53 protein-coding genes and 1 tRNA gene (2 of these 54 running past the window's edge) are annotated in these 57,671 nt (G+C 64.2%); 31 read left to right on the forward strand and 23 right to left on the reverse strand.

What is annotated here, in order from left to right; translation table 11 throughout:
- The 3 genes in view from O4220_RS06440 to O4220_RS06450 are tightly spaced (at most 8 nt apart) and all read right to left on the reverse strand, a layout consistent with a single transcriptional unit that may run on beyond the window.
- Positions 1-172: the beginning of a sugar kinase gene (locus O4220_RS06440; protein WP_269602852.1), read on the reverse strand. It extends 779 nt beyond the left edge of the window; only the first 172 of its 951 coding nucleotides appear in the window; its start codon is at positions 170-172; its stop codon lies off the left edge, out of view.
- A gap of 8 nt (positions 173-180) precedes the next feature.
- Positions 181-1,386 (reverse strand): D-mannonate dehydratase ManD, encoded by a 1,206-nt coding sequence (gene manD / locus O4220_RS06445; protein WP_269602853.1) that lies wholly within the window; start codon positions 1,384-1,386, stop codon positions 181-183.
- Positions 1,383-2,429 carry an alcohol dehydrogenase catalytic domain-containing protein gene (locus O4220_RS06450; protein ID WP_269602860.1) on the reverse strand — a complete coding sequence of 349 codons (1,047 nt, stop codon included), beginning with the start codon at positions 2,427-2,429 and terminating at the stop codon, positions 1,383-1,385. The genes manD and O4220_RS06450 overlap by 4 nt, the downstream gene beginning before the upstream one ends.
- Positions 2,430-2,548: 119 nt before the next feature.
- Here O4220_RS06450 and O4220_RS06455 point away from each other — a divergent pair, with 119 nt between their 5' ends.
- Entirely contained in the window at positions 2,549-3,262 is a 714-nt protein-coding gene (locus tag O4220_RS06455) for a GntR family transcriptional regulator (protein ID WP_269602861.1), read from the forward strand.
- Positions 3,263-3,331: 69 nt separating this feature from the next.
- Here the strand turns inward: O4220_RS06455 and O4220_RS06460 are convergent, their stop codons facing one another.
- Positions 3,332-4,501, reverse strand: a complete 1,170-nt coding sequence (locus O4220_RS06460) for a thiolase family protein (protein WP_269602862.1) — start codon at positions 4,499-4,501, stop codon at positions 3,332-3,334.
- A 93-nt stretch (positions 4,502-4,594) separates the two neighbouring features.
- Between O4220_RS06460 and O4220_RS06465 the strand changes: the two genes are divergently transcribed.
- Positions 4,595-5,062: a winged helix-turn-helix transcriptional regulator gene (locus O4220_RS06465; RefSeq protein WP_269602863.1), complete on the forward strand. Its 468-nt coding sequence runs from the start codon at positions 4,595-4,597 to the stop codon at positions 5,060-5,062.
- A 10-nt stretch (positions 5,063-5,072) separates the two neighbouring features.
- Here the strand turns inward: O4220_RS06465 and O4220_RS06470 are convergent, their stop codons facing one another.
- Positions 5,073-5,663 (reverse strand): LysE family translocator, encoded by a 591-nt coding sequence (locus O4220_RS06470; protein WP_269602864.1) that lies wholly within the window; start codon positions 5,661-5,663, stop codon positions 5,073-5,075.
- A gap of 52 nt (positions 5,664-5,715) precedes the next feature.
- On the opposite strand from O4220_RS06470, the gene O4220_RS06475 reads away from it, so the two are divergent.
- Complete coding sequence (locus O4220_RS06475) at positions 5,716-6,270, forward strand: CGNR zinc finger domain-containing protein (RefSeq protein ID WP_269602865.1); 555 nt, start codon at positions 5,716-5,718, stop codon at positions 6,268-6,270.
- On the forward strand, positions 6,267-6,506 hold the full coding sequence (locus O4220_RS06480; protein WP_269602866.1) for a VOC family protein: 240 nt from the start codon (positions 6,267-6,269) through the stop codon (positions 6,504-6,506). The genes O4220_RS06475 and O4220_RS06480 overlap by 4 nt, the downstream gene beginning before the upstream one ends.
- A gap of 113 nt (positions 6,507-6,619) precedes the next feature.
- On the opposite strand, the gene O4220_RS06485 is transcribed toward O4220_RS06480, so the two are convergent.
- From O4220_RS06485 to dcd, 7 genes are all read right to left on the reverse strand, one after another.
- Entirely contained in the window at positions 6,620-7,735 is a 1,116-nt protein-coding gene (locus O4220_RS06485) for a fused (3R)-hydroxyacyl-ACP dehydratase subunits HadA/HadB (protein ID WP_269602867.1), read from the reverse strand.
- Between the two features lie 49 nt (positions 7,736-7,784).
- Positions 7,785-8,753 carry an Hsp70 family protein gene (locus O4220_RS06490; RefSeq protein ID WP_269602868.1) on the reverse strand — a complete coding sequence of 323 codons (969 nt, stop codon included), beginning with the start codon at positions 8,751-8,753 and terminating at the stop codon, positions 7,785-7,787.
- A 140-nt stretch (positions 8,754-8,893) separates the two neighbouring features.
- Entirely contained in the window at positions 8,894-9,181 is a 288-nt protein-coding gene (locus O4220_RS06495) for an ANTAR domain-containing protein (RefSeq protein WP_269602869.1), read from the reverse strand.
- Between the two features lie 125 nt (positions 9,182-9,306).
- Positions 9,307-10,362 (reverse strand): hypothetical protein, encoded by a 1,056-nt coding sequence (locus O4220_RS06500; protein ID WP_269602870.1) that lies wholly within the window; start codon positions 10,360-10,362, stop codon positions 9,307-9,309.
- An 84-nt stretch (positions 10,363-10,446) separates the two neighbouring features.
- Positions 10,447-11,889, reverse strand: a complete 1,443-nt coding sequence (locus tag O4220_RS06505) for a CYTH and CHAD domain-containing protein (RefSeq protein ID WP_269602871.1) — start codon at positions 11,887-11,889, stop codon at positions 10,447-10,449.
- A 54-nt stretch (positions 11,890-11,943) separates the two neighbouring features.
- Positions 11,944-13,545 carry an Hsp70 family protein gene (locus tag O4220_RS06510; RefSeq protein ID WP_269602872.1) on the reverse strand — a complete coding sequence of 534 codons (1,602 nt, stop codon included), beginning with the start codon at positions 13,543-13,545 and terminating at the stop codon, positions 11,944-11,946.
- 165 nt (positions 13,546-13,710) lie between these two features.
- Positions 13,711-14,289: a dCTP deaminase gene (gene dcd / locus O4220_RS06515; RefSeq protein WP_032377592.1), complete on the reverse strand. Its 579-nt coding sequence runs from the start codon at positions 14,287-14,289 to the stop codon at positions 13,711-13,713.
- Positions 14,290-14,429: 140 nt separating this feature from the next.
- Here dcd and O4220_RS06520 point away from each other — a divergent pair, with 140 nt between their 5' ends.
- The 5 genes from O4220_RS06520 to O4220_RS06540 all read left to right on the forward strand — a co-directional run bounded on the left by O4220_RS06520 (position 14,430) and on the right by O4220_RS06540 (position 20,485).
- A complete protein-coding gene (locus O4220_RS06520; protein ID WP_269602873.1) occupies positions 14,430-15,143 on the forward strand; it encodes a hypothetical protein in 714 nt (237 codons plus the stop codon).
- Positions 15,140-17,257, forward strand: a complete 2,118-nt coding sequence (locus tag O4220_RS06525; RefSeq protein WP_269602874.1) for an Rv1355c family protein — start codon at positions 15,140-15,142, stop codon at positions 17,255-17,257. The genes O4220_RS06520 and O4220_RS06525 overlap by 4 nt, the downstream gene beginning before the upstream one ends.
- 117 nt (positions 17,258-17,374) lie before the next feature.
- Positions 17,375-19,156 carry a bifunctional diguanylate cyclase/phosphodiesterase gene (locus tag O4220_RS06530; RefSeq protein WP_332112800.1) on the forward strand — a complete coding sequence of 594 codons (1,782 nt, stop codon included), beginning with the start codon at positions 17,375-17,377 and terminating at the stop codon, positions 19,154-19,156.
- Positions 19,157-19,188: 32 nt separating this feature from the next.
- Positions 19,189-19,262: transfer RNA gene (locus O4220_RS06535), tRNA-Gly, on the forward strand.
- A 266-nt stretch (positions 19,263-19,528) separates the two neighbouring features.
- On the forward strand, positions 19,529-20,485 hold the full coding sequence (locus O4220_RS06540) for an esterase/lipase family protein (protein WP_269602875.1): 957 nt from the start codon (positions 19,529-19,531) through the stop codon (positions 20,483-20,485).
- A gap of 4 nt (positions 20,486-20,489) precedes the next feature.
- Here the strand turns inward: O4220_RS06540 and O4220_RS06545 are convergent, their stop codons facing one another.
- On the reverse strand, positions 20,490-21,668 hold the full coding sequence (locus O4220_RS06545) for a PucR family transcriptional regulator (protein WP_269602876.1): 1,179 nt from the start codon (positions 21,666-21,668) through the stop codon (positions 20,490-20,492).
- Positions 21,669-21,858: 190 nt separating this feature from the next.
- Between O4220_RS06545 and O4220_RS06550 the strand changes: the two genes are divergently transcribed.
- The 5 genes from O4220_RS06550 (at position 21,859) to O4220_RS06570 (ending at position 27,289) form a co-directional block, all read left to right on the forward strand.
- Positions 21,859-23,583 (forward strand): aldehyde dehydrogenase family protein, encoded by a 1,725-nt coding sequence (locus tag O4220_RS06550; RefSeq protein WP_269602979.1) that lies wholly within the window; start codon positions 21,859-21,861, stop codon positions 23,581-23,583.
- 34 nt (positions 23,584-23,617) lie between these two features.
- Positions 23,618-25,204 (forward strand): GMC family oxidoreductase, encoded by a 1,587-nt coding sequence (locus tag O4220_RS06555; RefSeq protein WP_269602877.1) that lies wholly within the window; start codon positions 23,618-23,620, stop codon positions 25,202-25,204.
- A gap of 162 nt (positions 25,205-25,366) precedes the next feature.
- Positions 25,367-26,065, forward strand: coding sequence for a hypothetical protein (locus O4220_RS06560; RefSeq protein ID WP_269602878.1), 699 nt, complete (start codon positions 25,367-25,369; stop codon positions 26,063-26,065).
- A 91-nt stretch (positions 26,066-26,156) separates the two neighbouring features.
- Positions 26,157-26,627, forward strand: a complete 471-nt coding sequence (locus tag O4220_RS06565; protein WP_269602879.1) for a hypothetical protein — start codon at positions 26,157-26,159, stop codon at positions 26,625-26,627.
- A complete protein-coding gene (locus O4220_RS06570) occupies positions 26,624-27,289 on the forward strand; it encodes a methyltransferase domain-containing protein (protein WP_269602880.1) in 666 nt (221 codons plus the stop codon). Before O4220_RS06565 ends, O4220_RS06570 begins: the two co-directional genes overlap by 4 nt.
- Here the strand turns inward: O4220_RS06570 and O4220_RS06575 are convergent.
- Positions 27,276-28,625, reverse strand: a complete 1,350-nt coding sequence (locus tag O4220_RS06575) for a hypothetical protein (protein WP_420030319.1) — start codon at positions 28,623-28,625, stop codon at positions 27,276-27,278. The genes O4220_RS06570 and O4220_RS06575 overlap by 14 nt on opposite strands.
- A gap of 45 nt (positions 28,626-28,670) precedes the next feature.
- Here O4220_RS06575 and O4220_RS06580 point away from each other — a divergent pair, with 45 nt between their 5' ends.
- The 5 genes from O4220_RS06580 to O4220_RS06600 all read left to right on the forward strand — a co-directional run bounded on the left by O4220_RS06580 (position 28,671) and on the right by O4220_RS06600 (position 32,173).
- Complete coding sequence (locus O4220_RS06580) at positions 28,671-29,468, forward strand: S-methyl-5'-thioadenosine phosphorylase (RefSeq protein WP_269602881.1); 798 nt, start codon at positions 28,671-28,673, stop codon at positions 29,466-29,468.
- On the forward strand, positions 29,465-30,523 hold the full coding sequence (locus O4220_RS06585) for an NAD-dependent epimerase/dehydratase family protein (protein WP_269602882.1): 1,059 nt from the start codon (positions 29,465-29,467) through the stop codon (positions 30,521-30,523). Before O4220_RS06580 ends, O4220_RS06585 begins: the two co-directional genes overlap by 4 nt.
- The gene (locus O4220_RS06590) at positions 30,516-31,169 is read left to right on the forward strand and encodes a glycosyltransferase family 2 protein (protein ID WP_269602883.1); all 654 of its coding nucleotides are present in this window, start codon (positions 30,516-30,518) and stop codon (positions 31,167-31,169) included. The genes O4220_RS06585 and O4220_RS06590 overlap by 8 nt, the downstream gene beginning before the upstream one ends.
- Positions 31,166-31,840: a TIGR04282 family arsenosugar biosynthesis glycosyltransferase gene (locus O4220_RS06595; RefSeq protein ID WP_269602884.1), complete on the forward strand. Its 675-nt coding sequence runs from the start codon at positions 31,166-31,168 to the stop codon at positions 31,838-31,840. Before O4220_RS06590 ends, O4220_RS06595 begins: the two co-directional genes overlap by 4 nt.
- A 171-nt stretch (positions 31,841-32,011) precedes the next feature.
- Positions 32,012-32,173: a hypothetical protein gene (locus O4220_RS06600; protein ID WP_269602885.1), complete on the forward strand. Its 162-nt coding sequence runs from the start codon at positions 32,012-32,014 to the stop codon at positions 32,171-32,173.
- A gap of 6 nt (positions 32,174-32,179) precedes the next feature.
- Here O4220_RS06600 and O4220_RS06605 read toward each other — a convergent pair whose 3' ends face one another.
- Positions 32,180-32,614, reverse strand: coding sequence for a MarR family winged helix-turn-helix transcriptional regulator (locus O4220_RS06605; protein WP_269602886.1), 435 nt, complete (start codon positions 32,612-32,614; stop codon positions 32,180-32,182).
- Positions 32,615-32,834: 220 nt separating this feature from the next.
- On the opposite strand from O4220_RS06605, the gene O4220_RS06610 reads away from it, so the two are divergent.
- A complete protein-coding gene (locus O4220_RS06610; RefSeq protein ID WP_269602887.1) occupies positions 32,835-33,458 on the forward strand; it encodes a class I SAM-dependent methyltransferase in 624 nt (207 codons plus the stop codon).
- A 79-nt stretch (positions 33,459-33,537) separates the two neighbouring features.
- Complete coding sequence (locus O4220_RS06615; RefSeq protein ID WP_269602888.1) at positions 33,538-35,373, forward strand: acyl-CoA dehydrogenase; 1,836 nt, start codon at positions 33,538-33,540, stop codon at positions 35,371-35,373.
- 133 nt (positions 35,374-35,506) lie between these two features.
- Here the strand turns inward: O4220_RS06615 and O4220_RS06620 are convergent, their stop codons facing one another.
- From O4220_RS06620 to O4220_RS06635, 4 genes are all read right to left on the reverse strand, one after another.
- Positions 35,507-36,493 (reverse strand): hypothetical protein, encoded by a 987-nt coding sequence (locus O4220_RS06620; RefSeq protein ID WP_269602889.1) that lies wholly within the window; start codon positions 36,491-36,493, stop codon positions 35,507-35,509.
- Between the two features lie 245 nt (positions 36,494-36,738).
- Positions 36,739-37,230 (reverse strand): flavin reductase family protein, encoded by a 492-nt coding sequence (locus O4220_RS06625; protein WP_269602890.1) that lies wholly within the window; start codon positions 37,228-37,230, stop codon positions 36,739-36,741.
- 170 nt (positions 37,231-37,400) lie between these two features.
- Positions 37,401-39,626: a VanW family protein gene (locus tag O4220_RS06630; protein ID WP_269602891.1), complete on the reverse strand. Its 2,226-nt coding sequence runs from the start codon at positions 39,624-39,626 to the stop codon at positions 37,401-37,403.
- Between the two features lie 230 nt (positions 39,627-39,856).
- On the reverse strand, positions 39,857-41,161 hold the full coding sequence (locus O4220_RS06635) for a PucR family transcriptional regulator (RefSeq protein ID WP_269602892.1): 1,305 nt from the start codon (positions 41,159-41,161) through the stop codon (positions 39,857-39,859).
- 148 nt (positions 41,162-41,309) lie between these two features.
- On the opposite strand from O4220_RS06635, the gene O4220_RS06640 reads away from it, so the two are divergent.
- The 5 genes from O4220_RS06640 to O4220_RS06660 are packed head-to-tail and all read left to right on the forward strand — an operon-like array spanning position 41,310 to position 46,109.
- Complete coding sequence (locus O4220_RS06640; RefSeq protein WP_269602893.1) at positions 41,310-42,131, forward strand: ABC transporter ATP-binding protein; 822 nt, start codon at positions 41,310-41,312, stop codon at positions 42,129-42,131.
- Entirely contained in the window at positions 42,121-42,843 is a 723-nt protein-coding gene (locus tag O4220_RS06645; protein ID WP_269602894.1) for an ABC transporter ATP-binding protein, read from the forward strand. The genes O4220_RS06640 and O4220_RS06645 overlap by 11 nt, the downstream gene beginning before the upstream one ends.
- Before the next feature lie 26 nt (positions 42,844-42,869).
- The gene (locus tag O4220_RS06650; RefSeq protein WP_032405283.1) at positions 42,870-43,748 is read left to right on the forward strand and encodes a branched-chain amino acid ABC transporter permease; all 879 of its coding nucleotides are present in this window, start codon (positions 42,870-42,872) and stop codon (positions 43,746-43,748) included.
- Between the two features lies 1 nt (position 43,749).
- A complete protein-coding gene (locus O4220_RS06655) occupies positions 43,750-44,793 on the forward strand; it encodes a branched-chain amino acid ABC transporter permease (protein WP_269602895.1) in 1,044 nt (347 codons plus the stop codon).
- Positions 44,790-46,109 (forward strand): ABC transporter substrate-binding protein, encoded by a 1,320-nt coding sequence (locus O4220_RS06660; protein WP_269602896.1) that lies wholly within the window; start codon positions 44,790-44,792, stop codon positions 46,107-46,109. Before O4220_RS06655 ends, O4220_RS06660 begins: the two co-directional genes overlap by 4 nt.
- A 134-nt stretch (positions 46,110-46,243) precedes the next feature.
- On the opposite strand, the gene O4220_RS06665 is transcribed toward O4220_RS06660, so the two are convergent.
- Positions 46,244-47,542 (reverse strand): acetyl-CoA C-acetyltransferase, encoded by a 1,299-nt coding sequence (locus tag O4220_RS06665; RefSeq protein WP_269602897.1) that lies wholly within the window; start codon positions 47,540-47,542, stop codon positions 46,244-46,246.
- A 139-nt stretch (positions 47,543-47,681) separates the two neighbouring features.
- Between O4220_RS06665 and O4220_RS06670 the strand changes: the two genes are divergently transcribed.
- Both O4220_RS06670 and O4220_RS06675 read left to right on the forward strand, forming a co-directional pair.
- Positions 47,682-49,028 carry a 3-oxoacyl-ACP reductase gene (locus tag O4220_RS06670; protein ID WP_032378373.1) on the forward strand — a complete coding sequence of 449 codons (1,347 nt, stop codon included), beginning with the start codon at positions 47,682-47,684 and terminating at the stop codon, positions 49,026-49,028.
- Positions 49,025-49,882: a MaoC/PaaZ C-terminal domain-containing protein gene (locus O4220_RS06675; RefSeq protein WP_032405280.1), complete on the forward strand. Its 858-nt coding sequence runs from the start codon at positions 49,025-49,027 to the stop codon at positions 49,880-49,882. Before O4220_RS06670 ends, O4220_RS06675 begins: the two co-directional genes overlap by 4 nt.
- A gap of 73 nt (positions 49,883-49,955) precedes the next feature.
- Here O4220_RS06675 and O4220_RS06680 read toward each other — a convergent pair whose 3' ends face one another.
- Together O4220_RS06680 and O4220_RS06685 are read right to left on the reverse strand one after the other, a co-directional pair.
- The gene (locus tag O4220_RS06680) at positions 49,956-50,558 is read right to left on the reverse strand and encodes a TetR/AcrR family transcriptional regulator (protein ID WP_032377568.1); all 603 of its coding nucleotides are present in this window, start codon (positions 50,556-50,558) and stop codon (positions 49,956-49,958) included.
- Positions 50,559-50,620: 62 nt separating this feature from the next.
- Entirely contained in the window at positions 50,621-51,796 is a 1,176-nt protein-coding gene (locus O4220_RS06685) for a glycoside hydrolase family 3 N-terminal domain-containing protein (protein WP_269602898.1), read from the reverse strand.
- A gap of 153 nt (positions 51,797-51,949) precedes the next feature.
- Here O4220_RS06685 and O4220_RS06690 point away from each other — a divergent pair, with 153 nt between their 5' ends.
- From O4220_RS06690 to O4220_RS06700, 3 genes are all read left to right on the forward strand, one after another.
- Positions 51,950-52,417, forward strand: a complete 468-nt coding sequence (locus O4220_RS06690) for a universal stress protein (RefSeq protein WP_032377566.1) — start codon at positions 51,950-51,952, stop codon at positions 52,415-52,417.
- A gap of 102 nt (positions 52,418-52,519) precedes the next feature.
- A complete protein-coding gene (locus O4220_RS06695; protein ID WP_080730504.1) occupies positions 52,520-52,690 on the forward strand; it encodes a DUF2613 domain-containing protein in 171 nt (56 codons plus the stop codon).
- A gap of 22 nt (positions 52,691-52,712) precedes the next feature.
- Entirely contained in the window at positions 52,713-56,960 is a 4,248-nt protein-coding gene (locus O4220_RS06700) for an alpha-(1->3)-arabinofuranosyltransferase domain-containing protein (RefSeq protein WP_269602899.1), read from the forward strand.
- Here the strand turns inward: O4220_RS06700 and O4220_RS06705 are convergent.
- Positions 56,938-57,671, reverse strand: the 3' portion of a protein-coding gene (locus O4220_RS06705; protein ID WP_269602900.1) for an acyltransferase family protein. 415 nt of this gene lie beyond the right edge of the window; 734 of the gene's 1,149 nt are visible here — the last part of the coding sequence; its start codon lies beyond the right edge, outside the window; its stop codon occupies positions 56,938-56,940. The two genes, O4220_RS06700 and O4220_RS06705, sit on opposite strands and share 23 nt — an antisense overlap.

Genomic DNA, 57,671 nt, shown 5'->3' on the forward strand with positions numbered 1-57,671 from the left:
CCCGCGCGACGAGGGCTACCGAAGCACCCGCAGCAGCAGCCGCGGCACCTGCGTTGACGACATCTCCCGATACTCCGAGGACACCGTCTGCTCCGTGCCGAAAGGCCTCGGTGGTCGAGACCTCGACGAGCGGCTCGCCGAGCAGGACTACATCGAACTGCGTTGTGGTCATGTGGCGCTTCACCAATCGTGCATACTGCCGTCGAGACGGCGATTGACGGGCAGGTACTTGGGGTTGTACGGGTACTTCGCGGCAGCCTCTTCGTTCACCTCGACGCCGATGCCCGGCTGATTTCCCGGATGCATGAAGCCGTCGGTGAAGGTGTAGCTCGTCTGGAACACGTCGCCCGTCGGGTCGACGTGCCCCATGTACTCCTGCACGCCGAAGTTGGGAATCGACAGATCCACGTGCAACGCGGCAGCAAGCGATACGGGCGAAAGATCGCCCGCACCATGAGATCCCGATCGAACGCCGTACAGATCGGCCAGCGAGAAGATTCTGCGCAGATGGGTGATACCGCCGGCGTGCGAGACCGACGCGCGGATGTAGTCGATCCACCGGTTGGTGATCAGATCCTGGCAGTCCCAGATCGAGTTGAAGATCTCTCCGACGGCAATCGGGGTGGTGGTGTGCTGACGAATGACGGCGAAGGCGCTCTGATCCTCCGCGGGCGTCGGATCTTCGATCCAGAACATTCGCATCTCTTCGAGGTCTCGCCCGAGTCGTCCCGCTTCGATCGGACTCAGGCGATGATGCACGTCGTGCAGGAGATGGAAGTCGAACCCGTGACGTTCTCGGACGGCACCGAGCATCTGGGGTGCGAACCGCATGTACGGGGCGGTGTCCCACGAATCCTCCTGCGGCGCAGAGCCGGATGCTGGTTCGTAGAAGCCGTCGACCGGAATTCCGTATGTCTTCTTCAGACCGGGAATGGCCGACTGGGCACGAATTGCTTTGTAACCCTTGTCGAGATGAGCTTGGACGTCGTCGAGCATCTCTTCGATGCTGCCGCCGCTGGCGTGACCGTAGACCATGATTCCGTCTCGTGCAGCACCCCCGAGGAGCTGGTAGACCGGCATATCTGCAGCCTTGCCCTTGATGTCCCACAGTGCGACGTCGACCGCGGCGATGGCCGTCATCGTCACCGGACCACGCCGCCAGTACGCACCCTTGTACAGGTACTGCCAGATGTCTTCGATCCGATGGGGATCGCGTCCGATCAGGAGCGGCGCAATGTGATCTTTCAGGTACGACTCGACTGCGAGTTCGCGTCCGTTCAGCGTCGCATCACCCCACCCGACGATGCCCTCGTCGGTGGTGATCTTGAGGGTGACGTAATTGCGTCCCGGAGCCGTCACGATGACAGTGGCGTCGATGATTTTCATTGCGGTCCTTGCAAAGTGGTGTCGATGACGATCTTGAGCTGCGTGGGGTCGGTGAGGGCCGCTTCGAGAGCTGCGGCAGACTCGGCCAACGGGTACGTCGATGTGACGAGTGCGGCGAGGTTCACTCGCGCCGATCCGGCGAGAGCGATTGCCTCGGCGAATGCCGAAGGGCCGTAACGGAAGCACCCGCGGATGTCGAGCTCCCAACGTTGCACTGCTCCGATCGGGAATTCGGCGACTGCGCGGCCCGGCACGCCGACGAGCGCCAGGATGCCTGCCGGGCCGAGGGAGCGTGCCGCATCGGCAATGGCCCCGGGATGGCCCGAGCAGTCGAAAGCAATGTCGAAGGCGCCCTCGGGCAGTGCATCTTCGCCCGAGCGCAACGTCGTGGTGGCACCCAGCGCTGCTGCAATCTCGAGCCGCGCGGGTGCGACGTCGGTGATGGTCGTCTCCGATGCGCCCAGGGCGATGACCGTCTGCAGAACCAGCAGTCCGATGGGCCCGGCGCCGGTGATCGCGATGCGCTTGCCCAACACCGACCCGACCCTGGCTGCGGCCCACACTGCGACGGCCAAGGGCTCGATCAGCGCAGCGACGCCATCGTCGATCGAATCCGGGAGTGGGTGCGCGAATTCGGCTGCGAGGACAACAGACTGCCGCAGCAGTCCGTGGTTCGGTGGGGATCCGAAGCAGACGACGCTGGGGCAGACGTTGTAGTGACCGCTCAGGGTCAGCGGTGAAGTGCCGTTCGGAACCGCGGGCTCGATTGCCACTCGCTGGCCGATCCGGTGCTGGGACACGCCCGCTCCGACCTCGGTGATGACCCCGAATCCCTCGTGCCCCAATACGGTGGGCTGGGTCAGCGAGTTGGAGCCGTTACGGCCGTCGGCGTAGTAGTGCAGGTCCGAGCCACACAGGCTCACACCGTGTACCTCCACCCTGACCTGGCCGTCTCCGACCTGCATACGGTCGATCTTCTCGATCCTGAGGTCACGTGGACCGTGCAGAACGGCCGCCTCGTCGTTGCCGCTGATCACTGCCATCGCTGTAGAGCCTCCGCCGTAGTGCCTTGAATATCAGTACTACCATACTAGTGACGAAGAGCACTTCGTCAAGGGTTCGGCGCTGCGGGCCGCGCGGCGCCCCGCGTTAGTCTTGACCGGTGAGCACACAGAGCAGCAGGAAAGTCACGGCGCGAGAGCGGGCGTACCGAGAGTTACGCCTACGCATCGTGTCCTTGACGCTCCCCCCGGGTAGCCCGCTGTCGGAGAACGACCTTGCCGAGCAGATGTCCGTGAGCCGGACACCCGTCCGCGAAAGCTTGATCCTGCTGGCCGAAGAGGGCCTGGTTCAGGTCTTTCCGCAACTCGGCACCTTCGTCTCGCGCGTCGACACCGAACGGGTTGCCGATGCCCAATTCGTCCGGGAGGCAATAGAAACCGCGTCTTTGAAAGATGCAGTCACGTCTCGCTCGGACCAGGACCTCGCTGCGTTGCGCGCCAATCTGGCAGCGCAGGCCCAGCCTGGAATCGACATGGATCAATTCTTCGAGCTGGACGAGCAATTCCATCAGCTTCTCCTCGCAGCCGGCGGACACTCTGCCGCATGGCGGTCCGTCGAATCCGCGAAGGCTCACCTGGACCGAGCACGACGACTGGGGCTGCGTGACACTCGGCCCATTCGCGACCTGATCGAACAACACACCGCAATAGTCGACGGCCTCGAAGCACGAGACTTCGAGGCCGCCGCCCAGTCGATGCGTGAGCATCTGCGCGCCGTGTTCGCCGATGTCGAACACATCAAGAGCAAGAGCCCACACCTGTTCTCCAACAGCAACGAGCGCCCGACGCGCAAGGTCGTCTCCAGCTGGGAGTGAGTGCGGCTCCACCGCAGTGGTGCGGTTACGTGCCCTCCAGGGGACTCAACCGCACCACTGCCGTAGGCACTACAGGCGCTCGACGATGGTGGCGTTCGAGAGACCACCCGCCTCGCACATCACCTGCAATCCGAAGCGCTGCTCGCGCTCGACGAGTGCGTGGACCATGGTTGTCATGATTCGGGCACCGCTGCCGCCGAGGGGATGACCGATGGCGATGGCTCCGCCGTTGACGTTGACCTTGTTCATATCTGCGCCGGTTTCCTTCGCCCAGGCGAGCACAACCGACGCAAAGGCCTCGTTCACCTCGAACAGGTCGATGTCATCCATCGTCAGGCCGGCCTTCGCAAGTACCTTCCTGGTGGCCGGGATGACGGCGGTGAGCATCATCAACGGATCGTCGCCGGCCACCGCGAAGCTGTGCAGCCTCGCCATCGGAGTCAGTCCGAGTTCCTTCGCCTTCTCACTGGTGGTGATCATGACGGCCGCACTACCGTCGTTGACCTGACTTGCGTTACCCGCGGTGATGTTCCAACCGATTTCCGGGAACCGCTGCGCCATGGCGTCGCTGTAGTATGCCGGTCGCAGTCCCGCCAGCGCATCGAGTGTGGATCCGGTGCGGATTCCCTCGTCGCGGTCGAGCCCGCGGATTGCGGTGATCTCCCGCTTGAAACGCCCCTCTTCGGTGGCTGCGGCAGACTTCGCATGACTCGACAGAGCGAACTCGTCCATCTCGGTACGGCTGATACCCCATCTCGCCGCGATCAATTCGGCACTGATGCCCTGCGGTACCAACCCTTCCGGATACCTCTCGGTGAAACCGACACCTGCCGGATCCTCGGTTCCCACCAGGTTCGACCCCATCGGAATGCGGCTCATCGACTCCGAACCGGTAGCCACGGCCAGATCGTAAGCACCGGAGATCACGCCCTGCGCAGCGAAATGTATTGCCTGCTGGCTACTTCCACATTGCCGATCGACGGTGGTTGCGGGTACCGATTCCGGATAGCCCGCCGCCAGCGCCGCACGCCGAGTCATGTTCGACGCCTGATCCCCTACCGCGGTGACAACTCCGCCGATGACGTCGTCGATCTGGGTCGGGTCTATCCCACTGCGCTGCACTACTTCCCGCAGACTGTGGGCCATCAGGTCGACTGGATGCGCGGGATGCAACGTGCCGTTCGCTTTGCCCCGTCCGACCGGGGTTCTGACTGCCTCGACGATGACTGCGTCTCTCATGACGGCTCCTTGTCCGATCGATCCGTTCCTATCGGATCGCTGACACCACGGTACGAGCTGGCTATAGTTTTGTAAAGCCAGTAGGATCATGGCATGCCCCTCCACATGGACGGCCCACTGTCCGATCTCGGCAGCTGGACAGCAGGCGACCGTTGCTCCATCGCACGCGCGCTGTCGGTGGTCGGCACCCGATCGACGATGCTGATCCTGCGCGAAGCCTTCTACGGAACCACCCGCTTCGACGACTTCAGCCGACGCGTCGGCATCACCGACGCCAGCAGTGCGGCCCGACTCAAAGAACTGGTCGACGTCGGAGTCTTCGTCAAGAAGCCCTACCGCCCCGACAAGGGCAGAACGCGCTACGAATACGTTCTGACGAGAATGGGCGAGGATCTGCTGCCCGTCGTACTCGGCTTGATGCAGTGGGGCGACCAGTACCTGCAAGAAGACGACGGACCGCTCGACGTCGTCGATTCACGAGGCGAGCCCGTGCGCGTACGCGTCACCGACGACAGTGGTTCCGAAGTGCCGATGAACGAGCTGCGTGTGCGCATTTCCTGATCGCCCCGGATCACACCGCCTCGACAGCGAGTGCGACTCCGATACCGATGAACAACACCCCGGCCACTCGGTTCCAGGATGGCGAGTTCGACGAACCGCCGGCCAGTCGGCCCACCGCGACGGTAACGACCGCCCAGACTGCCAATCCAATTGCCACATCGACGATTCCGAGTAGACCGATCTGCAAGGGAAGCGCTCCGTCGGCATCGACGAACTGAGGCAGGAGCGCGACGAAGAACAGAACGGCTTTGGGATTGAGCAAGTTCGTCGCCAGACCCATGCGGAACCAACGCACATCGGACGTCGCACTCCCCTCGGACGACGACTGCCGCAGCGCCGAGATACCCAGCCACACCAGGTACAGGCCCCCGAGAATCTGAATGACGCTCAGCGCAGTCGGCGATCTCGAGATGAGCAGCGACAGCCCCACCACCGCGGCGACCATGTGCACGCACAGTCCGGTCTGCGCGCCGAGGCCCGCTCGCCACCCCGCGGCGCGGCTGCTCGCCGCCGCTCGGGCCACCACAGCGAAGTCAGGACCGGGTATCGCGTAAGCCAGGAGCACGACACCGAGGAACGGTAACCATTGGATGTCCGTCATTGCCTCGACGGTATCTGATGCTTTTCAATACGTAAACCGTTAGAGTTGCCGTATGGATTGGAACTGGCTCGGCGACCACTTCGCACTCGACGTGGTCAACACCGTGCAGTTGCAGCGCGGCGCCTACGCCGATTTGATCGACTCGCCTGCCGACCTCCAGGACTGGGCCGAACTGCAGGGCGCGCGAGTGCCCGAGGTCATCTCCGCCGATGCAGACATGGACGCGTTCAAGGTGACGCGCGATCACATGCTGTCGCTATTGCGGGCGGTGGCGTCGAACATGGATGTTCCGCGAGAAAGCGTCGAACACATCGACAGCATCGCCCGACGCCATCCGGTGACCCGACGGCTCGATCTCGGAGACGGCGGTGGCGTCGGAGATGTTGTGGGAACGGAAGATCCGATCGAATCACTGTGCGCGCGGGCGGCGTCCGCCGTCATCGACCTACTCAACGGGCCGGATCGAGCCCGCTTGGCCTTGTGCGACGCTCCGCGATGCGGTCAACTGTTTCTGCAGGATCGGCCCAATCAGCAATGGTGTTGCAGCGCATGCGGGAATCGAGCGCGCGCGGCACGACACCACGCGAAGGAGAAGCGCGGATCATGAACATCTCGGTACGCCAGGTGGTACTCGACTGCACGGACGCCCGCCTACTCGCCGAGTTCTATCGGCATCTCCTGGGATTCGAATACGTTCCTGGCGACGCCGAACCGATCGACCCGGACTGGCTCGCCATCAACGCACCCGACGGCTCGTGGCGCATCGCGTTCCAGCAGATCGACGCTCTTCCCGAAGCAACGTGGCCGGACGGCGAACACCCACAGATGGCGCACCTAGCCTGAAACCGACGCACACATCCACGCCCCTCGTGGGAATTCACACCCCCCGAACGGGGCGTGGATTCCTAACTGGGGCGTCGATCCCGACACACCAATACATCGGCGAGGGCGTGAACTCAGCCCAATTGCACTGTTGCCGTAGCGCGGTGACCGAAAATTCGCTTGCCCTCGAATGTCGCACCGATGGAGACCACAGCGGTGCGAGTCGCCTCGTCCTTCGACTTGATCTTGCCACTGAAGACGATGTCGGCGGGCTTGTGCGTGTCCACCGGGATCGGGGTGGTGAAGCGAACGGTGTAATCCTTGACGGCACCCGGATCGCCGAGCCACTCGCTGATGAATCCGCCGCCGACACCCATCGTGAGCATGCCGTGGGCCAACACGTTCTCGAGGTCGATCATCTTGGCGAACTTCTCGTCCCAGTGAATCGGATTCGCATCACCCGCGACGCCTGCGTAGTTGACGAGATCTCCCCGAGTCAATCGCACCGTGCGCGTGGGCAATTCGTCTCCGACACTCACCTCGTCGAACTTCTGTGTCGGCTGTCCCCGGTACTCCTCGACGATCAGCGGCTCGTGCTCCTGCGGGGTGGACAGGGTGTCGTGCTCGCTCGCGTTGGCGACTGCTGCATCCATCGACGCGCCGAACATCACCAGGTTGCGGGCGGCATCGGCGATGGCCGGATCGATTTCACCGGACCGTCCGACGAGCAGCGTGGTGTACGTGGTCTGCACCAGTTCGTTCTTCTGGTTGGACACGACGTTCTTGGTGACCATCATGTCTCTACCCATGACCGTCTTGAACGAGTCGAGCGAGACGTCGCACGTCAGCTGATCGCCGGCCAGGATGGGCTTCTGGAACACCAGCACCTGGTCGGTCTGCAGAATTTGGCTCAGGTCGTAGCCCTCGGCGATGGACTCGAGGAGCTTCTTCTGTGCGAGCGTGCCGACCAAGGACATGAATGTCAGAGGTGCAACCAGAGCGCTATGACCCAGCGCGGCCGCGGCATCGCCGTCCCAGTGCGCGGGGTGGAAGTCCTGGACCGCGCGAGCGTACTCACGAATCTTCTCGCGACCGACCTCGTAGTAGTCCTCGGTGCGGTAGTGATAACCGACCATGCTCCGCGCGTGCTCCGCCGGGTCGAATGCCTGTTCGTCGGTTGCTACCGCACCGGACTCCGCTACCTGCTCTGCCACTGTTGACCCACCGTCTCGTCCCCTGCTGTTCGTCATTACCCGAGAAACCTACCCAACGACGACGCTGGTTGGCCAGGACGGTCCGTCAAGCAGATCGGTGTCGCGCGGCGTCGTTGTAACCCACGACGCCCACCATCGAGTCCTGTGCCGAAAGCCCACCGGCCCGGCTCATCGCCCCACGCGGGTGGTGCTGGCGCGATGCAACAGCATCGACGGCCATCAGCGCGGCACCGTGAGCCGTGAGCGACTCAGGATTCGCAGGCACGATGACAGGCAACATCAGATCTCGGCGAAACATCCGGCGAAGGGACGGAAGGTTGGCGCAGCCGCCGACCATGACCAACGCGTTCACTGCACAGGGAGCATCTACGATGACGCTGGCAACCCAATCCTCGAGCGAGCCGATACTACGCTCGAGCACATCGTCGAAGGTGTTGCGCCACAAACGAACCGGGCCACCGACGAACGGTCCGGCGACCTCGGCCACCCGCAACCTGGACAGTTGTTCCCGAGCCGTGCGTACTGCGACCATCAGGTCCGCTCGTGCGCGATCGGACGCCAACTCGTCAGCTCCGAACGTCGAGAGCATGTACCGCGAAATCTGCTCGTCGCAGCCGATGCCGCCGAACAGCGTGGTGCGCACCGAACTGAACACCCTTCCGGTGGCCGGGTCTGCGATGGACATCGTGGTACCGGACGCTCCGATGTCGCAGATCGCGACGGTACGTGCGCCCTCGAGCTGGCCCGTGCCTCGCAGGTACCGCAGCTGAGCACCGAGTTCCGACGCGACCAGCAGACGATCTGCCTCGTACGTGGAGTACGCCGACGTCCGGCCTCGGGCACCGGGATCGTCGGGGACAGCCAAGACGATGTCTGCTCGCTCGACCATCTGATCTCGGGACATCGAGTCGAGCAGATCGAGGGCGACCTGGAGATGGTCGCCAGGGTCGAACGAGTGCACGATGTGGGCCGACCGCACCGATTCGTCGATTGCATCGACGGCGACCCCTCGGGCAGTGGCAGAACCCACCGAGACACCAAGGACTGTTCTCATGTTCCCTCGACTCGAATAGCTACTCCGACCAGCCGATAGTAGCCCCCTAACCGCCCCCTGGACAGCAAAAGAAGGAATTACCTGAACTCGGAGTTTGTTTCGACCGATTCGTCACACCTTCGGCCCGCATTCGATGCGCATCACGCGACGTGATCGAAGGGATCACGGCGGTCGGACAACAACGGTCCCCAGTCTTCCTGCGCCGACGTCATGGCCGCGCCGCCGACACCGTTGGCCGAGTCCATACCGCGGGCGGTGGCAACTATGGAACGAGCCGACTGCACCAGAGACACATCGAACCGGAAGCTGTGTGCCGCCAACTCCGCGAACGCGTCATCGGGACTACAGCCACGCAGGGCGATGAGAACCCCCACTGCCCTGTCGATCGTCGTGCGGGTCACCACGTCTGCTGCGGAACTGTCGGTCATCGGATACTCACCGTCTACTGGTCGATCACCCGATGGTAGCGAGGCTCGAGCAGAAGTTCAGCTGTCGCAGTGGAATTCACACACCCGTCATAAGACGGACTTGTCCGAGTATCAAACCCGCTCGCTCACAATGGAACAACAACTTCGGATCGGTCCACCGTCGGTTCCGCGGCAGGCTCCTCCGGGGTGGACGTGGGCTCGGTTGTCACCGGAACCTCCACGGTGGTCGTGGGCGGATCCGTGTCGGGAATCTCGGGCTCGGGTTCCGGCTCGGGCTCCGGCTGCGGCTTCGGATCCTTTGTCGGAGTTCGCCCACCGCCCGCCTCGTCACCGACGGGCGAGCTGTCGCCGCCACCGACGATCACTCGGTCGGGTTTTCCGCCGCCGCCGTACCCACCGGTGTTCGACGCGGCTTCGGCTACCGGAGTCGGAACAATGCCCGCCGATGGTGGTTCGCTCCACGCGCCGACAGGGACCGGCCCGAACGTGGGTGCCTCGAGGGCCGGCGTATCTGCGGAAGGAACACTCGCCGAACCGAAAGGTACACCCGTGTCATCAGCCACCGCTGTGGGCGACGACGACGTCTCGGCGACGACGATGGCGTCCGACGTACCGACCTCGCGGCTCTGCTCGGGGCCTGTTGCCGCCAGTGCCCAGACCGTGGCACCGCTGAGCGCGGCCAGAATTGCGACACCCAAACCGATCATCGTCAGTCGCGCACTGCGCGGAGTGCCCATCCGATCACCGTGGGAAGGACTCCCGACATCCTCACCCGCTTCGGGTCCGTCAGCCGACAGCTCGCCCCGCCACGCGACAGGGCCGGTCGCGGTACCGAACAGTGCGGCCGCGACTGCGAACGGAACCTCGGCGTTCAACCGCGGATCTCCGGCGTCCACCACCCCGACGTCACGAACATCGTGGGCAGCCAAGGCGGCGCGAACGATCGCGCAGAGCGCAATGCTGTCGCAGACCACCGCTGAGCCGACGATATGCAGATCGTTCTGGGCCGCCTGCACCCTCATGATTCCGAGCATTGTCGTGACGGCGTCACCGACACCGCCGGGAGCCGCTGCAACAGAAACAGTGCGGGTGGAAATTGGCCCGAGTTCGGGCAGATCGGCCTCGACCAGGACAGCCGACACCTCTTCGACACCGACGTGTACGCCGAGCGCTATGGACATGATCGTCGACTCCCCCGAATCCAATTCCGACTCAGAGTACCCTTCGGGGCGTCGAACAGGGAACTAAATTGTTTTATGTGGAGATCAGAACTCCAGCTTGCTCGCTTCGTCTCGGGCCGACTCTGCCGCGCGGCGCTCGCGCTCGAAGAGCAGACCGAACGTGAAACCATTCTCTCCTGCCGTCGTCCCCGCTCGCGCACCCAGCGTCCGCAGAATGCCCGCCGCGATCACCGCATCCTGATGCTCGCCGAGCACTTCCTGAATCATTTTGAAACGCTTGACGTTTGCCTTCGAGATCTTCTTGTCCACCAACGGGGCGACCAGCTCGGCCGCATACCGAGCTCGCTTCGAGGCCTTGCGAGCGCGGTGCAACGCCTCGTCGTCGGTACCCAGCACCGCACTCTTCGTACGATCGATCGCCTTCTTCCCGGCCTTGTGCGCAAGTTTGACCAGGAGGCGGTCGTTGACCTCTCCGTCGATCGGCAGTCCACGCGACCATGCCGACAACTGCGTCAGCAGCTCGCGATAGCGGTCGCCGTCGAGTTCGGCCATCGCCGTTTCCCGATGCCGAATCTGCTCTGCCAGCAGATCGTTCTCGATACGCGAGGCCACCGGCCCCAGCACCCATTCGGATGGCAGTTCACGCAGAGCAGCCGCGAACCGCGCGCGCTGCACCTGGCGGTCTCGCACCTCACCGAGAAGACTTGCGTACCAGGATAGTTCGGCCTCCAGATGAGCTGCCGGCTCGTCCTCGAACACACTCCCGAACACCCTAAGAGTGCTGCGATACCGCCTGATCGCCACCCGGGTGGAATGAATCGGATCCAACCCTCGACGCAGATACACGTCCCCCGCGACGATTGCCTGCACCTGCTCGTCGAGGTAGTCCGTCAGCAGCTGAAGTCCGGTGTCGGCCTGCGCCTCGCGCACAACCGACAGCGCTCGATCCAACTTCGACGGATGCGCCGACAGGCGAGCACCGGCTCCGCGCAGCAGCTTTCCGGCTTTCTTCAGAAACGACTCGGAGCCGGCAGGGCCGAGCTCGACCTCTACCTCCCGCCACCGCGGGCCCGTCGCACCACCGATCAAGACCACCGACACCTCGTCGTCGGCGATCTCCGCAATCACCGCCCCGTCGGCGTCGGACACCGAATGCACAGTCCGGCGCGTCGTCAATGTCGCCACCGCGGACAACTGCCCACCCATCACGGCACCGCGGAGAACGTCGGCCAGCTCGTCCGGCACGACGTCGTCGGCACCGCTACCGAGAGGAAGTCGAATCTCCGTCCGCGCCTTCTCGGCCGGAACCTTCGCATGCCAGCCGTTGTCGGAATCACCGGTGCGCCGCCGCAGCGTGATTCCCCGCCGCAACAGATCGTGCCCGACGGTATCGAAGTACTCGCTGATCAGATCGGTCTCACTCGATTCCAGTGCCCCGTCGGTGGGCACCAGCGAAGCGAGAGTGGGCAACTCGAAATGTGCGTCGACGTCGAACTTGTCTTCGCGCTCGGTCTGAATCGACTCCATACGACCATCCTGCCTCGAGTACCGGTGCCGACGGCGGCGGAAGCCGCAGACCCGTCAGCCTCGCGGCATGTCCAGCTTCGGGAGCGGGAGATCGAACGTCCGAGTCGATCGTGTGGGGGTGGCCGGAGCCCGTGTCGTGGTGGTGGCCGGAGCCCGTGTCGTGGTGGTGGCCGGAGCCCGTGTTGTAGTGGTGGCCGGAGCCCGTGTCGTGGTGGGCGGTGCCACCGTCGTTGCCGGTGCCACCGTGGTCTGCTCCGAAGTGGGCCTGACGGGAGCCGTCGACTCGCCGTTGTCGGAAGTCGAACTGCCGGGGGGCGTCGTTCGCCGGGGCGCGGTGGCCCGTGCCCCATCGGAGGTGGTCGGTGCGTCCGACGAAGATGTGGTGGGCGTGGAGGTAGTGGGCGTGAACGCCGGGGCGGAGGTGTCGCCGGACGGGGATGTCGACTCCGTCGTGGTCGGAAGCGGTGCCGACGGCCCTTCCGGATCTGCAGGGGAACCGGCCGATGCAGGCGCGACGGACCGGGAGCGGACGGTCTGCGACGAATCCTGCGAGCTGCCCACCGATGGCGCCGGATCGTCGGTACTGGTCCGTGCCGCTGCGGCGACGACGGTCCCGGCCGCGCAGACGGCAACCAGTGCGGCGACTGCACGTCCGAGATGCCGGGACTTGTTGACTCTGGTCATTCGCTTGGAGGAGGTGTCGCTGTGGCGCGGGCGTTTGGAGACCACCGAACCCACCGGGACAACTGCGGCCACCTCGCGATCGGCGGAATCGCTACCGACGGCCGCGAATTGCTCGGTGATCGCGTCGTGTGTCGCCGGCGCAGGCCGAACGCCGACCGTCCGAGCAATTCCTGCCGCACCGCGCGCCGCCAACAGTTCCGGTTGTTCGGGTACGAACACCGGTATCGAGACTGCGTCGAACAAGAACTGCCGAACGATCTGCATGTTGGCACCACCACCGACCGCGACGACGGCGTCGACGCGGATGCCCTGCGCGCGAACGGTATCGAGCACATCGACTGCCGCCGAAACGGCTCGCTGCACCGAATCGGCGATGAGCTCGTCGACGGTGCCACGCCACAGTGTCGCGCGACCGCCGACGAAGGGTCCGGGAACCGAGACGCTGCGAAGTCGCGACAGTTCGTGTTTGCCGACTCGAACGTCGTGGACGAGCCGTCGACGAGCCTCGACCGTCAGTGCCTCTGCTGCCCCGAACATGGCGATGAGGTGATCACACAGGACGCGATCGCAGGCATCACCGCCCAATTCGTCGGTGCGAGACGCGGCGAGTACCCGGCCGCTGTGGACATCGACCACGGACACCGACGTGCCGGACGCACCGACGTCGAACAGCGCGACGCAGCCTTCCCCGACCAGCACACCCGTTTCTCGGAGCGCACCCAACTGGGCACCGAGCTCCGAGACGAGCACGACGCCGTCGGAGAAATCCTGATCGAAGGCCGTTGTGGGGTCACTCTCGCGAAGCGCGAGCACCGGGTAGAAGTCTGCGGACGCATGCTCGGTGGCCAGATTGTGCACCGAGGTGACCACGGCGTCCCACGGATCGGGAGCAAGACCGTTGGGTGCGGGCCCTGACGCCACTGGCTCGTGTACTTCCAGGACGGAACCGGGGCGAGCGTTGTTACTGATCACACTGCGAACACCGCTCGATCCCAGTGACGCACCGAGTACAGACGCACCGACAACCGGGGACACAAGAAACCTCGTTCTGGTAGGCCCCAACCCACGTTCGCTCACCAGAGTACTGCTACAACCATCCGTTCGTCATGTTTTACCCGCCGAAAACAATCTCGGAGGTCAGTCCACGCTCGACTGATTGAAGTTCAGGTACGCCTTGGACGGGGTGGGGCCGCGCTGACCCTGATACTTCGACCCGACGGCGGCGCTGCCGTAGGGGTTCTCGGCAGGCGACGACAGCCGGAAGAGGCACAGCTGCCCGATCTTCATTCCCGGCCACAGCGTGATCGGAAGGTTGGCGACGTTGGACAACTCCAACGTGATGTGGCCACTGAAGCCCGGATCGATGAACCCTGCCGTCGAATGGGTGAGCAGACCGAGCCGACCGAGTGAGCTCTTTCCTTCCAGGCGACCGGCCAGATAGTCCGGCAGCGTCGTCAGTTCCAGAGTGGAGCCGAGCACGAATTCACCCGGGTGCAGAACGAAGGGTTCGCCGGCCTCGGGCTCGACCAGCGTCGTCAACTCGTCCTGCTGCAACGCCGGATCGATGTGCGTGTAGCGAGTGTTGTTGAACACACGAAACAGCTTGTCGAGCCGTACATCGACACTCGACGGCTGAACCATCGACGGGTCGAACGGTTCGATCGCCAGGTTGCCCAGGGTCACCTCGGCGCGGATGTCACGGTCGGAGAGCAGCACCTCTGCAGGTTACTGGTCCATCACGGCCTCTCGCGACACACCCGAGTCCCGGTCAGGGTGAGTAGCCCGGCAAAAGAAAATCCGGACAATCGAGCGGCACCACCTTTCACACTCGGGCAACTCCTATCAGGAAGAGTGAAATGAGAATTCCATCCGGCGTTCCGTCGTACCAGGACGATCGATCTCGATGCCGCATTGTGGCCGCAACGCCCAAAAACAATCCGGCATTGTGGGATCGATTCCTCGACGGCGCAGAGGAAAGTTATACGAGACACGGTGTTGCTTCGGCGCTGGAAATGTCGACCATTCGAGACGGCAACACCACCACCCTGTTCTTCGCAGCACTCGATCACGCCGAGGTGATGGTCGGCGGGGTGCGCGTGCAAGGCCCGTATTCCTCGGTGGATCAATCACACGCACTCGTCGAATTCGCCGGGTATCCGAACGGCCGCCGCCACGTTCACGCGATGCTCGACGAGCGCATCGCGCACGGGGTGGTCGAACTCAAGTCGGCATGGGTCGCGCGAGACGCACACCGCGGCCGCGCCGTCACGGCAATGATCGCGGAGTCGCCCGCGTACAGCACCGCCCTGCTCGGCGCGCGGTACGCACTTGCCACCGCGGCCTCTCATGTCCGTAGCTCATGGCTCGCCACCGGCGCGGTCATCGCCACCCAGATCGAACCGATTCCCTATCCCGACAACCGCTACCGAACCGAGGTGTTCTGGTGGGACAGAAAAACTCTCGCGTTCGACGCCGAACTCGCCACCTGGCGACGGATGCGTCGCAACACAGCCACTTTGCTCGCACACCGTCGACCGTCCATCGAACTCCCGGAAGCAGTGGCGTCATGAGCGACGCATGGCAGCCTGTGATATTCGACAAGACGGACGCCGCGCAGTGCGCCGCACTGAAAGAACTCGAACAAGATACGAGCCTGACATTTCTGGACGAGCGCGAGACCCAGAGGAATGGCTTGCGCACCCTCCTCCCCAGTCCTGAGCAGAGCCTCCTCGACGAGAACGACCGGTGGGTGTACTTCCCATGGCGAAAAACGGTTGTCGCAGTTCTCGGACCCATGTCTTTTCGACACCTGAGGCTCGACAGAAACAGGAACAAGATAACCCGTTCCGAGCAGAATTCATTGGGAGATCTCACGATCGGAATTATCGGCCTCAGCGTCGGACACGCCATTGCCCACACGTTGGCACTCGAAGGGATCTGCGGAACGCTGCGCCTGGCAGATTTCGACGAGATCGAACTGTCCAATCTCAACAGAATTCCGGCATCCATCCTCGATCTCGGTATCAACAAAGCGGTCGTCGCAGCGAGACGCATTGCGGAGATAGATCCGTATCTGCGTATAGAAATAGTCCAGGACGGAATCACGGAGGACACCATCGACGGGTTCTTCGACGGACTGGACCTGCTCGTGGAGGAATGCGACTCGTTGGACGTCAAGGTCCTCGCCCGCGAAGCAGCCAGGTCGCGCCGCATCCCGGTGTTGATGGAGACATCCGACCGCGGGTTGCTCGACGTCGAACGCTTCGACCTCGAACCCGAGCGCCCGGTGTTCCACGGCATACTCGGAGACATCGCCTCGACGAGCCTGCGCGGCCTGGGCACCCGCGACAAGATTCCGATAGTGCTCGACCAGCTGGACGCTGCACTGCTCTCGGCGCGCATGGCCGCCTCGATGGTGGAGGTGAGCGAGACGATCGAGACGTGGCCACAGCTGGGCGGCGACGTACAGCTCGGTGGTGCCACCGTCGCGGCCGCTGTTCGACGCTTCGGCACCGGAGCCCACCTGCCGTCGGGACGAATTCGCATCGACCTCGACACCCACCTCGATGAGCTCGCGTCTCCTCGTTCGGCTCCGACCAGGACGGATGAACTGACCCCGGCCGAAGATGCCGACGGTTCGCCGCCGAGCTCCGTCGATCCCGACGCGGCCGTTCTCGACGCTGCTCGACGCGCACCGTCCGGTGGCAACAGTCAGCCGTGGACGATGTCGACCGACGGACGCACAGTGACGATAGGCGTCGACCGATCCCGCACCTCAACCCTCGACATCGCTTTTCGTGGCAGCTACGTGGCAGTGGGAGCCGCAGCCTTCAATGCTCGCGTGGCCGCCGCCGCGCAGGGCAGATTCGTCGGTGAGCGCATCACCGACCACGGAGTCGAGATCGCCTTGCGTGAGTGCGGCCCCGGACCGATCACCGACCGGCGGCTACTCGACGGCGTTATCGGACGCTGCACCAATCGGGGGTTGGGCACTGCCGAGCCTCTCGACGCGAGGGTCGCAGCAGACGTCGTCGCTGCGGCCGCCGCGGAAGGTGGGCGAGCCGTGCTACTGACTGCACGCGAATCCATTTCTGCGGCTGCGGACGTCCTCGGCGACGCCGACCGTATTCGGTATCTCACACCGCATCTGCATCGAGAGATGTTCTCGGAGTTGAGATGGCCAGGAGATCCCGATCCGAATCGAGGCATCGAGGTATCGAGCCTGGGGATCGACGATGCGGATCTGTCCAAGCTCGAGATCGTCAAGCGGCCGGACGTCATGGCCCTCGTCGATGCCTGGGACGCCGGCGCGGCACTGGGGTCCGACATGCGCGATCGGGTGCTGTCCAGCTCAGCGCTCGTGGTGATCGTCGTACCAGGATCGACCGCAGGCCATTACATCCGAGGAGGATATGCAACGGAGAACGTTTGGGTAACTGCACATTTGCACGGACTCGCCGTCCAGCCGGTTTCTCCCGCGTTCCTGTATGCGCGCACTCCGAAGGAACATCAGCAGCTGTCGATGCACCGCGGAGAAGCGTTGCAGCAGTTGAACTCGAGGTTCCGCATGCTCCTCGACATCACCGACCTCGAATCGGTAGCGCTGGTGTTGCGGCTCAGTTGCGCCCCGAAAATCGGGATTTACAGTCGCAGACTGCCTGTTTCGGGGCCCGGATCGGGGTAGAGTCCGGCCGAGACCAGGGGGAACAGTCCTGCACTGCGTCTGCGAAGAGGCGGGAGCGGGGCACTGGAGCACACACGAACGCTCGAGGTTCTCGTCACCCGCGTCGCAACCGAGCTCATGGGAGTCGATGCGGCGACGGTGCACGAGGCCTACGAATCCGTTCTGAGACAACTCGTGGACCACCTCGGCATCGACTTCGGTTTCCTCCGGCACAACGATTTCGAGGCCAGAGCCACCGTGCTCAGTGCCGAATGGCCCCCGCGACTGAGCAGACCCGATCCGGATCCGCTGGCCGTCGTGAAGTTCGACGACGCCGACTCGGTGTTCCGACTGGCCGAAACACTGACCGAACCGGCAGTGTTTCGGCCGGGCCAGCAACAGGAAGGCTATCGCCGACGCGTCGAACAGGGATCGGGATTCTCGGCGACATCGATGGCCGTGGTGCCGCTGCTGCACACGGGAAGAACCATCGGCATCCTCGGCCTGATCAAAGTCGGCGACCGCTCCTGGTCCGAGATAGAACTCAACGCGCTCAAAGCAATTGCGGCTCTTCTCTCCCAACTACAGGCACGGGTGATCGCTGAGGAACAACTGCGATTCGCGGCCTTGCACGACCACCTGACCTCACTGCCGAACCGCACCGCCCTCGCACAGCACCTGCGCGACCGACTCGACCCGACGATGCCCGGCCCCGTCGCAGTGATGCACATCGACCTCGATCGGCTCAAAGCACTGAACGACTTTCTCGGGCATCTCGCCGGAGACCACTTCCTCGAGACCATCGCGAATCGACTGCAGAGCTTCGTCGGCGATTCGGCCGGCATCGTCGCGCGTCTTGGCGGCGACGAATTCGTCGTCGTACTCGCCGGACCGTGCTCGGTCCGCGTCGCGAGACACCACGCCGAAGCCATCGCCGACGCCATCAACGCACCCGTCACCCTCGGTGTCGAACGGATAAGCCGCAGCGCGAGCATCGGCATCGCCTTCGGCCACCCCGGCCGACACACCGCGGAATCGCTACTGCGACAGGCAGATCGAGCAGCATTGGTGGCCAAACGTGCAGGCGGTCATGATATCGCTCTGTTCACCGACGAAATGCATGCCGATTCCGAACTACGCAACGACGTCGAGATCCACCTGCGTGAGGCCATCGCAGGCAACTCCCTGATTCTGCATTTTCAGCCCGAGGTGGACCTCGTCTCGGGGCGGATCACCGCAGTCGAAGCACTGGTTCGATGGCAGCACCCCACCCGCGGACTGCTACCCCCGTCCGCGTTCATCCCGGTCGCCGAGGAGACGAACCTCGCGGGCGAACTCGGTCGCTGGGTTCTCGAACATGCCTGCCGCACGCTGGCCGACTGGCACCGGGACATCCCCGAACTCGACATCTCGATGCGCGTCAACATATCGCCCGTCCAACTCGTCACCAACGGCTTCGTCGGTGCTGTTGCCAGAGCGCTGGAAGAGTTCTCGATAGCCGGTCCCAACCTCTGCCTGGAAATAACCGAAGTAGCAGTGGTGCAGGATCTTTCACGTACTCGCGTGACGCTTCGCGAACTGCGCGAGCTCGGCGTGCAGGTAGCCATAGACGATTTCGGCACCGGATACAGTTCACTGTCGCACCTGAAGGAACTGCCCGTCGACGCCCTCAAGATCGATCGCGCCTTCGTCACGGAGCTCGGCAACGGAACCACCGGCGACCTCGCCATCGTCCAGTCCATCATCGGTCTCGCCGATGCGTTCGGGCTCAGCATCATCGCCGAAGGCGTCGAAACGCAGAGCGCGAGAAACACCCTCGTACAACTGGGCTGCACTCGCGCGCAGGGATATCTGTTCTCCAAGCCGGTTGCCGCCGAGGACGCCCTGATCCTGCTGCACGGTGTGCGAATCGACGTCTGAGCGCCCTGCTAACCTGAACGGTGCAACACCATGCCGGTGTAGTTCATTGGTAGAATGCGACCTTCCCAAGGTTGAGAGGCGGGTTCGATTCCCGTCACCGGCTCCACGGATCGCCCGCGGGTGCACGTCGTTCAACATGCAACGAGGGCAGACTCCGGCGTAGACGCCGACCCACAGACCATGAATGTCGATCGGGTCCGCGTCAGCACCATCCGACCTCTTTTCACATACGAGAGGCCCGGCCATGACGGCCGGGCCTCTTCTATGTGCGCTGTCGACACAATTCGGAGGAAAGAAAAAGGTATATGACTTTTATGAATAGAAGGCCACTTTCATAGGGACATTTCACAACAACAGGAATATCGTCGGTGCATGCGCGGACCACGTCGGAGTTTGATCACCCTCGCCATCACCGCTGCCGCAGCACTACTCGCGCCTACCGCACATGCGACACCTCTGATGCCCATTGCCGCAGCGCCCGAACAACCCGATCACGCCGACGCGATCCGCTACGCGGCAACCAACCGCGACGCCGCCCCACCCGGGTCCAACGACATGAGCTGCACCCCCACCGCAGAACACCCCGACCCCGTCGTCCTGGTGCACGGCACAGACTCCACTGCGTACTCCGATTGGGCCGGTTTCTCCCCCATACTCCGGGCAGCCGGATTCTGCGTGTTCGCCATCAACTACGGCACATCCCCCGACGGCACGAGCAACGGCTACGGTGCCATCGAAGACAGTGCGGCACAACTGAAATCGATGACCCAGTCCATCCTGGACACGACCGGGGCCGCGGCGGTCGATGTGGTCGGCTACTCGCAGGGTGCTGCGGTCGCACGATACTTCGTCAACAGACTCGGCGGTGACGCCATGGTCCGTCGCTGGGTGGGAATAGCATCGCCGACCTACGGCGGCACCATGTACGGAGCGACGCCCGTCGTACAAGCTGTGCCCGGTGCGACCAATCTGGTGGCGGGCGAATTCGGGCCCGGGCTGACGCAACTGATGGCCGGATCCGACTTTCTCGATCGCCTCAATTCCGGCGGCGACACCGTGCCCGGCGTCGAGTACACGTCCATCGCCACCAGAGTCGACGAAGTGATTCAGCCGTATACCAATGCGCTACTTCGGGATCCCGGAGCCCACAACATCGTGGTGCAGGACGTGTGCCCCGACACCGAGGTAGCGCACTTCACGTTCACCTACGATCCCACTGCACTTCGCTTGGCGCTCAACGCCCTGGATCCGGCGAACGCACGCCCCCCGACGTGCGTCCCGGTATCGCTGGGATCCGGAATCCTCGACGTGGTGCTTGCCAGCAATTGATGTGTCAGGTGAGCAGTTGATGCGCTCTGAGCCCGACGTACAGTTCTGCGGCCTGAACCGGATCACGAAAATCTCGACCGGTCAGCTCGGCAATGCGGCGTAACCGATACAGCACCGTGTTGCGGTGATAGTGCAGCGATTCGGCAGCAGCCTTGGTGGATCCACCGCACGAGAACCACGCGTCGAGTGTGGCCAGCAGGCTCTGCCGTTCGGCCCGTGGCAACGCCAGTAGATTGCCGAGGATCTGACGCGAGGCGATGCGACCCGACTTCGGATCGCGGACCAACAACAGCGGCACCGGTACCGAGTCGTATCGCACCGGCGTCGACTCGGCAGGGCTACAGGATCTCGCCAACCGCGCCTGACCGACGGCGTCACCGATACCCGACGGGGACCGAAACACCGAACTGACCCCGACCCGCCCCGCACCCAGTTCGCTCAACGTCACCAGTGCGGAATCGATCTCCGATTCGGTTGCGGCGCACATCAACCCGACGCTGCCATCGACCTCCGCATCCCACACGGACTCGGTGCCTGCCGCGCGAAGCCGCGCGATCAACCCGTCCACTCCCACGGCCGTGGTCAGCGGCTCCTGCGAGACCACCACGAAGTACCCGTGGTCGGGAATGCGAAATGCTCGTAGCGCATCAGCAGCCGCAGACGGGTTGGCCGTGTGATCGGCGAACAGCACCCGAATGAGTCGGCCGCGGGCCTCGGCACTCTCGCGGGCACGCATGTCTGCACTCTGCCGATAGGCCTCAGCGGCCTCGTCGGAATACACGTCGACCAGAGCCCACACCTGTGCGGCCATGTCGAGCAGTGCGTGACTCGCCCGGCCGTCCGATCGCTGCATCAACTCGTCCCAGACCAACCTGCCGCCGAGCCGGAACGCATGCAGCAATGCCGCCAGCGGTACCCCCTGCTCTGCCTTGAGTCGGCCTGCGGCCTGTGCCGACTGGAGCTGCATGGGCGCGCGACCGGACAGCTTGCCCAGCATCGACGCCAAATTGCTCCGCGCCGCCTCGTGCAGTTGCTCGGGGGTGAGCAGCGTCGATTCGAGGTATGCATGCTCGGCCCCCAGGATCCGACGCACCAGTTCGCTCGCCAGATCGTCGACGCCGTCGAGCATCGTCGCGGCCAGATCGGTCGGTGACGGATGCAGATCCAGTTCGGTCGCGGTCATGACAGAACTCTAACCGCACCCGTGTAAGCCACGCCACACCTGAACTGTGCCACGGCACAAACGGTGGGACTCGATTGAGAGCGGTGGCCCATAGCGTCCGCGCCACGAATGCGACGACAATCACACTCGAAGCCGTGTATCCGAACAACGATCTGGAGCCGAGAAGTTGACCAGCGAAGCCACCCCGCACCTGCATCCCGTCCCGACCACCGGCTCCGACTCCCAGCCGGCCGTCGATGCCGCTCTCACCGATTTGTCTCAGGGCGAGAAGAACTGGGGACAGCTCACCCTCGCCGATCGGCGGGCACTGCTCGAACGCATGCACGCGCTGACCTCCACTCACGCCCAGGAATGGGTGACAGCGGCCTCGTCGATCAAGGGTCTCGACAGCTCGTCCAGCCTCGTCGGCGAGGAATGGCTGTCCGGCCCGTACTCCTTCCTCGGTGCGCTCGGCGCGCTCACCCACACGCTCACGGCTCTGGAAGCGGGAACCAGTCCGTTGGCCGATGTGAAGTTCGGGACGGCACCCGGCGGGCGGACGACGGTGTCGGTGCTCCCGCTCAACATCTTCGAGCGCCTGCTGCTCAACGGGTTCACCGGCGAGGTATGGCTGAAGCCCGGAATCGATCGTGCGACCGCACAGCGCACAGCGGGGCTCGCCCAACTCGATCCCGCCCACACCGCGGGCATCGGAGTGGTACTCGGCGCAGGCAACATCACCTCGATCGCCCCGCTCGATGCCCTGTACGAGTTGCTCGCGTTCAATCGGGTGGTCGCACTCAAGCTGAACCCCATCATGGATCCACTACTACCGGTGTTCGAGAAGGTGCTCGCACCCCTCGTCGACATCGGCGCACTGCGTCTGCTCACCGGTGGAGCCGATGTGGGCACCTATCTGGTTCGGCACGATCGCGTCGACCACGTGCACATGACCGGAAGTTCCCTCACACACGACGCGATCGTGTTCGGTACGGGCGACGACGGAGCCGCCCGCAAGGCCGCGAAGGACCCGATTCTCACCAAGGACATCTCCAGTGAACTCGGCGGCGTCTCGCCCACCATCGTGCTACCGGGTGAGTGGAGCCGCGCCGACATCTTGTTCCAAGCCGAACACGTTGCCACCCAACGCCTGCACAACAGTGGGTACAACTGTGTCGCGTCACAGGTCGTCGTGCTGTCCTCCGAATGGAAGCAGCGCGACGAATTCGTCGCCGCTCTGCGCGCGGCACTCGACCGCGCACCGGCACGTGCCCCCTACTACCCCGGCAGCGACAGGAGAGTGTCCGACGCCACCGCCACCTACCCGGCCGCGGAACGACTGGGCGACGGTGGTGGCCGCGTGCTCATCACCGATCTGAACCCCGGTGAGTACGCACCCCTGCTGCAAACCGAGTACTTCGCACCGGTCATGGGCGTCATCGAATTGCCCTACAGCGGTGCGGCATTCGCTGCCAAAGCAGTCCAGGCCGCGAACGAGGAATTCACCGGCACTCTCGGGGTCAACATCATCGGTGCCCCAGCCACCATCAAGGCACTCGGCGAGAAGTTCGACACCATGCTCGCCGAACTGCGCTACGGCACCATCGCCGTGAACGCCTGGACAGCTCTGGGATTCCTCACCGCGTCGGCCACCTGGGGTGCCTACCCCGGTCATACCGTCGACGACGTTCAGAGCGGAATCGGCATCGTGCACAACGCATTGCTGATCGACGGTGCCGAGCGAACGGTGGTGCGTGGCCCCTTCCGTCCTCTGTCGCGCTCACTGATCAACGGGGAACTCTCCATCTCCCCGAAGCCACCGTGGTTCGTCACCAACAAGACCGCAGCATCGACCGGCAAGTTGCTCACTGCGTTCGCAGGTGCACCCTCCTGGTCCAAGCTGCCTGCGATATTCGCCTCCGCCCTGCGCGGCTGACACCTCCGCGCCCGCAACGACTTCAAGGACAAAGATGAGCTCACAGCACAAGACTGCCGACTACATCGTGGTGGGCGCAGGTTCCGCAGGCGCAGTGGTGGCCAATCGCCTCAGCGCCGACCCTCGCAACGAGGTGATCCTGCTCGAAGCAGGCCCCGAGGACAAGAACAAGTTCGCCCACATTCCGGCTGCGTTCTCCAAACTCTTTCGTAGCGAGGTCGATTGGGATTACCTGACCGAACCGCAGCCGGAGCTCCGAGATCGCAGCATCTACTGGCCGCGCGGCAAGATGCTCGGTGGCTCGTCGTCGATGAACGCCATGATGTGGGTGCGCGGATTCGCCGCCGACTACGACGAGTGGGCCGCGGTGTCCGACGACTCGTGGGCTTTCCGAAACCTCGTCGGATACTTCCGCAAGATCGAGAACATCGAGGGCACAACAGCACTCGACGCGGGAACCGACGGCCCACTCATCGTCTCTCACCAGCGCAGCCCCCGCGACCTGACGTCCTCGTTCCTCGACGGCGTCGAAGAAGCCGGCTATCCGCTGGAAACCGCCAACCTGCCCGAGCCCAAGGGCTTCACCCGAACGATGGTCAACCAGAAGCGCGGAGCACGGTGGAGCACCGCGGATGCCTACCTGCGACCGGCGAAGAAGCGCAAGAACCTCACCATCCTCACCGAGGCACACGCCACTCGCGTTCTGTTCGAAGGCACCGCGGCAGTGGGCGTCGAGTACACCTCCGGTGGACAGACACACACCGTGCGCGCACACAAGGAAGTGATCCTCTCCGGCGGAGCCATCAACACTCCGCAGCTGCTGATGCTCTCGGGCATCGGCGACCAGGAACAGCTCAAATCCCACGGCATCGCCGTCCAACACCACGCGCCCGGCGTCGGGCGCAATCTCCTCGACCACCTGGCCGCCCTCATCGGCTGGAAAACAGAAAGAGACTCCCTCTTCCACGCCGAGAAGATCCCCGAGCTGGTCAACTACCTCACCCGCCGACGCGGCATGCTGACCTCAAATGTCGCCGAAGCGTACGGATTCATCAAGAGCCGAGAAGATCTTGCTCTGCCCGACGTCGAGCTCATCTTCGGACCGGCACCGTTCTTCGACGAGGGACTCGTCGGCCAGGATTCGCACGCCGCCGTCATCGGCGCGGTACTCGTCAAACCCGAGAGCCGAGGCGAGATCACCCTCCGCTCGGCCGACCCCCTGGCCAAGCCCATCGTGGAGCCGCGCTACCTCAGCGACCCCGGCGGCCTCGACCGCCGCGCCATGATCGAAGGGCTACGGGCCTGCGTTGCAATCTCCGAAACCCCATCGATGAAAGGCGAGCTCGGCGATATCGTCCGCCCCAGGGTGGCGTCGAACATCTCCCCGGCGGACCTGCTCACCGAAGCCCTCGAGCAGAATGCGCACACTCTGTATCACCCCGTCGGCACCGCCCGAATGGGCAACGACGCCGACAGCGTCGTCGATTCCGAGCTCCGGGTGCGGGGAGTCGACCGCCTTCGCGTGGCCGATGCGTCGATCATGCCGAGCATCATTCGCGGCCACACCCATGCGCCGTCGGTGGTGATCGGGGAGCGGGCTGCGGATTTGATCCTTCGCTGAATCTGCAATGAAACATCAGGAAACTTTCCGGTTTGGCAGTCCGGTTTGTCGGGTAACAGGTTCTCACGCTCCCACCAGGGATCGAGATGTAACCCATCCGCTCGGCAAGCAGCGCCGAATGACCCACAACGCTCGAGAGACGAGCACGGAAGGTTGACCGACATGTTCACTGTTCGTAAAGCTTTGGCCGCCACCGCAATCGGTGCAATGACGATCGTCCCGCTTGCCGCATGCTCCAGCGACGACGCTTCCAGCACGGTCGATGCAGCCACGTCCTCGGCCGCATCGGCAATGGAAACCACCGAGAGCACCCCCGAGCCCGCAGCCGAGGTCGCCGACCTCAGCAACGGCGTCGACACCGCGGTTGCTCTCGATCCCGGTTTCTTGGGCGCACTGACCACCCTGGGTCTGACGCCCGGCGTCGTCGGAACTGCCACTCTCGCAGACGGTTCCATCCGATTCCCGATCACCGGCGGAGACGTCAAGTACTGGGAGCCCGGCACCGTTGACCCCTACGTCCAGGGCGAGATCATGCACGACGGCAGCGGCCTGTCGCTGACCGCCGGCGAGACCGTCGTCGAGCTCACCAACTTCGACATCGACCCGGGCACTTCACTTCTCACCGGTGACGTCCTCGTCAACGGCGAAGAGGCTGCTGCGGACGCAGTTCTGTTCGATCTCGACGGCCGCACCCTGCAGCCGCTCGCAACCGGACCCGACAACACGGCAATCCTGCAGGGCACCCAGGTGAAGATCTCGGAGACCGCTGCCGGACTGCTCAACGACACGTTCAAGACCGACGCCGTCACCCCGGGCCTGCTCGTGGGCGTTGCCACCATCACGGTCAAGACCGCCGCATAATCACTGCCCGACCCCGTGCGCGAGAGCACACCGTTACAGACGGTGACTCTCGCGCACGGGTCTTTGCATCGCAGGGTCAGGAGCCTCGAATATGAGAGCGTTCACGAAGATCTACGGTGGACACCCACTGCACGCAGTCGGTCTGCTGATGTCGTTCGCCCTCGTCGGCTACGTCATTGCGATTGCCGGACCGGAAACATTGTGGAACAACGACGTGTGGTGGAAGTCCATCATCGTGTGGTTCTTCGGTTCGGTACTGCTGCAAGACGCCGTGCTGTACCCGCTCTATTCGCTCGCCGACCGACTTCTCACCGGATCGACGCACCGTCCTTGGACGTTGTCTCCGATCAACTACGTTCGCGTTCCCGCTCTCGGAGCCGGACTGACGTTTCTCATGTTCTTTCCCGGGATACTCACCCAAGGTGCGGAGTCGTATCGGGCCGCAACCGGTTTGACGCAAGAGCCCTTCCTCGGTCGTTGGCTCGCGCTCACCGCCGCGTTGTTCACCGTGAGCGCAGCCGCTTACTTCATTCGATTGATTCTCGTACGGAGCCGAGCATGAGCGTCACCGCCGATACACTCTTTCACCGTGCAGCAGCCGGATTACCCTGTTGGATAGGTGATTCCGACGGCTCGCGACACCGTCTGCCGACAGCCCGCTGGATGGGCGGGGATTCCTCGTCCGCGGAAGATCGTCGCGCCGACCACGCGATGATCAGTCGATGTACCGGACCCACCCTCGACCTCGGCTGCGGGCCCGGGCGCCTCACCGAAGCACTTGCTCGACGAGGAGTTTCGGCCCTCGGCGTCGACACCTCCAAAGCAGCCGTCGACCTGACCATCGGTCGCGGCGGCAACGCCGTCCTCAAAGACATCTTCGAGCCACTGCCCGACACCGGCGAATGGTCCTGTGTGCTGCTCGCGGACGGAAACATCGGCATCGGCGGCGATCCGGTTCGGCTACTGCGCCGCGCTGCCGACCTGCTGGCACCGCACGGAGCAGTCATCGCCGAGGTGGATGCGCCGAGCAACTACGGAGTCAGGCACCGTACCGTGCGCTGGGAAACCGACACGATGGTCGGAGACTGGTTCGCGTGGTCGAGCGTCAGCGCCGACGCCACCGCGGATCTCGCCCGGGCAGCAGGCCTTCGAATGATCGACGTGGCACCGATCGACGGGCGCTGGTTCGCCCAGATGACGCCTGCGCCGCTCACCAATTCGTGAACAGCAGATGATTGACCGCCAATGCGCCGATCACCTGCAGGGCCAACCAGAATCGATGCGTGCGCAGCGGCAACACTGCGGGCGCAATGAGCATCCACATTGCGAACGGCAACCAGATTCGCTCGGTCTCGGCCTTGCTCAACTGACTCAGATCAGCCATCACCACCGCCGCCACGCCGCCGATCACCAGCAGATTGATCGGCTGCACCCGCGTGAGAATTCGCGGGAACGCCGCCGGCACAGCAACACCCAGCGCACAGAACAGCGCCGCGAAGTTCGCCCAACCCCAGTACTCGAACGGACGATCCTTGGCGATGCCCTGGTAGTAACGCTCCTGCACCAGCTCGTATCCGTCGTACCACCAGAATCCGTATGCCGTGAAGATTCCTGCGACGATCAGCGCTCCGACGATCGCGCCAACGAACGGCAGAATCTTCCGACCGGCGATCAGTACCGCCACCGCGGGCAGGCCCATCAGCACCAGCCCGTAGTTGAGATAGATACCGAAACCGAGCAGCACTCCCGCACCGATCGACGCGGGCCACAGAGATCGCTTCGTGGAGATCGCCAGCAGGGCAATACCCCACGCGGCAACCCCGGCATAGAACGCATCCGCCGACACGGCGATCCAGATCGCGGCCGGCGCGATGGCCACGAACGGTGCTGCGCGCCTTGCCATTTTTTCGTCGCCCAACACCCGCAGTGTAAGGACGACCGCGACTGCGGCACTCGTCCCCACCAGCACACACAGCGTCGCCGCCCACGCACCACCGCCGAGGCCGAGGCGGTCAAGCCAGACAAAGGTCAACAACGCCCCCGGCGGGTGCCCCGAGACGTGCGTGGTCCACGAATCCGCCTGGTAGTCCAGGATTCTCTCGGAGAATCCGCGCAGAGTTGCGGGAATGTCGGTGATCCCCGGCACCTCGTGCAGATACTCGTCCGTCGACGCCAACCGGTCGACGAAGCCGCGCTTCCACCCGTCGACCATCGCCAACGACATCGTCCATGCTGCGGATGCGCCCCATACGACGAACAACAAGTGCGTCCAGGACAACCTGCGGGCCACCGTAGGACCCCACAGCACGGTCGCCACGGCAATGAGTACGGCGAACGGGGTTCCCCAGCCGACGTGAAACTCACGGAATCCGAACAGCGGTGCCGCGTCTGCGAAATCGCGCACCTGCTGCGGGGTTCTGTTGATGATGGGAGTGACGAGTTCGTTTCCCAGATACGGCACGATGAACGCGACCACGACGAGCGCGACGGCCAACGTGCCGGCGACGGCTTCTCTCCAGTAGCGGATAGTGTTTTCTCCCTGCGAATTACTGACGAACACGACCTCGGACAAGCATATCGACCGACGGTGATGGAGGATGAGTAGATGAACAAGGACGCGCAGGGACGGGCCGAGATCGCCGTCATCGGTGGGAGCGGCTTCTACTCGTTCTTCGCCGACGACGCCGAGGAGATCGTGCTCGATACGCCCTACGGAGTCCCGAGCGCTCCGATCACAGTGGGCGAGGTGGAGGGTCGGCAGGTCGCGTTCCTGCCCAGACACGGCCGGAACCACGAGTACTCCCCGCACACATTGCCGTACCGCGCGAACATGTGGGCTCTGCGAATGCTCGGGGTGAGCCGAGTGTTCGCGCCGTGTGCCGTCGGATCGTTGGTGCCCGAATACGGCCCCGGCACCGTGGTCGTTCCGGATCAGCTCGTGGACCGAACATCCGGACGTACGCAGACCTACTTCGACGAGGGCGGAATCCACGTCGAGTTCGCAGATCCCTATTGCGGGGAATTGCGCAGGGCGGCCGTCCAGGACACCGCGATCGACGGCGGAGTCATGGTGGTCGTCGAAGGTCCACGGTTCTCCACTCGTGCGGAAAGCCAATGGTTCGCCCGCCAGGGTTGGACACTGGTGAACATGACCGGTCACCCCGAAGCCGTACTCGCGCGGGAGCTCGAACTCTGTTACGCACCGATCGCACTGGTGACCGACCTCGATGCCGGCATCGAATCCGGTCAGGGCGTCAGAGCCGTGGACGTGTTCGCGGAATTCCAGAAGAACATCGAACCACTCAAGGCCCTGGTGCGATCGGCCGTTCGAGACGCTCCGACCGGTGACTGCCCCACCTGCCGCGTGCACACCGGGATCACCCTGCCGATCGAGCTGCCATGACACGGGTACTCCTCACCGGCGCAGCCGGATTCATCGGCGGCCACATCCTCGACTCCGCGCGCACCGCCGACCTCGACGTGGTCGCCGTCGATGCGATGCTCGAATCGGCTCACGGCCCCGGCGCGCATGCCGATGGGATCACCGACCTCGATGTCCGAAACAAGGATGCACTCGTAGAAACACTGCGCGGGGTGGATGTCGTCTGCCATCAGGCCGCCGTCGTCGGAGCGGGCGTCGACGCCGCAGATGCCCCGGCCTACGCGAGCCACAACGACTACGGGACCGCAGTCCTGCTCGCCGCCATGTACGAGGCTGGTTGCACCCGACTGGTTCTCGCCTCCTCGATGGTGGTCTACGGCGAGGGCCGGTACCTGAATTCGTCGGGTGAGACCGTCGTTCCTCGACCTCGCTCCCGCGCCGACCTGGACGCCGGCATGTTCGACAACCGCGATCCCTCGTCCGGTGAGCCACTCGATTGGCTTCTGGTCGAAGAGGATTCGAGACTCGAGCCCAGGAGTACCTACGCCGCCAGCAAGCTTGCGCAGGAGAATTACGCCTCGGCCTGGGCAATTGCTACCGGCGGATCGGTGGTAGCACTGCGCTACCACAACGTCTACGGCCCGCACATGCCGCGCAATACCCCGTACTCCGGTGTGGCAGCGATGTTTCGATCCTCCCTCGAACGCGGCCAGGCTCCGACGGTCTACGAGGACGGCAAGCAGGCCCGAGATTTCGTCCACGTTCACGACGTAGCGGCAGCCAACATTGCATCGATCTCGGCCGAGCTGAACGGATTCACCGCTCTCAACGTGTGTTCGGGACAACCGATCACCATCGGTGAAGTCGCCGGCATCCTCGCAGACGCACGAGGAGGACCGGCACCCGAGATCACCGGACAGTACCGAGCGGGCGATGTTCGACACATCGTCGCCAGTTCGGAACTGGCCGAACGGACTCTGGGATTCCGCGCGCAAGTCATGCCTCGCGAGGGCCTCACCGCATTCGCCGACGCACCGTTACGCGACGCCGAGGGTACGGGTCCACCTCGTGTCTGACCCGGGTTCGGTCACGGTCGTCGTTCCCTGCATGAACGAAGCCGAATCGCTTCCTGCAGTTCTCGATTCGATGCCGCTGGGGTATCGGACCATCGTGGTGGACAACAACTCCACCGACGACACCGCTGCCGTCGCCGCGGCCCACGGAGCCACCGTGGTGTCCGAATCCGTGCCCGGTTACGGAGCAGCCGTGCATGCGGGCGTCCTCGCCGCCGACACCGAGATCGTCTGCGTCCTCGACGGAGACGGCTCGATGGATCCGGGTGACCTGCCGACGCTCGTGGCCGCATTGGATCACGCCGACCTCGCCGTCGGTCGTCGACGACCGGCCAAGGGCAGCTCACCCCTGCACGCGCGGATCGGCAATGCCGTTCTGTCCCTTCGACTCCGGACCAAATACAAGCTCCCAGTTCACGATCTCGGCGCAATCCGTGCCGTCCGCCGCCAGGCACTGCTCGACCTCGACGTCACCGACCGCCGCTCCGGTTATCCGCTGCAACTCCTCGTGTTGGCGGCCCAGGCGGGGTGGACCGTAGCCGAACACGATGTGGACTACCGGCCGAGAACGGCAGGCACATCCAAGGTCTCGGGCTCGGTGAAGGGCACGATCACAGCCGTGCGGGATTTCTGGAAGGTGCTTTCGTGATCGTCACCGCTCTCGTCGTAGCCAAAGCTCCCGTTCCCGGTCTGGCCAAAACACGCCTCGCCGCCACGATCGGGGATGCCGCTGCAGCCGAGTTGGCCGCAGCTTCGCTGCTGGACACCCTCGATGCCGTCTCGGCAGCTCGCGTCGATCACCGCGTCGTGGCGCTCACCGGCAATCTGGCCGAGGCCGCCCGCGCTGATGAACTGACCCGGGCGCTGGCGTCGTTCACGGTGATCACGCAACGCGGCGACGGACTGGGGGAACGGCTGGCGAACGCACACGCAGATGCAGCCACGGGCGGAGCCGTATTGCAGATCGGCATGGATACTCCCCAGGTGACCGCGCGCATGTTGTCCGACGCGGCCGTGCAACTGAGTGGCAGCGACGTGCTCGGATCGGCCGAGGACGGCGGCTGGTGGGCGCTGGGCCTGCGCGACCCCGCCATGGCACGGGCTCTGCTCGACGTACCCATGTCGGCACCGTCGACGGGCACCGATACGCACGCCGCACTGACGGCAGCAGGTGCGTCGTTGACAATGCTCGAAGAATTACGGGATGTGGATTTCGAATCGGATCTGGACCCGGTATCGCGGGTGTGCGCACCGGACAGCCGATTCCGCATTGCCGTGGACCGAATTCGATCGAAATGGGATATCGAGTCCGTTACGTGAGGTTTGTTTTGCCCGAATTGATTCTCGATGCCGAGAACTCCACATCTGTTGCGGAAGAGCGCCTTCGATATGTCCTGATTGCCCAACCGTCGACGACCAATATCGAATCGCAACAAAGCCGAATCACCGTTTCTCGGCGGTTTCACAGACACGGGTGCTAGAAAGTGTGTCATGACCGGGTTGTGGATAGTCGTTACCGTATGGATGGTGTGCGCGGCAGTTGTCGCCACCGTCCTCGGTCGCGTCGCGCGCCGCGGTGACTCGGAGGAATTGGGCTCGACCCTCGAATGGGACGTCGACACCCTCGATCACGAAGTTCCCCACGAGAACTGACCGGGTTCAATCGACCTGTTCGACGATCTCGGTGAGAATGCTTGCGGCGGCAGCCAACGTCTCCCGTTCCTGTGGCGTCAGGTCCTCCAACTGTTCGGCGAGCGCAATTTCTCGAGATGCAACCTCTTCTCGCGCGGCCGCAGTCCCCGTATCCGTCAGTTGCAGAACCACCTGCCTGCCGTCCGTCGGGTGGGGTGCTCGGGAGATCAGACCCGCCTCGACCAGCGTATGCGAGGACCTCGACACCGACGGTGGCTTTATTCGCTCCCGCGCCGCCAGCTCACCCGTAGTCATCGGCCCCTCGCGCAGCAGAGTCGTCAGAATCGACAGCTGAGCGACGGGCAATCTGTCACTGGAATGGCGCAGTCGCAGCCTGCGATTCAGCCGCATCGCACTCACGGACAAATCCCTGGCCAGCCCGGTATCGGGTAGATCACTCACAGTGTCCAGATTACGACATCGAGGTGCATTCGCCCGATTCGGTGAAGCGGGAAACTCCTCGAGTAGGGCGGGCTCGGAGATCATCGACGGTTGCCACCGCGACCTCGGCGGCGTCGATCCCGGCCACAGGCCCCGATACGGTCGATCCCCTTGCCCGGTTCGAGGAAGCGTTCGGGCTGCCGCGCGCCACGATGCAGGAGTCCCCATTAGGCTTCCCGAGGTGGACGCCGCAGACTGGGATCGCAAGTACGACGGCCGAGAACTCGTGTACGGCGAGGCACCGAATGCGACATTGGTCGAGGTAGCGACAACGCTGAAACGTGGTCGCGCACTGGATCTCGCGTCGGGCCAGGGTCGAAATGCCATCTGGTTGGCAACCCGCGGCTGGACCGTCGACGCCGTCGATTTCTCCTCGGTGGCGCTGACACGGGCGAGTCGCGTTGCCGACTCGGCCCCGCGGTCGGTGCGCGAGCGCCTGACCTGGATACATGCCGATGTGACGGAATTGGCAACGGAACCCAACTATGACCTGGTTCTCATGTTCTACCTGCACTTGCCCCCGGAAGCACGACGAAAGGCCGTCTCGGCCGCAGTGTCGGCGCTGAAACCTGAAGGAATCCTCATGATTCTCGGGCACCACAGTTCCAACATCGAGTCCGGCGTCGGCGGCCCCCAAGAGATCGAAATCCTCTACACGCCTCAGGATTTGGTGTCCGACATCGACTCCCGCCTGACCACGGTGACCGCCGAGAATCGGTATCGGGACGTGAGCGACGGCACTGCGATCGACGCATTGCTACTGGCGAGTAGGTCCGCCCTTGGCAGCAAACCGGATCGGGGGTAATATCCCTTAAGTTACCGACGAGTAGCTAACTTGGGCGGTACTCACGAGACCGCACCACCGACTGGAGAGCGAACGAGCAATGGGCCATTACAAGAGCAACCTTCGGGACCTCGAGTTCAACCTCTTCGAGCTTTTCGGACTCGACGAGACACTCGAAGGCGACAACTTCGGCGACATGGACGGCGAAGTCGCCCGCGACATGCTGCGCGAGGTCGTGCGCCTGGCCGAGGGTCCGCTGGCCGAGTCCTTCGCCGATGCAGACCGCAACCCGCCCGTCTTCGATCCCGATACCCACAGCGTCAAGCTCCCGGAATCCTTCAAGAAGTCGTTCAAGGCGCTCTACGACGGTGAGTGGTGGCGCGTCGGACTCGACGAGGAAATCGGCGGCACCCCGGCTCCCCGCAACCTCCTGTGGGGCATGAACGAGATGCTTCTCGGCTCGCAGCCCGCAGCCTTCATGTACTCCGCAGGCCCCGGATTCGCAAACATCTTGTACCACAACGGAACCGATGAGCAGAAGGAATGGGCCAAGGTCATCGTCGACCGCGGCTGGGGTGCCACGATGGTGCTCACCGAGCCCGACGCCGGATCCGACGTCGGCGCAGGCCGCACCAAGGCCATCAAGCAGGACGACGGCTCGTGGCACATCGAAGGCGTCAAGCGCTTCATCACCTCGGCAGTCTCGGACGACCTGTTCGAGAACATCTTCCACCTCGTTCTCGCTCGCCCCGAAGGTGCCGGACCGGGCACCAAAGGCCTGAGCCTGTTCTTCGTACCGTCCGTCCTCTTCGACTTCGAGAAGGGCGAACTGGGCGAGCGCAACGGCGCATTCGTCACCGGCGTCGAGCACAAGATGGGCCTCAAGGCCTCCACCACCTGTGAGCTCACCTTCGGTGGCCACGGCGTCCCCGCCAAGGGCTGGCTCGTCGGCGAGGTCCACAAGGGTATCGCGCAGATGTTCGACGTCATCGAGCACGCTCGAATGATGGTCGGCACCAAGGCAATCGGAACCCTCTCGACCGGCTACCTCAACGCACTCGGATACGCCAAGGAGCGCGTCCAGGGTGCCGATCTGACGCAGATGACCGACAAGACCGCACCGCGCGTCACGATCACGCACCACCCCGATGTTCGCCGCAGCCTCATGCTGCAGAAGGCGTACTCCGAGGGCCTGCGTGCGGTCTACCTCTACACCGCTGCGCACCAGGATCCGATCACCGCCAAGCAGGTCTCGGACGCCGACGCAGACATCGCATACCGCGTCAACGACCTCCTGCTCCCCATCGTCAAGGGCGTCGGATCGGAAATCGCTTACCAGGTGCTGGCCGAGTCGCTGCAGACCTTCGGTGGCTCAGGCTTCCTGCAGGACTACCCACTCGAGCAGTACATCCGTGACGCCAAGATCGACTCGCTGTACGAAGGAACCACCGCCATCCAGGCGCAGGACTTCTTCTTCCGCAAGATCGCCCGCGACCGCGGCGTTGCTCTGGCTCACGTTGCCGGACAGATCAAGTCGTTCATCGACAGCGAAGCGGGCAACGGCCGCCTCAAGGCCGAGCGCGCACTGCTCGCCACCGCCCTCGAAGACGTGCAGGCCATCGTCACCTCGATGACCCAGCACCTGATGGGCGCGCAGGACCAGCCCACCGAGCTGTACAAGGTCGGCCTGGCATCGGTGCGATTCCTGATGGGCTTCGGCGACCTGCTCATCGGTTGGCTGCTGCTGCGTCAGTCCGAAATCGCCATCACCGCACTCGACAACGGTGCAGAGGACAAGGAGAAGGCGTTCTACGAGGGCAAGATCGCAGTGGCCTCGTTCTTCGCCAAGAACATCCTGCCGCAGCTCACCGCGACGCGAGCAATCCTGACCAACATCGACAACGACATCATGGAACTGGACGAAGCAGCGTTCTGATCCACTGACAAAAGCAACGGCCGCACCTGTTCACGGGTGCGGCCGTTGTTCGTTGTCGAGCTGGGCGGGGTCGTGGGCCAGTCGTCCGGTGCTACCGCAAACGCGCGCGCATTTGTCAGAATGGCGCGGATTCTCACGCGATTTCGCTCGCGTTCAGCAAATGCGCGCGCGTTTGCGGTCCACAGGAGGTGCTTCGCACACTCCCTTGCGGCGGCGGGAGGGCAGCGCCCCGCTTCAGGGCGCGAGCTATTCTGGCCTTCAACTCCTTCGGATGGGCCAGATCTGCCCACGTCCAACGCACCACCGGATAGCCGAGATCGCGAACCGCGTCCTCCCGTAACTTCTCCTTGAACACCGCGTCGCCGGGGCTCTCGTTCGGTTGCAGATACTCGGTGTACTTGACCTTGCCGTCGAACTCGGCGACGAGAATTCCGTTGATCAGCCAGTCGATGCGAGCCACGAAGTTACCGTCGGCGTCATAAATCTCCACCTGAGGCTCCGGATCGAAACCGGCCTCACGCAACATGATTCGACTCTGCGACTCACCGGGGCTGCCACTGCGGCCGTCCATCAGTCGCACAGCCCGTCGCGCCTGCGCCACACCCTTCCACCCGCGAGCGCGGTTCAACTCCGCGGCGACCTCGTGTGGGTCACAACTCCTCATGGCTGCGTCTCCGGCGATCACCGCCGACAGAAACGTCTCGGTGCGGCCGAGATCGACCACCGTCCGGGCCAAGGACGTCACCGAGATACCGTCGAGCAACACCCTCGGCACCGATGGTGCACAGTGCACGATGATCGCCGAATTCTTTCGACCTCCGCCGTGGCGATGCCGGGTGACGTGGACTTTGTCGAAACCTCCTCTGGGTAAGGGCAATCCGTGGAGTAGGGCAGCCGAGCGATGACTGACGACATGGTCTCCGGAAATGGACGGCAGGATCGCATCGATCAACAGTCGATGCCGCTCGTGCTCGGACAACTCGGCCAACCTCGACGACGGAACGTAGACGCCGTTCACCAGACGCACCCATCCCCCTCGCTCGTACAGAGCTCGCAACTCGTGATCGGCAAACCCGTTCGCCAGCGCCTCCGTTCGTCGCACCATTCGGTCATCGTTCATTCTCCGAGTCTCGACCACACGCAGTCCGATTCGGACCGGTGAAGGGCCGTCTGTGCACAACTCAGGACCTGTGGATGAATACCGGTACCGGCGTACCAGTTGGATCTGCCCGCGCTTCGACGTCGCAAACGCGCGCGCGTTTGTCAGATTTCAGCGGATTCGCCAACAATTCTGCGCGCGTTCGGCAAGTGCGCGCGCGTTTGCGAAAATTGGAGGGCCGGTAGCCGAGCGATGCCGACCAGCAGCTACTGCTGCAGTTTGCGGAACTTGCTGCCGTGGAACACGATTGGGTTCACTTCACTCTGCACGTCCAACGAATGGATGCGCAGCAACACGATTGTGTGGTCGCCCGCGGGGATTTGCTGGTCGATGGTGGTGTCGAGCCAGGCCGTCGCACCCACGATGAACGCGGCTCCGCCGTCGGTCACGGTGAGATCCAGCCCAGCGAAACGGTCGCCGGTTTTGGCCGCCAGAGTTCGGACGGCATCGTTGTGCGCCTCGCCGAGAACGCTGACACCGATGTTGGGAGCCAATTCGAGTTTCGGCCACGTCGTCGAGGTGTTCTGAATACAGACGGCCACCAAAGGCGGATCGATCGACACCGAAACGAAACTGCTCGCTGCCAGCCCCACCAACACGCCGTCGATCTTCGCGGCGATCGCCACGACACCGCTGGGGAACTGCGCGTACGCCTCACGCAGCGTCTGCTGATCGAGGACGGTACGTGTGAGCGTCATAGGTACTGCTCCCTTTCGGTGGTCGAGTGCAGTGAAGCACCTGTGTAGTGCAACCCCCGCGCGGACACATTCATTTCGAGCAATTCCCTGTTACAAGCAAACACCTGATCGGTCCTCGACGCCACAGTCCGACTCGAGGTGATTCGAACTGCATCCTCGCAGCTCGGACGTCACTCATCCGGCTCCGGCTCCGGCTCCGGCGCTGGATCGGATCGAGGTGCCGGAGCAGTGTCCGGACGATCGGGCTGGACGCATTTCACGATCGGAATCGGGTCGTACTTCACCGTTCTGGTGTTCCGCGACAATTCCCTACCCGACGCGGCGTCGCTGATCACCTTGGTGTCGCTGGCCGTGAATCCCGGTCCTCCACCTGATGCGACGCAGCCGGCACCGGCGGGCAGCGTCACAGTGTTGGGTGACGTGGGGTTGGTTCGCGACCCGGTGATGGATTCGACGTCGACGGTCTTCGTACCCCACAGTCGCACGGTCACGCTGGACGAATCGGCGAACGATTCGATGACCACACCGGTGTCGTTGGGGTTGGTGAACTTCAGGTCGATGGCACCCTCGAAGACCGTCGCCTCGCGGGCCTCGGGATACCGGCTGATGTAGTAGCTGTGCTCGGTGTGATCGGTGTCTTCCATACCGGCGAAGTAGGACGCGTTGTACAGAGTCGTCGCGAACTGGCTGATTCCACCGCCGACGGCGCGATCGGGTCTGCCGTTGTCGATGATCCCCGACTCGACGAAACCCTGCGCGGTACCTCGTGGACCGGTGTATCCGTTGAGCGAGAACGTCTCTTTCGGCTTCACGAGCGCACCGTTGACTATTTGCGCAGTGAGCCCGATGTTGACGCCGGACGCGTACTCGAACCCGCCGGTGGTGTACTCGGCGATCACCTCTCGTACACCGAGATTCTGCGCGGCCTCGGTGGTGAGTGCAGGTGGAGCCGGTTCGTAGATCGCTTCGGTGGTACGGGGACCGTCCGCAGACAACAGTGCGGGCAGCTGCTCGAGAGTCTTGCGCCACTCCACCAGCTCGCCCATCACGCCGGGTACGACGGTCGGCGCACCTGCGGAGAACGTGAACGACGCGTCCTTCGGCGGTACCTCGGTACGTACGAGTTGCGGCGCGAGAATACCGGCGGCGACGTCGGTGTCGTAGATCGGAGTCAGCCCGCCCTGGCCGTCCGGATCGAAGCGCAGAACCTCACCCACGCGATCCGGAGCCAGGGTCGCGTCGACATTCTGCCTGCCCGCGACGATCACCGGAGCCGACGTCGCGGGAACGGCAACGTCCGCGAACGCTCGGTCGACCGCCTCCTGTGTCACCGTGACGGGGGTGGACTCGTAAACCACTTCCGTTGCCCCCGAGGCCCATTCGGTCCGAAGATTCCGACGCGTCCCGTCGGCATCCAACACCCGACCCTCCAGTGGTGCAACAGCAACAGGAGTGACACCGTCGAACACGACGTCGCCTTCGACGGGAGCGCGATCGGTCTCTGCGCGGAGTCCGTCTACGGCGACGGTCAATGCTTGCTCGTCCGTGGTCGACACGACGCCGATCTCGCGGCTACCGAAAAACGACGTCAGCCGAGTGATCGGATTGACCGGCTGCGAACCCGCGCGGTCGAGCGTCGCATTCCAATCCACCCCGAGACCGGCAGCGGCGGGAACCACTTCGACCTGTCGATCGCCGACATCGACCTGAACGGGTTGCTCGGCGCGGGGCCCGAGCTCGGATCGCAGGGCGGCTTCGGCGTCGGAGTGCGCCTTTCCGCCGACGTCGATTCCGGCGACGGTGACACCACGGGGAACCCGATCGTTCGAGGTGAACCAATCGGCGGCATACAACAGCGCCAGAACGGCGACCACTGCACCGGTGCCGATGGCAATCTTCCGCCACGGCGGCGTGAACCCGGCTCCATCTGCCTGCGCACTACCGTCGCCGGGAGGAATCGAGGGCGGTTCTGCGGGAGACTCGGGCTGCTCAGCAACGACGGGCTGTGCCAGGGTCGGAGACTCGTCCGCGACCGGCGTGTGCTGCGGGGTCGACGAATCGGACTCGGCTACGTCCGTCGGACCGGCCGATTCGACGACCTCCGTAGTGGTGGGATCCGTAGTGGCGGAATCGGTAGCGTCGGAATCAGCGGGGACGGCATCGGTGGTCGAGGCTTCGTGAACAGATGTTTCTGCAGTGTCCGTGCCGTCGGCAGCGGTCGCGGAGTCGGCCGTCACGTCGTCGGAGGGATGATCGGAACCGGACGCACGCTCCGATCCGTCGGCTCCGTCACCGACAGCTCCGAATGTCTCGGTGGGAGCGTCGTACGGCGGTACGTCGGGAACCTTCTCGTCGCCGTTGGGCGAATCACCCGACCTACTGTTGCCCTCGCTCACGTTCGACCCTTCCAGGACCACCGTTCGATGAAAGTTCCACCCGTGGGCACGGCGTACCCCGGGCACGAGCTTACGCAAACCGAACGGCGACGGTCACTCGGCGATGTTCGGTATCCGAACGAAGAAAGGCTCCGCACTGCTGCCGGGTCGGGGGTCAGGCAGCAGCACGGAGCCACCTGGAATATAGGCACTCCTCGACCGCGCGTTACACCGTGTTGAAAATTGTCTCGTCAATTCATTCGATTGAATGATCCGCGGGGCGTCGAACTGTCACCTTGCCCCACGGCACGGGTCCAGTGCCCCGTTCTGACCAGGGCGAGCGTGAGCAGAAGCCGATCTCGCGGATCGGTCAGATCATGCCCGGTCAACTCTTCGATCCGTCGAACCCGATAGATCACCGTGTTTCGGTGGCAGTAGAGCGCCTTCGCGGCGTTGGTCGGCGAACCGTCGGAGGCGAGCATGTGCGCCAGAGTGTCGAGCAGCGTTCCGCGATGCGGCTCCGGGTGCGTCCACAAGCTGCCGAGAGCGTGGCGCACGAGCAACTCCGACGATTGATGGTCGGCAGCCATGATCACGCGAGGCAGACGCTCCGTCGCCAACGCCACGCCGCTGCCCTCGGTGATGGTCTCGGCCGTCAGCGCCGCCAATCGGTATGCCGCCGCGAACGAGGACACACCCTCGGGTGAATGCGCGACGCCGACGGGCCCCACGGCCTGCGCCGCGAGGGAATCGACGACAGAATTCCACGACCCCGTGCCGAGCGCGACGAGTGCGAATTGATGACCGTCCCTGGTGTTCCAATGCGATACCGCACCGATCTGATCCAATGCATCCTCGGGTGCGGGCAGCGGCGGCGATCCCTGATCGTCGAGTGGGCCGACGACACACGCAATTTGCTGCGACGCCGAAAGCCCAAGTGTGGCACGAGCTTCGATGACGAATGCCGGATCTCCACCACGCCCCGACCGAAGACCGTCGAGAATTTCCAAGACGTTGGCGAGGTCCCGTTGCTGCATTCGGGCACTCTCCTGCCGATACGCCTCGACGAGAGTTTCGTACTGACTGTCCAGCGCACGCCACAACTGCTGACCCGCCACCAGAAGAAGGTGCTCGTCGATGCTGGATCGGCGTTGTTCTCGCTCGAGCATCAGCTCCTCCCAGAGTGTTCGGCTACCGAGCGTGTATGCCTTGAGCACCAACTCCATCGGAATACCTTGGCGAGCGCGTTCCCTCCCGGTGCGACGCCACACCTCCCTGGTGTTGTCGTTCGCGGCCGGCAGCCCCGACAGGGTGCGCAGACCTTGACCGATGTGCTCGCGGGTACTGCGCCTGATCTCGCCCGCGATGTCCGGAGCGGAGCTGGCCAGGTAGGCAGGTTCCTGCTCGATGAGCGCCAACGTGATGGAGTCGGCGATCGTATCGGCCCGTGGCGTCAAGGCCGCCCATGCGCTTCGGATCTTCTCCTGATCCGCCGCCGTCACCGCGCCGCGGGCAGCGGATCGCGCCGATGCGTGTCGACCACCAGGAGCACCCACCCTGACAGTTTTGCGCACAGAGCCCACATCACAGGGCGATTTGACCGGTACTGGTGCCCAGCGACCCAAAGATTCTGTGCGCAGCGCCCATATCGCCCGTTGTGCGCGACGCACCATAGTGAACGCAACAGATTGTGAGGTGCGTCACTTGAACTCTCTCGACACGATGGACCCGGTTCTCACCATGAAGGACGTCGAAGTGTCGTTCGGCGGAATCGTCGCGCTCTCCGGAGTCAGTCTCGACGTACGCCCCGGCGAAGTCCTCGGCGTCATCGGACCCAACGGGGCCGGCAAGACGACCCTGTTCAACGTTGCGTGCGGACTCGTCCGACCGCAATCGGGAACACTCGGCCGACACGGCAAAGCGCTGCCCCGGCTTCGCCCGCACGACCTCCCCCGACTCGGCATGAGCAGAACCCTGCAGGGACTCGGGTTGTTCGATCGAATGACCGTTCTGGACAACGTCATGATCGGTGCCGACCGAACGGCTCGGACCGGAGTCCTGGCCGGCCTCCTCGGGCTGCCGTCGAGCGCCTCCGACGACGCCGCGGTCCGCTCGACCGCGATGGCCATGCTGCAGCGATTGCGGATCGAAGACCACGCCCACCGCTTGCCGCCGAGCCTGCCGTACGCGGTGCGCAAGAGAGTCGCGCTGGCTCGTGCTCTCGTCAGCGAACCGACACTGCTTCTGCTCGACGAACCCGCCTCGGGCCTGTCCAGCGACGAAATGAGCGAGCTCGGCAACGAGATTCGTTCTTTGGCAGCAGTTTCCACCGATTCCGAACCGGAAAGACCTGCCACATCGGTCATGCTCGTCGAGCATCACATGGACCTCGTGATGAGTGTGTGCGACCGGATCTACGTACTCGACTTCGGCAAGGTCATCGCTCAGGGGACGCCCGATCAGATCCGTGAAGACCCCGCCGTGCTCGCTGCATACCTCGGAAACGAGGTGGCCCATGACGACTGACGCGGCACACCTGAAGATCACCGACCTCACTGTGCGTTACGGGCCGGTCACCGCCCTCGATTCGGTGTCGATGACCGTCGCGGCCGGGGCGATCACCGCCGTACTCGGGGCCAACGGAGCCGGAAAGACGACACTGCTGCGCACCGTTTCCGGGCTCATTCGGCCGGTATCGGGACGTATCGATCTCGCCGGTGTCGACGTTGTCGGCGTGGCACCGGATCGCATGTCCCGCAAAGGACTTGCACACGTCCCCGAGGGCCGCGGAGTGATCGCCGAACTCACCGTCGACGAGAATCTTCGACTCGGCGCGTTGGGACGCAACAGAAGTCACGACGCAGTCACCCTCGACCGGATCTACGAGATGTTCCCGCCCCTCACCGGCCGCCGAGCGTCTTCTGCGCACACCCTGTCCGGCGGAGAACGACAAATGCTGGTGATCGGACGAGCTCTGATGGCGACGCCGTCGGTCCTTCTTCTCGACGAACCGTCTCTCGGGCTCGCTCCGAAAGTCGTCGCGCAGATCTTCGAGACACTCCGTGCACTCGTCGATTCCGAATCGATGACCGTTGTGCTCGTCGAACAGAACGCGCGGAGCGCGCTGTCGATCGCCGAACACGCCGTAGTCCTGGATCTGGGCAAGGTCGCGATGGAAGGCCCCGCCGACACCCTGGCCGGGGACGACGCCCTCCGACACGCCTACCTCGGGTTCTAGAGCAAGCCGAAAGGACGCCTGCCACAGTGCAACAACTGCTCACCATCCTCATCAACGGCGTGACGACCGGCATGATCTATGCCGCCTTCGCCCTCGCTCTCGTCCTCATCTGGCGATCGACACGCATCGTCAACTTCGCCCAGGCTCCGATGGCCATGATCACCACCTACGTCGCACTCGTCGTCATCGACGCCGGGTACTCGTATTGGATCGGGTTCGGAGTCGCGCTCCTCAGCGGGCTACTGCTGGGAGCGTTGATCGAAAGACTCGTCATCCGGTTCGTCGACAGCTCCTCCCACATAAACCCGGTGATTCTGACGCTGGGACTGTTCATCATCATCCACGCGGTGGCCGCCATCATCTTCGGCAACCAATTCCGTTCCTTCCCAGCTCCCTTCGGCCTCACAGGCCAGCGAATCGGGGAGATCAACGTGGCGCTGACCGGGTACGACATCTTCAAGATCATCGCGGTCCTGGTGGTACTGGCGCTGCTCATCCTGCTGTTCCGCTTCACCGACCTGGGACTGAAGATGCGAGCGAGCGCTTTCGAGCAGGAGGTCGCCAAACTCCTGGGAGTACGCGTGAGCCGAATGCTCACCCTCGGTTGGGCTCTCGCCGCAGTCGTCGGATCACTGGCAGGCCTGCTCATCGCAGGAGGTTCGTTGGTGCATCCGGGATACATGGACTCGATCGTCGTATTCGGTTTCGTTGCAGCAGTTCTCGGTGGCCTGGACAGCCCGGCGGGTGCGGTGGTCGGCGGCTTGCTGATGGGCATCGGACTCAGCTTCGTCAGCGGCTACCTCGGCCAGGATCTGGTCTCCAGTGCGGCATTGGTGATCCTGATCGTCGTACTTCTGGTCCGCCCGAGCGGATTGTTCGCCAGCGCAGCAGCCAGGAGGGTGTGACATGAATGCGACTCTCACGCGTCTCACCGCAACCCCGGTTCGACGTCACTTCCTTTGTGTTGTCATCGGACTCGTCGTCATCGTGCTCGCGCTCGAGTCACTGAGCACCTTCCGGCAGAGCCAGCTCACCTCGGTTGCCTACCTGGCGATCGCGGCCGGCGGGCTGACCGTGCTGACCGGGTTGAGCGGCCAACTTTCTCTCGGACACGGCGCGTTCATGGCCGTCGGCGCATACACCGCGGCATTGATGCTGCGGGCCAACGATTCTGGATGGTCGGTACCCCTGGTACTGCTCGCCGCCACCGTCATCTCGGCCGTCGTGGGTGTGGTAGTGGGAGTTGCCGCTGCCCGGTTGCACGGGCCGTACCTGGCCGGTGCCACGCTGGCCCTCGCCGTCGCCGTACCGGGCCTGGCCCTGTACTTCTCGGACTACCTCGGCGGCGAACAAGGCCTGGTCGTCCCGGTACCGAAAGTGCCGGATCTGATCGACGACGTGATGTACTTCGTCACCGGAAACGAGCTCAGCGGAACGAAATTCGTCGCCTACGTCAGTTGGGTTCTGCTCGTCATCGTGTTCTTCCTGTTAGCGAACGTCTCGTCGAGCCGAATCGGCCGCCGCTGGCGAGCCGTCCGGGACGACGAGGTCGCCGCCGAGCTGGCCGGCATCGACCTGGGGCGTGCACGCATTCTGGCCTTCGTCGTCAGCGCGGCGTGCGCGGGCGCAGGTGGTGCCGTTCTTGCGATGTCGGCACGGATCGCGGCACCGAGCGGATTCACGCTGACACTCTCCCTGACGCTGCTCTCGGCCGTCGTCATCGGTGGGCTCGGAACTCTGTCCGGGGCCCTGATCGGGGCAGTACTGCTGACCTACATCCCGCCGGTGGTCACCAACCTCGGACTCGATCTGGGGCTGAGCAGTCTGCAATCCGCCGAACTCGCACCACTGGTGACCGGAATCTTCACCGTCCTGGTCATCCTGTTCGCCCCACTGGGTCTGGTGGGCACGTATCGAAGGTTGCGTTCAACCAGAAAAGAGATGAAATGACGAAGTTCGGATCGGTGGCGGTCAGAACGACCGCACTCGTCGCCGTCGTCTCGTTGGCCGCAGCGTGCGGCGCAGGCGGTAGAGACGAGGCGACGGAATCCTCGGAAGGCTCGACGGTAGGCATCACCGACACCTCGGTGAAGATCGGTGCCCACTTCCCGTTGACCGGGGTCGCGGCACCCGGCTACAGCGAAATTCCCACGGGCGCACAGGCGTATTTCGACTACGTCAACGCCGCGGGTGGCATCAACGGTAGGCAGATCGAGTACGTGGTTCGCGACGACTCGTACGATCCGACGACCACCACCCAGGTCGTCAACGAACTCGTCCTCCAGGACGAGGTGTTCGCCGTCGTGGGTGGACTCGGCACGGCAACCCACAGCGCAGTGATCGACTTTCTGAACGAGGAAGGTGTGCCGGACCTGTTCGTCTCCTCCGGGGCGATCATGTGGGGCAACGATCCCGAGAAGTACCCGAACACCTTCGGCTGGCAGCCTGATTACCAGGTCGAGGGCAAGATCATCGGCGACTGGGTGACGAAGAACCGGCCCGACGCCAAGGTCGGCCTGTTCCTCCAGGACGACGATCTCGGCCGAGACAGCGAGGAAGCAGTTCGGCAGTATCTCGACGACCAGATCGTCGAGGTCGTGCGCTACACCTCGGGCAACACGGACGTCGCACCTCAGATCGCGGCGCTGCAGGGTGCCGGAGCCGATCTGATACTCGGCTTCAACGTGCCCTCGTACACCGCACTGAGCCAACTGACCGCCATGCGGCTCAATTACGACCCCGAGTGGTTCTACAGCTCGATCGGTTCCGACGTGGACCTCGTCGGCTCCCTGCTCGGACGCTTCTCCCAGGGTGCCGTCACCGACGGCGCGCAGTCGCTCGAAGGCATGATCTCGCTGGAGTACATCCCGGGCGTCGACTCGCCGGAGAATCCGTGGACCCAACTGTGGCAGAAGGTCTGGGCGGAGAACGGAACCGGTGACCCACTGACCAACTACCGCATCTACGGTCTGAGCCAGGCATACGCATTCGTGCAGGCGCTCGAGGCGGCCGGCGAGAATCCCACCCGCGAAGGCATCGTCGCGGCAATTCAGGACGGCGGAAAGGACTTCGAGGGACCTCAGCTCGCCCCGTTCCGATACTCGGAAGAGAGTCACCTCGGAATCTCCGGAGCCAGCGTCTTCCAGATCCGCGGCGGCGTACCCGAGTACCTGACTCCGGTGCTGCAGACGGACATCGGCGACTCGGCCGTCGAGGAATACACCGGGGAGGAATCGACCCCGCCGGAGAGTGGTATCCCCGGCTGATCGGACATGAGAAAGGGCACGCATCGGAATGCGTGCCCTTTTTCACGTTCTGGTCGGCAGATCCGAAAACCCCTCGATTACCGGATCCGCCGACCCTGTGTCCCCCGAATCGGGAGCAGCCGAAGCTGCAGTGATCAGCGCTCGATGATGGCCGTGACGCCCTGGCCACCGGCCGCGCAGATCGAGATCAGGCCACGGCCCGAGCCCTTCTCGGCCAGCATCTTTGCCAACGACGCGACGATGCGTCCGCCGGTCGCAGCGAACGGGTGGCCCGCGGCGAGCGAGGATCCGTTGACGTTGAGCTTGCTGCGATCGATGGAACCGAGAGCGCCGTCGAGTCCCAGACGCTCCTTGCAGTACTCGTCGCTCTCGAATGCCTGCAGAGTTGCGAGCACCACCGAAGCGAACGCCTCGTGGATCTCGTAGTAGTCGAAGTCCTGCAGCGTCAGGCCGTTGCGCGCGAGCAGACGCGGAATCGCGTAGGTCGGAGCCATCAGCAGGCCGTCCTTGAACGAGCTGTTGCCGTGGACGTAGTCGACCGCTGCGGTCTCGGAATCGACCAGGTGCGCGAGCACCGGGAGGTTGCGCTCGGCAGCCCACTCGTCACTCGACAACAGTGCAGCCGACGCGCCGTCGGTGAGCGGCGTCGAGTTACCGGCCGTCATGGTGGCGTCGCCCAGCTTGGTTCCGAAGACCGGCTTGAGCGTGGCCAGCTTCTCGACGGTCGATCCCGGACGCAGGTTGTCGTCGCGCGTGAGGCCGAGGAACGGCGTCACCAGATCGTCGAAGAAGCAACGGTCGTATGCGGCTGCCATGTTCTTGTGGCTCGCTGCGGCCAGCTCGTCCTGGTCCTCGCGGCGAACGCCGAATTCCTTGGCGGTGATAGCGGCGTGGTCACCCATCGACAGGCCCGTGCGCGGCTCGCCGTTGCGCGGGATCTCGATGCCGAGCATGCCCGGACGGACGTTGCCGAGGAGCTTGATGCGATCGCCGGTGCTCTTGGCCCGATTCAGAGAGAGCAGGAACTCGCGCAGTTCGTCGTTGACGCCGATCGGGGCGTCGGACGTGGTGTCGACGCCGCCACCGATACCGGCATCGATACGGCCCGACGCGATGGCGTCGCCGACGGCGATGATCGACTGCAGGCCTGTGCCGCAGGCCTGCTGGATGTCGAAGGCCGGGGTGTAGGGGCTCAGCGCGCTACCGAGAACGACCTCGCGGGTGAGATTGAAATCGCGCGAATGCTTGAGCACGGCACCGGCGGCGACGAGACCGAGGCGCTCGCCCTGCAGACCGAATCGCGACACGAGACCGTCGATGGTGGCAGTGAGCATGTCCTGGTTGGACGCCAGCGCGTACTTCTTGTCCGAACGCGCGAACGGAATGCGGTTGCCACCGACGATTGCGACCGGTCGTAGCTGCTTGCTTGTCACTGACGTCTCCAAACATCGTCCCCAGCATGTGGGGAATGGCCCTGGTGGAGTTTCATCTTACTGGCGAGTAAGTTGGTTGTCGACACCCGGTCGTGCGCCTCGCTCCTCGAGCGAGCAGCGCTGAATGAAAGGTACGACAGTGGCAGCCTCCAAGGGAGCCCCAGATCTCTACTCAACGTTCCTCGCGTCCGCGCCGGGAGCCTTCATCGCCAAGCAGGCAGGACTGCCGCAGCCCGAGAAGCTGCGTCGTTACAAGGCAGGCGAGCCGGCACTGGCCGGCCCGGTCCTGATCGGTGGCAGCGGCCGCCTCGTCGAACCCCTGCGTGAGCTGCTCTCGGACTACCCGCAGTCGCAGCCGCACGACGACAAGCACGGCGGACTCGTGTTCGACGCCACCGGAATCAGCAACGTTGCAGAACTCGAGCAGCTCTTCAAGTTCTTCCAGCCGGTCATCCGCAACCTCGCACCGTCGGCTCGCGTCGTCGTCATCGGCACCACCCCCGAGGAGACCTCGAGCGTCGACGAGCACATCGCTCAGCGCGCCCTCGAGGGCTTCACGCGTAGCGTCGGCAAAGAGGTCAAGCGTGGTGCCACGGCGCAGCTCGTCTACATCTCTCCCAACGCGTCGACGGGCCTCTCCGGCCTCGAATCGACTCTCCGCTTCCTGCTGTCGGCCAAGTCCGCATTCGTCGACGGCCAGGTGATCGCCGTAGGTGACGCCGATTCACAGGCACCTGCTTCCTGGGACAAGCCGCTCGCCGGCAAGGTTGCCGTCGTCACCGGCGCTGCCCGCGGCATCGGTGCCACCATCGCCGAGGTTCTCGCCCGCGACGGAGCCACAGTCATCGCAGCCGACATCCCTGCTGCCGGAGAAGCACTCTCGCAGACGGCCAACAAGGTCGGTGGCACCTCGCTCGCACTCGACGTCACCTCGCCCGACGCCGGCGAGGTCCTCTCGAAGCACCTGCTGGAGCGTCACGGCGGGGCCGACATCATCGTGCACAACGCAGGCATCACCCGCGACAAGACTCTCGCCAACATGGACGACGCCCGCTGGAACTCGGTCATCGGCGTCAACCTTGCTGCGCCGCAGCGCATCACCGACGAGCTGGTGGCCTCCGGTGCACTCAAGGACGGCGGCCGCGTCGTCGACGTCTCCTCCATCGCCGGTATCGCGGGCAACCGCGGCCAGACCAACTACGGCACATCCAAGGCCGGTGTCATCGGCTTGGTGCACGCTTCCGCGCCGGTGCTGGCGAAGAAGAACATCACGATCAACGCCGTTGCTCCCGGCTTCATCGAAACCGCGATGACGGCGGCAATTCCGTTCGCCACCCGCGAGGCCGGACGACGCATGAGCTCGCTGCTGCAGGGCGGCGAGACCGTCGATGTCGCAGAGTTGGTCTCGTACTTCGCTTCTCCCGCATCCAACGCCGTCACCGGCCAGGTCGTACGCGTGTGCGGCCAGAGCCTGCTCGGCGCATGAGCACCGTCACGCTCACCGCGCAGCCGAAGACATCCGACATCTACACCTCGGCTGCGCTCGGTGCGCTGCCGTTCTTCGGATCCAGATCGTCTTCGGTACCCAGCACGGTGTACGAGCTCAAGGGTCTGCGAGTGGACCCCGACAACCTCGCCGGGTACTGCCGCGCGACGGGGCTGCGATTCGGCGATCAGCTGCCGGTGACCTACCCGTTCACGCTGGTGTTTCCGACCGTGATGAAGCTGATGGTCTCCAAGGGCTTCCCGTTTGCCGCCATCGGATCGGTGCACGCCGAGAACGTCATCGAGCAGTTCCGCGGCATCTCGGCATCGGAGCCACTGGACATCCGAGTGCACGCGGAGAACCTGCGCGAGCACCGCAAGGGCTTGCTGGTGGACCTGATCAGTGAGGTCAAAGTGGGACGCGAGCTGGTCTGGAAGCAGACCTCCAGCTTCCTGAGCCTGCAGAAGACCTCGCTGTCGGGTGGACCTCGTGAAACACCGCCTGCAGACGAGGTTCCGCCGCCCCCGACCCGCACCCTGCGCGTCGACCAGCGGATCATCAGCCGGTATGCGGCCATCTCGGGAGACCGCAATCCGATCCACGTATCCTCGCTCGGCGCAAAGGCATTCGGATTCCCGAAGACCATCGCGCACGGAATGTGGAGTGCGGCAGCGGTACTGCAGACCGTCGAGGGTCGGATCCCGGAGGCCGTGAACTACAGCATCCGGTTCGGCAAGCCGATCATCCTGCCCGCGACGATCAACGCCTACGCCGATGCCGTCGGTACCGGCTGGGACCTGTCGCTGAAGAACCCGAAGAAGGGCTACCCGCATCTGACGGGAACCCTGCGCTGAGTTCGCGTCGCCCAGCTCGAAGTTATGGACGGATTTCCCCGGATTTCCGTCCATAACTTCGAGTTCGGCAGCCCTAGGTTGCGGCGGTCTTCTTGCCGGCCAGGCCCCGCCACGCCAGATTTTCCAGCAGGTCTGCTGCCGCGTCGACCTCGATTTCGCCGCCCGCGACCCTGTCGGCCACGGCCTCGCCTGCACCGACCAACGCCACGGCCATCAGCCCGAAATTCTGCGACTGCTCCGGGTCCCTGGTGCTCATCGCCAGCAAACCTGCCGTCAACTCGATCAACCGATCGCGGCTGCTCTGCACCTGTGAGGCAAATGCCTGCTGGCCGATGGCCTGGCGGTAGAGCACCATCCACGACTTCCGGTTCTCACCGACGAATCCGAGGAAGCCGATCAGCGCTTTGCGCAACTGCTCGCGCGGCGTCAGAGTCGGGTCTGCGGCCGGCGTCAGAGCTTCGACGAACTTGACGCCCTCACGATGGATGCACGCGGCGAACAACTCGTCCTTCGACCCGTAGTACAAATACAGCATCGGCTTGGAGATGGCCGCCTTCTTGGCGATCGAATCCATCGATGTCTCGTGAAAACCGTTGTCGGAGAACACATCCACCGCCGCGTCGAGCATCTGCTGCTCGCGGACGGCGCGGGGCAATCTCTTGGTGCCGCCAGCCATGGACCCTCCAATACGTACGAAGTACTAGACGTTACTCCACAGTAAGGTCGAGTACCGCGCAATCAGGCCCCGCACGCCCCCTTGAACCGGGCAACCGTCGCGGCGGCCTCGTCCACCTGCGCCGCGGCGAGGCGTCCCGTCGACACCGCGTCTTCGAGATTGTCCAACACTGCGGGCACCTGATCGGTGGTGAGCCACAGCGCCACATCGGCTCCCGCAACCAACGCCGCCTCCACCGCGTCGACGATCCCGAGCCGCGCAGTGATCGCCGCCATGCCGCTCAGATCGTCGGTGAAGATCGGACCGTCGAACGGAGCCGCCCCATATCCGACGCCATCGCGCAACAACGCCATCGCCGCCGGGCTGATGCTCGCCGGTACCCCGGGCTCGGTGAGCCCGGGCACGTCGAGGTGCCCCACCATGACCCCGACGCCGGTGTTGTTCAGCGCTGCGAACGGCAGCAGGTCATCGGTCTTCAATTCGTCGAGCGAGGGAGTGGTGACGGCACCGGTGTGGGAATCGCCCGAACCCGAGCCGTGCCCGGGAAAGTGCTTGATGACGGGCTTGATTCCAGCATCTTCCAGACCTCGCGCATACGCCCCCGCGTACTCGATGACGACCTGCGGATCATCGGAGAACGACCGATCGCCGATGACGGAATCATCGGGTTGTGCACTCACATCGACCACCGGAGCGAAATCGACGGTGACCCCGAGATCCTTCAGACCCCGTCCGCGCGTCAACGCCTCCTGGTACGCCTCGTCCACCGTCATCGTCTGTGCCAACACCCGTGCCGACGGTGCCTCCCCCAGCAGATCCGCGACCCGCGAAACCCGTCCACCCTCCTCGTCGATCGTGATCATCGGGGCCACCGCGGACGCGTCGAGAACCTGCAGTACCTCCCGATTGCCGAGCATCGACTCGTCGGTCCAACTGCCGACGAAGAGGCCGCCGACCTGCTCGGTGGACATGATCTGCACCGCGTCCGCAGTGCCGGTGACTCCGACGGTGAGCAACTGAGCCAATCGTTGACGCTCCGACAATCCGCCGACGAACGCCGCGCAATCGTCGACAGGCGGCACAGGCTGCGGCACGGTCGTGCCGGCTGCTGTCGTCGTCGAAACAGGGGGCACTGTCTGCGTCGACGCGACCTGGGTGGACTCGCTCGAGCACGAGACCAACAACCCCACACCGACCGTCATCACCGCAGCGGACCGAACCGAGTACCGAAATCGCATGAACACGACGGTAGTCGAGATCGTCGGTGTCGCTGCCGCCCCTCCGGTTGGGATCAATGCGCCTTTGTTGCACTCTGACCGACTGAAACCCACATTGATCCCGAAGGGGGTGGGGGTAATCTGGACGAACGCGACATGAGGAGGAGCTCGACCATGACCGCAGACCTCATCCTGATTGCCTACGACGGCTCCGACAATGCCAAACGAGCCATCGACTACGCCGGCCGGTTTCTCACCACCTCCCGCGCGATCGTTGTCACGGCATGGGAGCCGATGGTGCGTCAGGCAGCTCGAATGTCCGGCCTGTCCGGCGTCATGCAGCCCGAATGGGTGCCCGACGACGAGGCCGAGGACGTTGCGCTCACCGACGCGAAAGTGACCAACAGCGAGGGCGTCGCGCTGGCAGAGGCCGCAGGCCTGAAGGTGGAAGGTCAGTGCACCGAATGCACCACCGCCATCTGGAGCGCAATCGTGGAGAAAGCCGACGAGATGGACGTCGACATCATCGTCACCGGCACCCGAGGCACGACCGGTCTGCGTGCACTACTGCAGAGTTCGGTAGCCGAGCACGTGCTCCGACACAGCCACCGCCCTGTCCTGATCGTTCCCCCCGGCAAGTAAAGCGTCCGACGACTGTTTACAGTGACGCAGGTGATACCGTGATGCCCGCGTGGGGGTCCACCTCACCCTTTTATCTGTGAGCCGACTGACTGGAGAACCGAGATGAAGTTCGCTGTCCCGGGTGTCATTGCCGCCGTCGTCGGAGCCGTACTGGGTGCAGGCGTCGTGTTCGGAGTCACCGCCGCTGCAGCCGACAACTCTCGTCCGGATATCGATCGCACCGGAAACGCCGACTCGTCCTTGCTGAACCAGGTTGAGTACGGCAGCCGCTGACGCTGGTCGCATTCGTGGATCGATGATCTCGGCCGAGCCGCTCGGCCGTAAATGGCTACTCGGCGTCTCGGCTCTGGCACTTCTTCTCACCTTTCTGCAGGTCCCCGGCTTCACCGTCGCCGACACCAAATACGACCTGGCGCAGAACCCCCTCGGATTTCTCGACCGCGCCTCGCATCAGTGGAACAGCGCGGCACCGTTGGGCCAGGTGCAGAACCAGGCCTACGGCTACTTCTTCCCGCACGGAGCGTTCTTCGCCGGCGGAGACCTCCTGTCCATCCCACCGTGGATCACGCAGCGCATGTGGTGGGCACTGCTGCTCATCGCCGGGTTCTGGGGAATCGTCCGACTCGCCGAGGCCCTCGGCATCGGCAGCCGCAGTTCTCGCCTGATCGCGGCAACGGCCTTCGTTCTGTCTCCGCGAGTGATCACCACCCTTACGTCGATCTCTTCGGAGACGATGCCGATGATGCTCGCTCCGTGGGTGCTGATCCCGATCGTGCGGTGTCTCACCGGCGACAACGCGAAGCAGACGGCTCGCCGGGCCGCGGCGCAATCGGCGCTCGCAGTCGCGTTGATGGGCGCGGTCAATGCCGTCGCGACGGCTGCCGCCGTTCTGGTGGCCGTGATCTGGATGCTGTCGCATCGGCCGAACAAGCGTTGGCTCGTGTTCAGTGCCTGGTGGACCGGCTTCCTCGTTCTCGCAACGCTGTGGTGGGTGGTGCCATTGCTGTTGTTGGGCAAAGTCTCTCCACCATTTCTGGACTACATAGAGTCCTCCGGCACCACCACCCAGTGGACGTCGTTGACGGAAGTGTTGCGCGGCACCGGCAGTTGGACGCCGTTCGTCTCACCCGAGCGCGTGGCCGGTGCCGTTCTGGTGACCCAGCCTGCCGCGGTCATCGCAACGGGCTTGATCGCGGCTGCTGGAATCGCAGGCTTGGCGATGCGATCGATGCCGGCCCGAGGCCGGCTGACGATCATGCTGTTCGTCGGTCTCGTCGGGCTCGGTGCCGGGTTCGTCGGCGATCTGGACGGCCCGTTCGCGGCAACAGTGCGATTGTTCCTCGACTCCGCGGGCGCGCCGCTACGCAACATTCACAAACTCGAGCCGGTCATTCGAATCCCGTTGGTACTGGGCCTCGCTCACCTCTTGGGACGCGTTCCGCTGCCCGGGTCGGTGCCGCGGCCACAGTGGCGATCGGCCGTCGCGCATCCGGAAAAGCATCCGATGATGGCGGTGACCGCGTTGGTGTTGGTGGCGTTGGCGCTGTCCACCTCGCTCGCATGGACGGGCAAGCTCGCGCCTCGCGGAGCCTACGAGGCCGTTCCGCAGTATTGGCACGATGCCGCGGACTGGCTCACCGCCCACGCGTCCGGCTCGAGTCCCGACGGTTCCGATGCGCAGCGCGCACTGATCGTGCCCGGCGCACCGTTCGCGTTGCAGACCTGGGGACTGACCCGCGACGAGCCGTTGCAGGCTCTCGCCACGACGCCCTGGGCCGTCCGCGACGCCGTGCCGCTCACCCCGCCCGGAGCCATTCGCGCGCTGGACTCCGTGCAGCGACTCTTCGCCGACGGGCGTCCGTCCAGCGGACTGGCCGACACCCTCGAAGGACAGGGCATCAGCTACGTCGTCGTGCGCAACGACCTCGATCCCGAAAATTCTCGGTCCACACGTCCGGCATCGGTGCACCAGGTGCTCGACGGTTCGCCGGGATTGGCCCGGGTGGCCGAGTTCGGTGAGGACGTTGCTCCCGGTCAGGTCGACGGCGTTGTGCTCGACGGTGATCTGCGGCCGCCGTATCCCGCTGTCGAGATCTATTCGGTGAACGGATCGGCCGATACCCCCGCGTCCGGCCCTTACACGGTCGATCTCGATCGGGTCCCGGTGGTACAGGGTGGACCGGAGTCGATTCTGCGTTCTAACGAACTGCGCAACAACGGGATTCGCACTCCCGTGCCGGCTGGTCCGACAATGCTCGCGTCGGACGCAGCTGCCGCCGGCATACCCGTCGACTCGGTGACGGTGACGGACACCCCGATGAACCGCGAGACCGACTTCGGCCAGGTCGACAATCACAGTTCTGCACTGCGGGCCGCGGACGAACCCCGGCGATCGCTGAACGAGGTTCCCGACTACCCGGTGTACGGGGCGGAGACCGTGGACGCCGAGTGGGAAGGTGCGACGCTGACGGCGTCGAGTTCGGCATCGGACGCAACGCAGATCGGTGGCAGCGCACCCGGCAGCGGTGTCGCGGCCGCAGTGGACGGCGATCTGGCTACCAGTTGGATCAGCAACGGGATCGAACGCGCTGTGGGGCAATGGCTTCAGTTGGATTTCGATACCCCGGTTCGCGGCGGTCTGCTGCACCTGCGCACCAGTCCCGGAACGATCGGCGACCCGGTGAAATGGGTCGAGGTCACCACCCCGAACGGCTCCACCGCGGCGCGGGTCGACAAGCCCGGGGACCCGATGACAGTGTCACTGCCGGGTGGCGAAACGCCGTGGCTGCGGATCACCGCGAAATCGACGGTCGATGGAACCCGCGGAAGCCAATTCGGCATCAGCGAGGTCTCGGTGGACGACTACTCCGATCGAGACAACCCGAAGCCGGTGCCGATCGTGCACCGTGCAGTGTTGCCCGATACTCCGGCCGGGGCGAGCGTCGACGCGTGGGAACTCGGCCAAGAATTTCCCGGGCGCTCCGGATGCCTCGACACCGAGGATCGAATCCGTTGCAGCAGTGGACTGTCCAAGTCTCCGGAGGAGCTGGGGCGTTTCTCGCGCACGATCGACGTGCCGATGGGTACCGCGGTCATCCCCGATCTGACGGTACGCACGCGGCAGTCGCCCGAACTCGAGGCACTGCTGGCTCAGCCGGGTCGACCGCTGGCCAGCGGGGCGTCGGACGTCGCAGATCTGGAGGGTTCCGCCTTCGCCGCCACCGACGGTGACCCGCGCACATCCTGGACCGCACCGGAGAAGTCGATCACCGACCGAGCGGGCACCAACCCCACTCTGACCATCCAATTGCCCGCTCCCACACTGGTGGACGGGCTGAAGCTCAGCCCCAGCCTCGGCGCACTTCCTGCCCACCCCACCCGGGTCGCGGTCAACCTCGGCAACGGCCCGATGGTTCGCGACCTGGACACCGACGGTTCGACGACAGTCGAACTGGCACCGTATGTGACCGACAGGATCGTGCTGTCCATCGTGGACTGGGACGGCGTCTTGGATCGAAATTCATTGGGCTTCATCCAATCTCAACCACCTGGTTTTGCCGAAGTGACGCCGCTGTCCGCAGGCGAGCCGATCGGTGCCCCGTACGACGGTGACCGTCGGATCACGGTGGACTGCTTCAACGGTCCCATCGTCTCCATTGCCGGGCAGACGGTGCGCACGTCGGTGACTGCCACCGCGGACGAGTTCCGTTCCGGCGAACCGCTGAAGGCGTCGGTGTGCGACGCCGACACCCCGGTGAACGAGAACTTCGTCAACCCGGTGTCGTTGCCCGAAGGCCGTCAGGACGTGGTGGTCGAGCCGGGAGCATCGTTCTTCGTCGACGGTATTCGGTTGCGCACCATGCCCATTCCGGCCGACTGGCCGACGAGCTCGGCACCGCAAGCGGCGAGGACCACGGCCTGGAGTCCCGATCACCGCGAGGTGACGCTCACTTCCGCGACCGAGGATCGACTACTGGTGATCCCGGAGAGCAACAACATCGGCTGGCACGCAACGTTGCCCGGCGGTGCCGAGCTGTCCCCGGTTGTCGTCGACGGGTGGCAGCAGGCCTGGATGGTTCCGGCGGGGGCGTCGGGCACGATCTCGTTGGATTTCACCACCGATCGCTGGTACCGGCTGGGCATCTTCGGGGGGCTACTGCTGTTGATCCCGTTGCTGTTCGCGGCGATTCGCGCGCCCCGCACGGTACCGAATCCGGGCCCGCCGCCGCGCCCGTGGCGCAGCAGCACGGCCGCATTCGTGGCACTGCTCGCAGCAACCATCGTACTGGCCGGGATTGCCGGCGCGGTCACTGTTGCCGTGATCGGAGTCGGTGCGGTGTATCTGGATCGCCGTTTCGATCGCGCGCTGTCCTCACGTGTATTGATCTGCACTGCAGGCGGATTCGCCATGCTCGGTCCCGCGTTGCTGTCGCTCGGTCCATGGCGAGCGTCCGACGGGTACGTGGGCGGATCCTACGTAGTTCAGCTGGCAGCGTTGATCGGGATCGTCGCGCTGGCGATCAGTGCGATACGGCGTCCGTGAGAGGTGCCTTCTTCGGCGCGAATCGCCGTCGAGCAGGTTCTTCCACCAGCGCGTAACTGGCCGCGGCCACCGGGATCGACAGCGCAAGAGTCACCGTCAACACGAACCACATTCCGCCCGAGAACGGGATGATGCCGAACACCGGGAACACCACAGCCAGAACGGCCAAGTGCCAGATGAAGATTCCGTACGACCACCGACCCAGCGTGAGCATCACCGGATGCTCGAACACTCGGTGTCTGCGACCGGTGTCGGCGAGTACCAGAGGCGAGAGCATCGCGAATGCGAGAATCGCACCGAAGACGATCTTGAGCTCGAATTGCCACGGCTCGGGCCGAACCAATCCTTGTGGGCCTGCCAGTGGAGTCGCCGACAGCACGAAGGCAGTCAGTGCGATCGACGGCATCACCCAACTGCGCCGAGCCCACCGATGTACCCAGGTCTGCGGTCCGACGGACACCTCGGCCAACACCATCCCGGCCGCGAACCAGGGAAGGTAGCCGGGCAGCCAGTTGTCGTGGTGAATCGCTTCGGCAGTCGTGATCGGCAGAAATCCCCAGGACAGCGTCACCGCGGATGCACCGAGCAGCACCCGGATTCGGTATCGGGCCGAGGCCCCGCGCAATCGGACCATCAGCCACGCGAAGACAGGCAGCAGTAGATAGAAGGCCACTTCCACCGACAGCGACCACATTTGCGTCATGCCTTCGG

The organism is Rhodococcus ruber (genome assembly GCF_027270735.1).
GTDB lineage: Bacteria > Actinomycetota > Actinomycetes > Mycobacteriales > Mycobacteriaceae > Rhodococcoides > Rhodococcoides rubrum_A.

Bases quoted from the DNA above. Each gene is read 5' to 3' on its own strand.
- manD (WP_269602853.1), bottom strand. From the start codon at position 1,386: ATGAAAATCATCGACGCCACTGTCATCGTGACGGCTCCGGGACGCAAT.
- O4220_RS06450 (WP_269602860.1), bottom strand. From the start codon at position 2,429: ATGGCAGTGATCAGCGGCAACGACGAGGCGGCCGTTCTGCACGGTCCA.
- O4220_RS06460 (WP_269602862.1), bottom strand. From the start codon at position 4,501: ATGAGAGACGCAGTCATCGTCGAGGCAGTCAGAACCCCGGTCGGACGG.
- O4220_RS06465 (WP_269602863.1), top strand. From the start codon at position 4,595: ATGCCCCTCCACATGGACGGCCCACTGTCCGATCTCGGCAGCTGGACA.
- O4220_RS06470 (WP_269602864.1), bottom strand. From the start codon at position 5,663: ATGACGGACATCCAATGGTTACCGTTCCTCGGTGTCGTGCTCCTGGCT.
- O4220_RS06475 (WP_269602865.1), top strand. From the start codon at position 5,716: ATGGATTGGAACTGGCTCGGCGACCACTTCGCACTCGACGTGGTCAAC.
- O4220_RS06480 (WP_269602866.1), top strand. From the start codon at position 6,267: ATGAACATCTCGGTACGCCAGGTGGTACTCGACTGCACGGACGCCCGC.
- O4220_RS06485 (WP_269602867.1), bottom strand. From the start codon at position 7,735: ATGACGAACAGCAGGGGACGAGACGGTGGGTCAACAGTGGCAGAGCAG.
- O4220_RS06490 (WP_269602868.1), bottom strand. From the start codon at position 8,753: ATGAGAACAGTCCTTGGTGTCTCGGTGGGTTCTGCCACTGCCCGAGGG.
- O4220_RS06495 (WP_269602869.1), bottom strand. From the start codon at position 9,181: ATGACCGACAGTTCCGCAGCAGACGTGGTGACCCGCACGACGATCGAC.
- O4220_RS06500 (WP_269602870.1), bottom strand. From the start codon at position 10,362: ATGTCCATAGCGCTCGGCGTACACGTCGGTGTCGAAGAGGTGTCGGCT.
- O4220_RS06505 (WP_269602871.1), bottom strand. From the start codon at position 11,889: ATGGAGTCGATTCAGACCGAGCGCGAAGACAAGTTCGACGTCGACGCA.
- O4220_RS06520 (WP_269602873.1), top strand. From the start codon at position 14,430: ATGAGAATTCCATCCGGCGTTCCGTCGTACCAGGACGATCGATCTCGA.
- O4220_RS06525 (WP_269602874.1), top strand. From the start codon at position 15,140: ATGAGCGACGCATGGCAGCCTGTGATATTCGACAAGACGGACGCCGCG.
- O4220_RS06530 (WP_332112800.1), top strand. From the start codon at position 17,375: ATGGGAGTCGATGCGGCGACGGTGCACGAGGCCTACGAATCCGTTCTG.
- O4220_RS06540 (WP_269602875.1), top strand. From the start codon at position 19,529: ATGCGCGGACCACGTCGGAGTTTGATCACCCTCGCCATCACCGCTGCC.
- O4220_RS06545 (WP_269602876.1), bottom strand. From the start codon at position 21,668: ATGACCGCGACCGAACTGGATCTGCATCCGTCACCGACCGATCTGGCC.
- O4220_RS06555 (WP_269602877.1), top strand. From the start codon at position 23,618: ATGAGCTCACAGCACAAGACTGCCGACTACATCGTGGTGGGCGCAGGT.
- O4220_RS06560 (WP_269602878.1), top strand. From the start codon at position 25,367: ATGTTCACTGTTCGTAAAGCTTTGGCCGCCACCGCAATCGGTGCAATG.
- O4220_RS06565 (WP_269602879.1), top strand. From the start codon at position 26,157: ATGAGAGCGTTCACGAAGATCTACGGTGGACACCCACTGCACGCAGTC.
- O4220_RS06570 (WP_269602880.1), top strand. From the start codon at position 26,624: ATGAGCGTCACCGCCGATACACTCTTTCACCGTGCAGCAGCCGGATTA.
- O4220_RS06580 (WP_269602881.1), top strand. From the start codon at position 28,671: ATGAACAAGGACGCGCAGGGACGGGCCGAGATCGCCGTCATCGGTGGG.
- O4220_RS06585 (WP_269602882.1), top strand. From the start codon at position 29,465: ATGACACGGGTACTCCTCACCGGCGCAGCCGGATTCATCGGCGGCCAC.
- O4220_RS06600 (WP_269602885.1), top strand. From the start codon at position 32,012: ATGACCGGGTTGTGGATAGTCGTTACCGTATGGATGGTGTGCGCGGCA.
- O4220_RS06615 (WP_269602888.1), top strand. From the start codon at position 33,538: ATGGGCCATTACAAGAGCAACCTTCGGGACCTCGAGTTCAACCTCTTC.
- O4220_RS06620 (WP_269602889.1), bottom strand. From the start codon at position 36,493: ATGAACGATGACCGAATGGTGCGACGAACGGAGGCGCTGGCGAACGGG.
- O4220_RS06625 (WP_269602890.1), bottom strand. From the start codon at position 37,230: ATGACGCTCACACGTACCGTCCTCGATCAGCAGACGCTGCGTGAGGCG.
- O4220_RS06645 (WP_269602894.1), top strand. From the start codon at position 42,121: ATGACGACTGACGCGGCACACCTGAAGATCACCGACCTCACTGTGCGT.
- O4220_RS06655 (WP_269602895.1), top strand. From the start codon at position 43,750: ATGAATGCGACTCTCACGCGTCTCACCGCAACCCCGGTTCGACGTCAC.
- O4220_RS06660 (WP_269602896.1), top strand. From the start codon at position 44,790: ATGACGAAGTTCGGATCGGTGGCGGTCAGAACGACCGCACTCGTCGCC.
- O4220_RS06675 (WP_032405280.1), top strand. From the start codon at position 49,025: ATGAGCACCGTCACGCTCACCGCGCAGCCGAAGACATCCGACATCTAC.
- O4220_RS06680 (WP_032377568.1), bottom strand. From the start codon at position 50,558: ATGGCTGGCGGCACCAAGAGATTGCCCCGCGCCGTCCGCGAGCAGCAG.
- O4220_RS06685 (WP_269602898.1), bottom strand. From the start codon at position 51,796: ATGCGATTTCGGTACTCGGTTCGGTCCGCTGCGGTGATGACGGTCGGT.
- O4220_RS06690 (WP_032377566.1), top strand. From the start codon at position 51,950: ATGACCGCAGACCTCATCCTGATTGCCTACGACGGCTCCGACAATGCC.
- O4220_RS06695 (WP_080730504.1), top strand. From the start codon at position 52,520: ATGAAGTTCGCTGTCCCGGGTGTCATTGCCGCCGTCGTCGGAGCCGTA.
- O4220_RS06700 (WP_269602899.1), top strand. From the start codon at position 52,713: ATGATCTCGGCCGAGCCGCTCGGCCGTAAATGGCTACTCGGCGTCTCG.